The sequence below is a fragment of the Achromobacter sp. HNDS-1 genome (assembly GCF_040084795.1).
Classification (GTDB): Bacteria; Pseudomonadota; Gammaproteobacteria; order Burkholderiales; family Burkholderiaceae_B; genus Achromobacter; species Achromobacter ruhlandii.
Genome location: NZ_CP157584.1, coordinates 4396056 through 4452278 on the forward strand (window position 1 = coordinate 4396056; position 56223 = coordinate 4452278).

General features: G+C 67.8%; 51 protein-coding genes and 2 tRNA genes (2 of these 53 running past the window's edge). 30 read left to right on the forward strand and 23 right to left on the reverse strand.

Features of this window, described 5'->3' with window-relative positions:
- The 8 genes from ABFG95_RS20385 to ABFG95_RS20420 form a co-directional block, all read right to left on the reverse strand.
- On the reverse strand, positions 1–1282 hold the 5' portion of the coding sequence (locus ABFG95_RS20385; RefSeq protein ID WP_348994868.1) for a D-aminoacylase. 200 nt of this gene lie to the left of the window's left edge; 1282 of the gene's 1482 nt are visible here — the first part of the coding sequence; the start codon lies at positions 1280–1282; its stop codon lies beyond the left edge, outside the window.
- A 14-nt stretch (positions 1283–1296) separates the two neighbouring features.
- Positions 1297–2169 (reverse strand): MurR/RpiR family transcriptional regulator, encoded by an 873-nt coding sequence (locus tag ABFG95_RS20390; protein ID WP_348994869.1) that lies wholly within the window; start codon positions 2167–2169, stop codon positions 1297–1299.
- 31 nt (positions 2170–2200) lie between these two features.
- The gene (locus ABFG95_RS20395; protein ID WP_068980382.1) at positions 2201–3202 is read right to left on the reverse strand and encodes an ABC transporter ATP-binding protein; all 1002 of its coding nucleotides are present in this window, start codon (positions 3200–3202) and stop codon (positions 2201–2203) included.
- A complete protein-coding gene (locus tag ABFG95_RS20400) occupies positions 3199–4206 on the reverse strand; it encodes an ABC transporter ATP-binding protein (protein ID WP_049071794.1) in 1008 nt (335 codons plus the stop codon). The genes ABFG95_RS20395 and ABFG95_RS20400 overlap by 4 nt, the downstream gene beginning before the upstream one ends.
- 2 nt (positions 4207–4208) lie before the next feature.
- Positions 4209–5078, reverse strand: a complete 870-nt coding sequence (locus ABFG95_RS20405) for an ABC transporter permease (RefSeq protein ID WP_068951623.1) — start codon at positions 5076–5078, stop codon at positions 4209–4211.
- Between the two features lie 120 nt (positions 5079–5198).
- Positions 5199–6140, reverse strand: a complete 942-nt coding sequence (locus tag ABFG95_RS20410; protein WP_054501707.1) for an ABC transporter permease — start codon at positions 6138–6140, stop codon at positions 5199–5201.
- An 84-nt stretch (positions 6141–6224) separates the two neighbouring features.
- Positions 6225–7784 (reverse strand): ABC transporter substrate-binding protein, encoded by a 1560-nt coding sequence (locus ABFG95_RS20415; protein ID WP_063581524.1) that lies wholly within the window; start codon positions 7782–7784, stop codon positions 6225–6227.
- A 149-nt stretch (positions 7785–7933) separates the two neighbouring features.
- Positions 7934–9202, reverse strand: a complete 1269-nt coding sequence (locus ABFG95_RS20420; RefSeq protein ID WP_348994870.1) for an amino acid deaminase — start codon at positions 9200–9202, stop codon at positions 7934–7936.
- Positions 9203–9434: 232 nt separating this feature from the next.
- Between ABFG95_RS20420 and ABFG95_RS20425 the strand changes: the two genes are divergently transcribed.
- The 4 genes from ABFG95_RS20425 to ABFG95_RS20440 all read left to right on the forward strand — a co-directional run bounded on the left by ABFG95_RS20425 (position 9435) and on the right by ABFG95_RS20440 (position 13639).
- On the forward strand, positions 9435–10226 hold the full coding sequence (locus ABFG95_RS20425) for a deaminated glutathione amidase (RefSeq protein ID WP_081273456.1): 792 nt from the start codon (positions 9435–9437) through the stop codon (positions 10224–10226).
- Between the two features lie 135 nt (positions 10227–10361).
- A complete protein-coding gene (locus tag ABFG95_RS20430) occupies positions 10362–11702 on the forward strand; it encodes a replication-associated recombination protein A (RefSeq protein ID WP_054417538.1) in 1341 nt (446 codons plus the stop codon).
- 42 nt (positions 11703–11744) lie between these two features.
- Entirely contained in the window at positions 11745–13091 is a 1347-nt protein-coding gene (serS, locus tag ABFG95_RS20435) for a serine--tRNA ligase (RefSeq protein WP_049071801.1), read from the forward strand.
- Positions 13092–13390: 299 nt separating this feature from the next.
- Positions 13391–13639, forward strand: a complete 249-nt coding sequence (locus ABFG95_RS20440) for a hypothetical protein (RefSeq protein ID WP_080977324.1) — start codon at positions 13391–13393, stop codon at positions 13637–13639.
- A gap of 247 nt (positions 13640–13886) precedes the next feature.
- Here ABFG95_RS20440 and ABFG95_RS20445 read toward each other — a convergent pair whose 3' ends face one another.
- Positions 13887–14222 (reverse strand): virulence factor, encoded by a 336-nt coding sequence (locus tag ABFG95_RS20445; protein ID WP_049071802.1) that lies wholly within the window; start codon positions 14220–14222, stop codon positions 13887–13889.
- 339 nt (positions 14223–14561) lie between these two features.
- On the reverse strand, positions 14562–15065 hold the full coding sequence (locus ABFG95_RS20450) for an ASCH domain-containing protein (RefSeq protein WP_059269441.1): 504 nt from the start codon (positions 15063–15065) through the stop codon (positions 14562–14564).
- 192 nt (positions 15066–15257) lie between these two features.
- On the opposite strand from ABFG95_RS20450, the gene ABFG95_RS20455 reads away from it, so the two are divergent.
- Both ABFG95_RS20455 and ABFG95_RS20460 read left to right on the forward strand, forming a co-directional pair.
- A complete protein-coding gene (locus ABFG95_RS20455; protein WP_049071804.1) occupies positions 15258–15458 on the forward strand; it encodes a hypothetical protein in 201 nt (66 codons plus the stop codon).
- 47 nt (positions 15459–15505) lie between these two features.
- Entirely contained in the window at positions 15506–16705 is a 1200-nt protein-coding gene (locus ABFG95_RS20460) for an amidohydrolase family protein (RefSeq protein ID WP_278990126.1), read from the forward strand.
- Between the two features lie 41 nt (positions 16706–16746).
- Here the strand turns inward: ABFG95_RS20460 and ABFG95_RS20465 are convergent, their stop codons facing one another.
- Entirely contained in the window at positions 16747–17625 is an 879-nt protein-coding gene (locus ABFG95_RS20465) for a LysR family transcriptional regulator (RefSeq protein WP_348994871.1), read from the reverse strand.
- A gap of 158 nt (positions 17626–17783) precedes the next feature.
- Here ABFG95_RS20465 and ABFG95_RS20470 point away from each other — a divergent pair, with 158 nt between their 5' ends.
- From ABFG95_RS20470 to ABFG95_RS20480, 3 genes are all read left to right on the forward strand, one after another.
- The gene (locus ABFG95_RS20470; protein ID WP_063581537.1) at positions 17784–18911 is read left to right on the forward strand and encodes a mandelate racemase/muconate lactonizing enzyme family protein; all 1128 of its coding nucleotides are present in this window, start codon (positions 17784–17786) and stop codon (positions 18909–18911) included.
- A gap of 13 nt (positions 18912–18924) precedes the next feature.
- Positions 18925–19833, forward strand: coding sequence for a dihydrodipicolinate synthase family protein (locus tag ABFG95_RS20475; protein ID WP_348994872.1), 909 nt, complete (start codon positions 18925–18927; stop codon positions 19831–19833).
- Positions 19834–19935: 102 nt separating this feature from the next.
- Entirely contained in the window at positions 19936–20916 is a 981-nt protein-coding gene (locus ABFG95_RS20480) for a tripartite tricarboxylate transporter substrate binding protein (RefSeq protein ID WP_348994873.1), read from the forward strand.
- A gap of 67 nt (positions 20917–20983) precedes the next feature.
- Here ABFG95_RS20480 and ABFG95_RS20485 read toward each other — a convergent pair.
- Positions 20984–21074: transfer RNA gene (locus ABFG95_RS20485), tRNA-Ser, on the reverse strand.
- Positions 21075–21330: 256 nt separating this feature from the next.
- Between ABFG95_RS20485 and ABFG95_RS20490 the strand changes: the two genes are divergently transcribed.
- From ABFG95_RS20490 to yaaA, 3 genes are all read left to right on the forward strand, one after another.
- A complete protein-coding gene (locus ABFG95_RS20490) occupies positions 21331–22575 on the forward strand; it encodes a cation:proton antiporter (protein ID WP_238908029.1) in 1245 nt (414 codons plus the stop codon).
- 148 nt (positions 22576–22723) lie between these two features.
- Positions 22724–23506 (forward strand): 3-hydroxybutyrate dehydrogenase, encoded by a 783-nt coding sequence (locus ABFG95_RS20495; protein ID WP_049071820.1) that lies wholly within the window; start codon positions 22724–22726, stop codon positions 23504–23506.
- 16 nt (positions 23507–23522) lie between these two features.
- Positions 23523–24293 (forward strand): peroxide stress protein YaaA, encoded by a 771-nt coding sequence (gene yaaA, locus ABFG95_RS20500; protein ID WP_059269446.1) that lies wholly within the window; start codon positions 23523–23525, stop codon positions 24291–24293.
- An 80-nt stretch (positions 24294–24373) separates the two neighbouring features.
- Here yaaA and ABFG95_RS20505 read toward each other — a convergent pair whose 3' ends face one another.
- Positions 24374–26596, reverse strand: a complete 2223-nt coding sequence (locus tag ABFG95_RS20505; RefSeq protein ID WP_175144250.1) for an FUSC family membrane protein — start codon at positions 26594–26596, stop codon at positions 24374–24376.
- A gap of 440 nt (positions 26597–27036) precedes the next feature.
- Between ABFG95_RS20505 and ABFG95_RS20510 the strand changes: the two genes are divergently transcribed.
- The 4 genes from ABFG95_RS20510 to pssA all read left to right on the forward strand — a co-directional run bounded on the left by ABFG95_RS20510 (position 27037) and on the right by pssA (position 31415).
- Positions 27037–28806 carry an acetolactate synthase 3 catalytic subunit gene (locus tag ABFG95_RS20510; RefSeq protein ID WP_263900765.1) on the forward strand — a complete coding sequence of 590 codons (1770 nt, stop codon included), beginning with the start codon at positions 27037–27039 and terminating at the stop codon, positions 28804–28806.
- A 10-nt stretch (positions 28807–28816) separates the two neighbouring features.
- Positions 28817–29308, forward strand: a complete 492-nt coding sequence (gene ilvN / locus ABFG95_RS20515) for an acetolactate synthase small subunit (RefSeq protein WP_006389117.1) — start codon at positions 28817–28819, stop codon at positions 29306–29308.
- Positions 29309–29376: 68 nt separating this feature from the next.
- Entirely contained in the window at positions 29377–30393 is a 1017-nt protein-coding gene (ilvC, locus tag ABFG95_RS20520) for a ketol-acid reductoisomerase (RefSeq protein ID WP_054417547.1), read from the forward strand.
- Between the two features lie 248 nt (positions 30394–30641).
- Positions 30642–31415, forward strand: coding sequence for a CDP-diacylglycerol--serine O-phosphatidyltransferase (gene pssA, locus ABFG95_RS20525; RefSeq protein ID WP_006389119.1), 774 nt, complete (start codon positions 30642–30644; stop codon positions 31413–31415).
- Between the two features lie 59 nt (positions 31416–31474).
- Here pssA and ABFG95_RS20530 read toward each other — a convergent pair whose 3' ends face one another.
- Positions 31475–31993, reverse strand: a complete 519-nt coding sequence (locus ABFG95_RS20530; protein ID WP_049071833.1) for a hypothetical protein — start codon at positions 31991–31993, stop codon at positions 31475–31477.
- Between the two features lie 318 nt (positions 31994–32311).
- Here ABFG95_RS20530 and rpsO point away from each other — a divergent pair, with 318 nt between their 5' ends.
- From rpsO to ABFG95_RS20550, 4 genes are all read left to right on the forward strand, one after another.
- Positions 32312–32581: a 30S ribosomal protein S15 gene (gene rpsO, locus ABFG95_RS20535; RefSeq protein ID WP_006223612.1), complete on the forward strand. Its 270-nt coding sequence runs from the start codon at positions 32312–32314 to the stop codon at positions 32579–32581.
- A 90-nt stretch (positions 32582–32671) separates the two neighbouring features.
- A complete protein-coding gene (pnp, locus tag ABFG95_RS20540) occupies positions 32672–34828 on the forward strand; it encodes a polyribonucleotide nucleotidyltransferase (protein ID WP_049071836.1) in 2157 nt (718 codons plus the stop codon).
- 205 nt (positions 34829–35033) lie between these two features.
- Positions 35034–35762 carry a hypothetical protein gene (locus tag ABFG95_RS20545; protein WP_063585064.1) on the forward strand — a complete coding sequence of 243 codons (729 nt, stop codon included), beginning with the start codon at positions 35034–35036 and terminating at the stop codon, positions 35760–35762.
- 15 nt (positions 35763–35777) lie between these two features.
- Positions 35778–36995, forward strand: coding sequence for a threonine ammonia-lyase (locus ABFG95_RS20550; protein ID WP_049071842.1), 1218 nt, complete (start codon positions 35778–35780; stop codon positions 36993–36995).
- A 1-nt stretch (position 36996) separates the two neighbouring features.
- Here ABFG95_RS20550 and ABFG95_RS20555 read toward each other — a convergent pair whose 3' ends face one another.
- The 6 genes from ABFG95_RS20555 to ABFG95_RS20580 all read right to left on the reverse strand — a co-directional run bounded on the left by ABFG95_RS20555 (position 36997) and on the right by ABFG95_RS20580 (position 44171).
- Positions 36997–37611 carry a PIN domain-containing protein gene (locus tag ABFG95_RS20555; RefSeq protein WP_348994874.1) on the reverse strand — a complete coding sequence of 205 codons (615 nt, stop codon included), beginning with the start codon at positions 37609–37611 and terminating at the stop codon, positions 36997–36999.
- Positions 37612–37688: 77 nt separating this feature from the next.
- Positions 37689–38642 carry an alpha/beta hydrolase-fold protein gene (locus tag ABFG95_RS20560; protein ID WP_348994875.1) on the reverse strand — a complete coding sequence of 318 codons (954 nt, stop codon included), beginning with the start codon at positions 38640–38642 and terminating at the stop codon, positions 37689–37691.
- Between the two features lie 7 nt (positions 38643–38649).
- Positions 38650–41106, reverse strand: coding sequence for a TonB-dependent siderophore receptor (locus tag ABFG95_RS20565; RefSeq protein ID WP_348994876.1), 2457 nt, complete (start codon positions 41104–41106; stop codon positions 38650–38652).
- Between the two features lie 98 nt (positions 41107–41204).
- On the reverse strand, positions 41205–42137 hold the full coding sequence (locus ABFG95_RS20570; protein ID WP_336730383.1) for a DUF4880 domain-containing protein: 933 nt from the start codon (positions 42135–42137) through the stop codon (positions 41205–41207).
- Positions 42130–42651, reverse strand: a complete 522-nt coding sequence (locus ABFG95_RS20575) for a sigma-70 family RNA polymerase sigma factor (RefSeq protein ID WP_336730385.1) — start codon at positions 42649–42651, stop codon at positions 42130–42132. Before ABFG95_RS20575 ends, ABFG95_RS20570 begins: the two co-directional genes overlap by 8 nt.
- 596 nt (positions 42652–43247) lie before the next feature.
- Complete coding sequence (locus ABFG95_RS20580; RefSeq protein WP_336730388.1) at positions 43248–44171, reverse strand: carbon-nitrogen hydrolase family protein; 924 nt, start codon at positions 44169–44171, stop codon at positions 43248–43250.
- An 86-nt stretch (positions 44172–44257) separates the two neighbouring features.
- Here ABFG95_RS20580 and ABFG95_RS20585 point away from each other — a divergent pair, with 86 nt between their 5' ends.
- Positions 44258–45202, forward strand: coding sequence for a LysR substrate-binding domain-containing protein (locus ABFG95_RS20585; protein ID WP_059269457.1), 945 nt, complete (start codon positions 44258–44260; stop codon positions 45200–45202).
- Positions 45203–45272: 70 nt separating this feature from the next.
- Here ABFG95_RS20585 and ABFG95_RS20590 read toward each other — a convergent pair whose 3' ends face one another.
- Together ABFG95_RS20590 and ABFG95_RS20595 are read right to left on the reverse strand one after the other, a co-directional pair.
- Entirely contained in the window at positions 45273–46808 is a 1536-nt protein-coding gene (locus tag ABFG95_RS20590) for a tetratricopeptide repeat protein (RefSeq protein ID WP_348994877.1), read from the reverse strand.
- Between the two features lie 27 nt (positions 46809–46835).
- On the reverse strand, positions 46836–47705 hold the full coding sequence (locus tag ABFG95_RS20595; protein WP_278990152.1) for an RDD family protein: 870 nt from the start codon (positions 47703–47705) through the stop codon (positions 46836–46838).
- Here ABFG95_RS20595 and ABFG95_RS20600 point away from each other — a divergent pair.
- The 6 genes from ABFG95_RS20600 to ABFG95_RS20625 all read left to right on the forward strand — a co-directional run bounded on the left by ABFG95_RS20600 (position 47704) and on the right by ABFG95_RS20625 (position 53665).
- Positions 47704–47847: a hypothetical protein gene (locus tag ABFG95_RS20600; protein ID WP_236747502.1), complete on the forward strand. Its 144-nt coding sequence runs from the start codon at positions 47704–47706 to the stop codon at positions 47845–47847. The genes ABFG95_RS20595 and ABFG95_RS20600 overlap by 2 nt on opposite strands.
- 195 nt (positions 47848–48042) lie before the next feature.
- The gene (locus ABFG95_RS20605) at positions 48043–48963 is read left to right on the forward strand and encodes a LysR family transcriptional regulator (RefSeq protein ID WP_238908022.1); all 921 of its coding nucleotides are present in this window, start codon (positions 48043–48045) and stop codon (positions 48961–48963) included.
- A gap of 162 nt (positions 48964–49125) precedes the next feature.
- Positions 49126–50349 (forward strand): CaiB/BaiF CoA-transferase family protein, encoded by a 1224-nt coding sequence (locus ABFG95_RS20610; protein WP_348994878.1) that lies wholly within the window; start codon positions 49126–49128, stop codon positions 50347–50349.
- A gap of 73 nt (positions 50350–50422) precedes the next feature.
- Positions 50423–51382: a tripartite tricarboxylate transporter substrate binding protein gene (locus ABFG95_RS20615; RefSeq protein WP_059269460.1), complete on the forward strand. Its 960-nt coding sequence runs from the start codon at positions 50423–50425 to the stop codon at positions 51380–51382.
- Positions 51383–51411: 29 nt separating this feature from the next.
- Complete coding sequence (locus ABFG95_RS20620; RefSeq protein WP_054417557.1) at positions 51412–52338, forward strand: hydroxymethylglutaryl-CoA lyase; 927 nt, start codon at positions 51412–51414, stop codon at positions 52336–52338.
- 64 nt (positions 52339–52402) lie between these two features.
- Entirely contained in the window at positions 52403–53665 is a 1263-nt protein-coding gene (locus ABFG95_RS20625) for a hypothetical protein (protein WP_238908019.1), read from the forward strand.
- A gap of 89 nt (positions 53666–53754) precedes the next feature.
- On the opposite strand, the gene ABFG95_RS20630 is transcribed toward ABFG95_RS20625, so the two are convergent.
- Positions 53755–53842 (reverse strand) — tRNA-Ser (locus ABFG95_RS20630).
- Positions 53843–53963: 121 nt separating this feature from the next.
- Here ABFG95_RS20630 and ABFG95_RS20635 point away from each other — a divergent pair.
- The 3 genes from ABFG95_RS20635 to secG form a co-directional block, all read left to right on the forward strand.
- Positions 53964–54941 (forward strand): NAD(P)H-quinone oxidoreductase, encoded by a 978-nt coding sequence (locus ABFG95_RS20635; RefSeq protein WP_348994879.1) that lies wholly within the window; start codon positions 53964–53966, stop codon positions 54939–54941.
- A gap of 128 nt (positions 54942–55069) precedes the next feature.
- Positions 55070–55816: a triose-phosphate isomerase gene (tpiA, locus tag ABFG95_RS20640; RefSeq protein WP_026382285.1), complete on the forward strand. Its 747-nt coding sequence runs from the start codon at positions 55070–55072 to the stop codon at positions 55814–55816.
- Positions 55817–55837: 21 nt separating this feature from the next.
- A protein-coding gene (secG, locus tag ABFG95_RS20645; protein ID WP_059269463.1) for a preprotein translocase subunit SecG crosses the window boundary here: on the forward strand, positions 55838–56223 show its 5' portion. The gene runs 106 nt beyond the window's last position; 386 of the gene's 492 nt are visible here — the first part of the coding sequence; the start codon lies at positions 55838–55840; its stop codon lies beyond the right edge, outside the window.

Below are 56223 nucleotides of genomic sequence, written 5' to 3' on the forward strand. Positions count from 1 at the left end.
CGAACAGCACCAGGTCGGCGTGAAAGCCTTCGCGCACCAGGCCGCGTTCGGCCAGGCCGAAGCGGGCGGCGGACAGGCCGGTCATCTTGTGGACGGCTTCGGGGAGCGGGAACAGGCCGACGTCGCGGCTGTAGTGGCCCAGCACGCGCGGGAAGGCGCCCCACAGGCGCGGATGCGGCATGGGGTCGTTGGGCAGGCCGTCGGAGCCGACCATGGTGAGCCGGTTCGACAGCACGCGGCGCACGTCGTCCTCGTGCATGTTGTGGTAGACGGCGCCAGCCGGTTGCAGGCGTTTCGCCGCTTCCAGCAGCGTCACGTTCCAGTCGGCGGCGATGGCGGACAGTTTGCGGCGGGCCTGTTCCGGGTGCGGCACGGACCAGGTGATGTCGATGTCGAATTCGTCGGTGACCTGCTTGAGGTCGAGCGTGGACGAGCTGGCCGAGTAGGGATAGCAGTCGCAGCCCACGTGCTGCATGCGGCCGGCGTTCTCCAGTTTGAACAGCACTTCCTTGGTGCGGCCCCAGTTGCCGGCGCCGGCGCATTTCAGGTGCGACACCACCACCGGCACGCGGGCGTGCAGGGCGATGTCGAAGGCTTCCTGCATGGCTTCCAGGATGGCGGCGAATTCCGAGCGCAGGTGGGTGGTGTAGAGCGCGCCGAATTCGTCCAGGACTTCGGCCAGCAGCTTGACCTCGGCGGTGTCGGCCTCGATCGCCGAGCCGTAGGCCAGGCCGGTGCTCAGGCCGATGGCGCCGTGGGCCAGGGCTTCGCGCAGCTGCTCGCGCATGGCCATCACTTCGTCGCGCGTGGCGCTGCGGTCGAGTCGGTCCATGTGGTTGTTGCGCAGGGCCGTGTGGCCGACCAGCGCGGCGACGTTCACGGCGGGCTGCGCGGCCTCGATGGCGCGGGTGTAGTCGGCGAAGGTCGGGTAGGCGAAGTCGTCGCGTTGGCCCAGCAGGTTCATCGGGTCGGGCGGCTCGCCACGCAGCGAGACGGGCGAGGCGCTGATGCCGCAGTTGCCCACCACCACGGTGGTCACGCCCTGCGACAGCTTGGGCAGCATGCCGGGCGTGCGGATGACGTTGGTGTCGTCGTGGGTGTGGACGTCGATGAAGCCGGGCGCGAGCGCCAGGCCGGCGCCGTTGATGATCTGCCCCGCCGGCTGGCCGGACAGGTCGCCGATGGCCGCGATGCGGCCGCCGGAGATCGCGACGTCGGCGGTGTATTCGGCGCCGCCCGAGCCGTCGAGCACGCGGACATTGCCGATGAGGGTGTCGTACATCTTGGTTTCCAAATTCAATCGCCCAGCGGCAGCCGGTTGGGGCCGCCGCGGTGCTCGTCCAGCGCCAGCTTGATGCGGCGCAGGCGTTCGCGGTTTTCTTCCTGGTTCAGCATGGCCAGCTCGGTCGACAGCAGGTCGATCGCCAGCATCATGGCGTAGCGCGAGGCCGAGGGCTTGTAGATGAAGTCGGTCTCGTCGGTGCGGATCGGCAGCACCACGTCGGCCAGCTTGGCCAGTTCCGAGGTGGAGTCGGTGACGGCGACGATGCGGGCGCGGTACTGCTTGACGATGCGCGCCGCGCCGACGATTTCGGGCGTCAGGCCGGAGGCCGACAGGATCACCACGGCGTCGCGCTCGTCGAGCGTGGCGGCCACCATGCGCAGCAGCACGGCGTCGCTGTACACCGCGATCGGGTAGCCCAGTCGCACCAGGCGCGACTGCACTTCCTGCGCCAGCACGGCCGAGGCGCCGCCCATGCCGAACACGTAGACCATGCGGGCGCCGTCGACGATGGCGGCGGCGGCCTCGAACAGCGGCTCGGTGAAGGTCGGCAGGTGGGCGCGCAGGGTGCTTTCGATGTCGGCATAGATGCGCGCGTAGAACGTGCTTTCCTCGGCCGGCGTGCTCTGGTCCAGGAAGCGGCTGCCCACGGTGCTGGCCTGGGCCAGCTTCATCTTCAGGTCGCGCGTGTCGTCGCAGCCGACGGTGCGGGCGAAGCGCGAGATGGTGGCGATGCTGACGCCGGCCTTGGCCGCCAGCTGGTCCACGGTGGCGCTGGCGCTCCAGATGATGTTGTCCAGGATGGCGTCGGCGACCTTGCGCTCGGTCACGCTCAGGTCGTCCCGGCGGCTGCGGATCTGGAAGACGATGTCGCGGATGATGTTCATGTGGTGTTCCTGGGTCGGGGCGGGCGAGGCGCTACGCGGCCAGTTCGGCGTCGCCGAGGCGCGAACAGGCCGCGAAGTGGCCCGGTCCGACGTTGACGTCGCGCGCCTCGGTCGTGGCGCAGGCATCGATGGCGTGCGGGCAGCGGGTGCGGAAGACGCAACCCGATGGCGGGTTGACCGGGCTGGGAATGTCGCCCTTGAGCAGAATACGCGAACGCGGCGCGCGCGGATCCGGCACCGGCGCGGCCGACAGCAGCGCGCGGGTATAGGGATGGCGCGGCCGTGCGTAGACCTCGCTGGTCGGGCCGCGTTCCATGACGCGGCCCAGGTACATCACCACCACCTCGTCGCACAGGTAGTCGACCACGGCCAGGTCGTGCGCCACGAACAGCATGGTCAGGCCCAGGTCGCGCTGCAGGTCCTGCAGCAGGTTCAGCACCTGCGCCTGCACCGACACGTCCAGCGCCGAGACCGGTTCGTCGGCCACGATGAAGTCGGGCTCGACCGCCAGGGCGCGGGCGATGCCGATGCGCTGGCGCTGGCCGCCCGAGAACTCGTGCGGATAACGGCGGCTGTGATCGGCGTTCAGGCCGACGCGTTCGAGCAGTTCGCCGATGCGGGCCGCGCGGCGGTGCTGCGCGAGTCGATGGGTGTCGAGCGCTTCGCCCAGGATCTCGGCCACCGTCATGCGCGGGTTGAGGCTGGCGTAGGGGTCCTGGAACACGATCTGCATGCGGCGGCGCCACGGCAGCATTTCTTTCTCGGACAGCCGGGTGATGTCCTGGCCGTCGAACAGCAGGCGGCCGGCGGTGGGCGCGAACAGGCGCAGCAGGGCGCGGCCGGTGGTGGTCTTGCCGGAACCGGACTCGCCCACCAGACCGACGATGGTGTTGCGTGGCACGTCGAAGCTGACGCCGTCCACCGCCCGCACCACCGGCGCGTTGCGCGCCTGCGAGGTGGGGAAGTGGACCTTCAGGTCCTCGATGCGCACCAGCGGTTCGGCGGCGCGCGCGGGTTGGGGGCTTGCGGTCATAGCGGGGTCACCTTGATGCAGCGGGCGCGGTGCTGGTCCTGCACCGCCACCAGTTCGGGCACGTCGCGACGGCAGTTGTCGTCGGCCAGCGCGCAGCGCGGCGCGAAGGTGCAGCCGGCCGGCAGCGACAGCACGCTCGGCACGTTGCCCGGGATGGCGCGCAGGCGCTCGCCCGAGGCCAGCAGCGCGGCGGTCGGCAGACAGGACAGCAGGCCTCGCGTGTATGGATGGGTGGGCTTTTCGAACAGGTCGTAGACGCCGGCGTCCTCGACCACGCGGCCGGCGTACATCACCGCCACGCGATGCGCGATCTCGGCCACCACGCCCAGGTTGTGGGTGATGAACAGGATGCTCATGTTCATCTCGGCCTGCAGTCGGCGCAGCAGGTCCAGGATCTGGGCCTGCACCGTCACGTCCAGCGCGGTGGTGGGTTCGTCGGCGATCAGCACGGCCGGGTTGCAGGCCAGCGCCAGGGCGATCATGACGCGCTGGCGCATGCCGCCGGACATCTGGTGCGGATACTCGTTGACGCGCCGGTCGGCCGCCGGGATCTCGACGCGGTCGAGCATGTCGCGGGCGCGCTTCATGGCTGCCGCGCGCGAGCCGCCCTCGTGCTGCAGCACGGCTTCGGCGATCTGGTCGCCCACCGTGTACAGCGGATTCAGGCTCGTCATCGGCTCCTGGAAGATCATGGCGATCTCGGCGCCTCGGATGCGGCGCAGCGTGGCCGGCGAGGCGTGGGCCAGGTCGTGCTCCTGCCCGCGGCGGTCGCGGAAGCGGATCTGGCCCGCCTCGATGCGGCCGGCCGGCTTGGGCAGCAGGCCCATGATGGACAGGCTGGTGACGGATTTGCCGGAGCCGGATTCGCCGACGATGGCCAGCGTTTCGCCGCGGGCCAGGTCGAAGGTGACGCCGTCCACCGATTTGGCGATGCCGTCGCGGCTGTGGAACCAGGTTTTCAGGCCTTCCACCGACAGCACGACGTCGCGGGTGCTTGCGGTCATGATTACAGCTCCTTGCGCAGGCGCGGGTCGAGCACGTCGCGCAGGCCGTCGCCGACCAGTTGTAGCGACAGCACCGACAGGACAATGGCGATGCCGGGGAAGATCATGATCCAGTCGGCCGAGCCCATGTACTGCTGGCCGGCGTTGATCATGGTGCCCCAGGTGGGAATGTCGGGCGAGACGCCCACGCCCAGGAACGACAGACCGGCTTCGGCCAGGATCGCGTAGGCGAAGATGAAGGTGCCTTGCACCAGGATCGGCGACAGCAGGTTGCGCAGCACGTGCACCGTGACGATGCGCCAGGTCGACACGCCCAGCGCGCGGGCGGCCTCGACGAACGGCAGCTCGCGGATCACTAGCGTCGAGGCGCGCACGATGCGGGCCAGGCGCGGCGTGTAGACGATGCCCAGCGCGATCACCACGTTCACCAGCGACGGCCCCAGCGCGGCCACCAGCGAGATCGCCAGCAGGATGTCGGGAAACGCCATCATGGCGTCGATCAGGCGCGACACGAACTTGTCGGCCGAGCGGAAGAAGCCGGCGATCAGGCCCAGCGCGATGCCCAGCACGCTGGACAGAATCACCACCGAGAAGCCCACCATCAGCGACAGGCGGCCGCCGTAGATGACGCGGCTGAACACGTCGCGGCCAAAGTCGTCGGTGCCGAACCAGTGCGCGGCGCCGGGCGCCTTGAGGCGGTTCATGATGGACAGCTTGAACGGGTCATAGGGGCTGACCCACGGCGCCAGCAGCGCCGCGGCCACCAGCACGATCAGCACGATCAGGCTGATCAGCACGGTCTTGCGCGCCACCAGCAGGCGCAACACCTGCCAGCGGTCCGTGCCGGCGTTAACGGTAGTCGGATTAGTCATTTCGGTCGTTTCGTTCGCAACACTTCCAAGCGGGGCCACCGCGGAGCCGGCTCTGCCGGGCCGCCCGTGGCGCGCCCTTGATGGGGAGGCGCCGAAGGCGCGTCGGGGATGGGTTCATCATCAGTAGCGGACGCGCGGATCGACCAGCAGGTACAGCAGATCGATGAACAGGTTGATGAGCACGTAGATGGCCGCGATGATCAGCAACGCGCCCTGGATGACGGGATAGTCGCGCCGCAGCACGGCCGACACCACCAGGCTGCCCACGCCGGGCAGGCCGAACACGGTCTCGGTGACCACGGCGCCGCTGATCAGCAGGGCGGTGGTCAGGCCCAGCACCGTCAGGATCGGGATCAGCGCATTGCGCACGGCGTGCTTGAGGATCACGCGGCTTTCCGGCAGGCCCTTGGCGCGCGCGGTGCGGACGTAGTCGTCGCGCAGCACGTCCAGCATGCTGGCGCGGATGAAGCGGGTGATCAGCGCCGAGTTCACCAGCCCCAGCACCACCGCCGGCAGCACCAGGTGCGACAGGCGCGTCGCGAACGAGGCGTCCGGGCCGCCGTACCCCGACACCGGCAGCCAGCCCAGCTTGACCGAGAACACCTGCATCAGCAGCAGGCCGAGCCAGAAGCTCGGCACGCTGGAGGTGAACATCGAGAACGACAGCACCGACTGGTCCAGCGTGGTGCCGCGCTTGACCGCCGACAGGATGCCGACCGGCAATGCGATCAGCGTGGCGATGCACAGCGACATCAGCGTCAGCAGCAGGGTCGGTTCGGCGCGGTCGGCCAAGGCCGCCAGCACCGGCTTGTTCATGAAGATGGATTGGCCCAGGTCGCCCTGGACCAGCTTGCCCAGCCACGACACATACTGCACCGCCAGCGGCTGATCGAGGCCCAACTGGTGCTCCAGCGCGGCGATGTCGGCCTGGCTGGCCTGGGGGCCGAGCATCACGGCGGCCGGGTTGCCGGGCGTGACGCGGATGATGACGAACACGATGGTCGCGACGATGAACATCACGGCCACCAGCCCGACCAGCCGGTTCAAGAGATAACGCAACACAGTGGCATCCTAAAGATCGGCGCGCCGACGCGGGCGCTGTGGTTCAGGCGGGGCGGGCCCTGCGGCCCGGCCCCGCGGCGCGGCTTACTTCGGCGCCTTCCAGGCGTTCCAGAAGAACGGCCACGGCGCCGGCTTGACGCCTTGCAGCGACGGCGAACGGGCCGCCTGCGCATTGAAGTCGCCGACCTTCACGAACGGCACTTCGTCATACACGGCCTGCTGGACGTCGGCCCAGCGCTTGACGCGTTCTTCCTGGGTGCGGGCCTGGTTGAAGGCATCCATCACCTGCGCGCGGCGCGGCGTGTCCCACCAGCCCGGCGCGTCCTTGGACGGGAAGTCGATCAACGCGGGTTCGGGCAGGAACACGCTGTGGGTGATGAAGATGTCCCACACGGCCGGGTCCTGGCGGCGCTGCGTCAGCGTGGCCCAGTCGACCACCTGCATGTCGACGGTGAAGCCGGCGGCCTTGAGGTATTCCGCGGCCACCAGCGCCATCTTGTAGTGGAACTCGTACTGCTGGCTGGTCAGGATGCGGATCTTCTTGTCGGCCACGTTGGCGCTGTCCAGCAGCTTCTTGGCCGCGGCGGCGTCGCCCTTGTTGTAGACCTTGCCGCCCAGCGACGTGGCCCACGGGTAGCCTTCCGGATACAGGTCGCCGTTGAGCTTGTAGAAGTCCTTGTTGCCGAACGCGGCGAACAGCATGTCCTCTTCGTTCAGCGCCAGTTGCACCGCCTGGCGCACGGCCAGGTTGGACATGATGCCCTGCTTGGTGTTGAGCACCAGGCGCGGCCAGCCGAAGGGCTTGAGCATGATCGGGTCGGAGCGGCCGCCCTTGAGCTTGTCCAGCGCTTCCACCGGCAGCGAGTCGACGTAGTCGAACTGGCCCGCGGCGGCGGCTTCGGAACGGGTGTTGGCGTTGGCGACCGGCACGAAGCGGATCTCGTCCAGGTATTGCTTGCGGGCGCCGCCGTAGCCGTCGGGCTCGCCTTCGCGCTGCTTGTAGCCCTCGAAGCGGGTCAGCTGGATGTACTGGTCCGGCACGCGCGCCTTGAGCTGGTAGGGGCCGGTGCCGACGATCTCGGTCAGCACCGGGGCGATCTTGCCCTTGGGCATGATCACGGCGGCGGCGTTGTTCATGGCCAGCAGCGCGGTCAGCGGCGCATACGGCTGCTTGAGCGTGATGCGGATGGTGTTGGCGTCGGGCGCCTCGATGTTGGCGATGACCTTGGCGGCCATCTTGCCGCGCGTGGCGGTCTCGGTCCAGCGCTTGAGCGAGGCCAGCACGTCCGACGAATCCATCTTGGAGCCGTCATGGAAGGTGATGCCCTGGCGCAGCGCGATGGTGTAGACCAGGCCGTCCGGCGTCACCTCGGGCATCTTGTCGGCCAGCAGCGGCGTCAGGTTCCACTTGGCGTCGAAGGTGTACAGCGTTTCGAAGAAGTGCTGCGTCAGGATGCCGACCAGGTCGGCGGTGCTGCTCATCGGGTCGAGCGTGGGCGGCTCGCCGATGGTGGCGACGGAAATCGTGCCTCCCTTGACCGGCGTGGCACAGAGGGCGGGGGACGACAATGCGGTCAAGCCAATTGCGCCGGCCACGAGCAGGCTTTTCAGCCCACCGCCTTGCCGGGAGGTACGGAAGTTCATGATTCTCTCTCCAGAGGGTCAAAAACAGGTTGTCGCGTGATTCAGGGAAAGGCCGGTAAGGCGCCGGATGCCCGAGTTCGTTCTTGCCCCCCGGGCGCGGGGCTTGTCGGTAGCGCAACGGAGCGCGCGGCCGCGCCGCGCGCAAAGGCTCAGAAAAAGGTGTCCGCGACGTCGATGACGCGGTACTGCTCGTCCACCAGCAGCACCTGGCGCCACTTGTCGAACGTCAGGCAGGGGTGGGAGATGTCGAAGGCGATCATGTCGCCAACCTGGATGTCGTCGTTCTCGCCGATCTGCATGAACGCGTGCTGGTCCATCATGGCGGTGAGCTTCCATTGGGACGGCGCGGCGCCAGGCGTGCTTTGCCCGGGGCGGAAATGCAGCGAAGGCGTCGGCAGGCCGGCGTCGAAGGCGGCGTCGCGCTTGCCCATGGCCACGATGGCGCGGCCAGGCTCGGGCAGTGCCTGTACGTAGGCCCAGACCTGCAGCGCGGGTTGCAGTCCCGGCTCCATCTTGTGGGCGACGGGATTGTTGGCATTGATGCGCTCGGCGGCCGAGCGGTAGACGCCGACGTCGTGCGACAGGTAGCAGCCGGGACGCAGCACGATCTCCAGCGGCGCGCCGATGTCCAGCTGCGAGAATTCCTCGGCCACCACGTCGAACCAGGCCGAGCCGGCGCCGGAGATCAGGGCGGGGCCGTGCTTGCGCAGGCGGCCGGCGGTCGCCAGGCCGCGCAGCGCGTCGGTGGCGCGGCGCAGGAAGGCGCGGATCGCGCTTTCCTCCTGCAGCACGCCTTCATAGACTTCGATGCCGGCCAGCGCCAGGCCGGGCCAGCGGCCGATTTCCTCGACCACGGCCTGCAATTGCGCGTCATCGCGCACGCCGGTGCGCCCGCCCGTCGGGCCCAGTTCGATCAGGACCGGCAGCACCAGGCCCTGCTCGCCGAAGTAGCGGCCCAGCTGGGCGGCGTTGGCGGCCGAGTCGACGATACAGAAATAGGTGAACGCCGGATCGCGCAGCAGCTTGGCGATCAGCGCCATGTTGGCGCGGCCGACCAACTGGTTGGCCATCAGCACCCGGCGGATGCCGTGGTTGTAGGCCGCCACCACCTGCGGCGCCGTGGCCAGGGTGATGCCCCAGGCGCCGTTGTCGATCTGGCGCTGGAACAGCGTCGGGCTCATGGTGGTCTTGCCGTGCGGCGCCAGCTTGACGCTGTAGGCTTCCATGAAGCGCTGCATCCATTGCAGGTTGTGGCGCACGCGGGCCTCGTACAGCACCGCCACCGGCAGGCTGACGTCCTCGGCCAGCAGGTTCCAGTGCAGCGCCGCCACGTCGGCGTTGGTACAGGAGGCGGGAAACGCGCCCAGGCCCTTGCCGTTGACGTCCAGGGGGGCTGCGGTGATCGAGGATTGGGGCATGGCGGGGCGCTCGTGGCTGGAAAATATTTACGTCAAATCCGTTTTTTTTCATTATCGTGAAAGAAATTTACAAGTGGGAGTTGGGAGTTACCCGTAGTCGGCGCCGGTCGTGGCGGCCGCCGGCCGCCGCCCGCCAGGCGATTCGGCAGGCGGCTGCCGTCTCGCGGCCATTGGCGCGACAATAGGAAACCCGCGGCGCTGCCTGTTTGCCGCCCTCACACAAGGAAGATTCATGCTGAAAGTCGCTTTGGGCCAGTTCGCCGTCAGCCGCGTCTGGGAAGAAAACGCCCAGGTGTGCGTCGATCTCATGGCGCGCGCGCGGGATGGCGGGGCCGGCCTGCTGGTGCTGCCCGAGGGCATCCTGGCGCGTGACATCACCGATCCGCAAATCGTGCTGAAGGCCGCCCAGCCGCTGGACGGCCCCTTCATGACGCGGCTGCTCGAGGCCAGCCGCGGCTCCTCGCTGGCCACCATGATGTGCGTGCACGTGCCGACCGGCGACGGCCGGGTCTGGAACACCCTGGTCACGCTGCAGGACGGCCGCATCGTGTCGCAGTACCGCAAGCTGCATCTGTACGACGCCTTCACCATGAAGGAATCCACCAACGTCACGCCCGGCAACGACATTCCGCCGCTGCTGGAGATCGGTGGGCTGAAGGTCGGCCTCATGACCTGCTACGACGTGCGCTTCCCGGAACTGGCCCGGCGCCTGGCGCTGGACGGCGCCGACCTGCTGGCGCTGCCAGCGGCCTGGGTGCGCGGCCCGTTGAAGGAAAAGCACTGGGAAGTGCTGGTGACGGCGCGCGCGCTGGAAAACACCTGCTACGTCGCCGCCACCGGCGAGTGCGGCGAACGCAATATCGGCTGCAGCATGGTGGTGGATCCGCTGGGCGTGGTCACGGCGCAGGCCGGCGAGGCGCCGGCGCTGGTGTTCGCCGATATCGATCCCGAGCGCCTGGCGCACGCCCGCAAGGTGCTGCCGGTGCTGGCCAACCGCCGTTTCGGGACGCCGGAACTGGCCTGAAGCAGCGGTTTTGCGCGGGTCCGCCGGGCAGGGCGCCGCGCGCCGTTTCCCGGCCGGGCGGCCCGGGGCGCGGGGCGGCCGGACATGTTGTAATACTGGCTTGATTTCCTTGCCGTCTTCCCTCATCTGCTGCCAATGAGCAACGATCTCTTCGCGGCCGATCCCGCCCATCGGCCTTACGTGCCCCTGGCTGAACGCCTGCGCCCGCGCACGCTGGCCGACGTCGTCGGCCAGTCGCACCTGCTGGGGCCGGACAAGCCGCTGCGCGTGGCGTTCGAGTCGGGCCGTCCGCATTCCATGATCTTCTGGGGCCCGCCGGGCGTCGGCAAGACCACGCTGGCGCGGCTCATGGCCGACGGCTTCGACGCCCAGTTCATCGCCATTTCCGCCGTGCTGGGCGGCGTCAAGGACATCCGCGACGCTGTCACCGTGGCGCAGGTGGCGCAGGGCCAGGGCCGCCGCACCATTCTGTTCGTGGACGAGGTGCACCGTTTCAACAAGGCGCAGCAGGACGCGTTCCTGCCCTACGTTGAAAGCGGGTTGTTCACCTTCATCGGCGCGACCACCGAGAACCCCTCGTTCGAGGTCAACTCGGCGCTGCTGTCGCGCGCCCGCGTCTATGTGCTGCAGTCGCTCACGCCTGAAGAGTTGCAGCAACTGGTCGACCGCGCCATCACCGCGTTCAACGACGGCCACGACGAGGGCGCGCGCATCCACATCGATGCCGATGCGCGCGAACAGCTGGCGGCCTGGGCCGACGGCGACGCGCGCCGGCTGATCAGCGCGGTCGAGGTGGTGGCCGAATCGGCCCAGGCCGCCGGCCGCGACACGGTCGACGCGGCCTGGCTGGAGATCTCGCTGTCGCAGAACCTGCGGCGCTTCGACAAGGGCGGCGACGCCTTCTATGACCAGATCAGCGCGCTGCACAAATCGGTGCGCGGCTCCAACCCCGACGCCGCGCTGTACTGGTTCTGCCGCATGATCGACGGCGGCGCCGATCCCAAATACCTGTCGCGCCGGCTGGTGCGCATGGCGGTCGAGGACATCGGCCTGGCCGACCCGCGCGCCACCGACCTGGCGGTCAACGGCGCCGACATCTATGAACGGCTGGGTTCGCCCGAGGGCGAGCTGGCGCTGGCCCAGGCGGTGGTCTACATGGCCTGCGCGGCCAAGTCCAACGCCGTCTACAACGCCTACAACCAGGCGCGCAAGTTCGCCGCCGAGCACGGCAGCGCGCCGGTCCCGATCCACCTGCGCAACGCGCCCACCAAGCTGATGAAGCAGCTGGGGCACGGCAAGGCCTACCGCTACGCCCACGACGAGCCGCATGGCTACGCCGCGGACGAGCAATATTTCCCCGATGGGCTCAAGCCTTCCTTCTACCGGCCGACCGATCGCGGCCTGGAGGCTAAAATCCAGCAGAAGTTGGCATTCCTGCGCGAGCTGGACGCGCAGGAACGCGCCAAGAAACGGTAACGGGCGCCGCCCGTTGCTTCCCGCAATCTCACCGACATCACCATGCTAGACCCGATACTGCTGCGCAAAGACCTGCAAACCGTCGTAGACCGCCTCAAGAGCCGTGGCGTGTCCTTCGACACGGAACGGTTCAACGAGCTGGAGTCTCGCCGCAAGGCGGTCCAGACCGAAACCGAATCCCTGCAAGCCCGCCGCAACGCGCTGGCCAAGCAGATCGGTCAGCTCAAGGCCAAGGGCGAGGACGCCAGCGCCGTCATGGCCGAATCGCAGGCCGTGCCCGAGCGCCTGAAGCAGCTGGAAGAAGAGCTGGCCGCCCTGCAGCAGCCGCTCAACGAGTTGCTCATGTCGGTGCCGAACCTGCCCCACGCCAGCGTGCCGCTGGGCGAATCCGCCGACGACAACGTCGAAGTGCGCCGCTGGCTGCCGGCCGCCGCGGGCGCCGATGGCAACCCGCCCGCGCTGCCGTTCGAACCCCGCGACCACGTCGCGCTGGGCGAACCCCTGGGCCTGGATTTCGACACCGCCGCCAAGCTGTCGGGCGCGCGCTTCTCGTTCATGCGCGGCCCCATTGCCCGCCTGCACCGCGCGCTGGCGCAGTTCATGCTCGACCTGCAGACCGGCACGCACGGCTACACCGAGTGCTACACCCCGTACATCGTCAATGCCTCGACGCTGTACGGCACCGGCCAGCTGCCCAAGTTCAAGGACGACATGTTTGCCGTGTCCAAGGGCGGCGGCGACGACGATCCCAAGGTCGACGAGCACGGCAAGCCGTTCGTGCGCGAAGACCAGTACCTGATCTCCACCTCGGAAATCACCCTGACCAGCGTGGTGCGCGACACCATCCAGGCGGCCGCCGACCTGCCGCTCAAGCTCACCGCCCACACGCCGTGCTTCCGTTCCGAAGCCGGCAGCGGCGGCCGCGACACGCGCGGCATGATCCGCCAGCACCAGTTCGACAAGGTTGAAATGGTGCAGGTCACGCAGCCCGACCAGTCCTACGAAGCGCTGGAGGACATGGTCGGCCATGCCGAGCGCGTGCTCCAGCTGCTGGGGCTGCCGTACCGCGTGATGCTGCTGTGCACCGGCGACATGGGCTTTGGCTCGGCCAAGACCTACGATCTGGAAGTCTGGCTGCCGGCGCAGAACACCTGGCGCGAGATTTCGTCGGTGTCCAACTGCGAAACGTTCCAGGCCCGCCGCATGCAGGCGCGTTTCCGCAACGCGCAGGGCAAGCCGGAATACGTGCATACCCTGAATGGCTCCGGCCTGGCCGTGGGCCGTGCCCTGGTGGCGGTGCTGGAAAACCACCAGCAGGCCGACGGCAGCATCCTGGTTCCGCAGGCACTGCAACCTTACATGGGCGGCCTGACGGTATTGCAGCCCTGACGCCCGGCTGAGCGACCCTGCATAAAAAACGGAGCCCGCGGGCTCCGTTTTTTATTGCCGCTCGGCGTGGGCACGCCACTTGCTGAGTGATGCAAGTCGGCCACATGGTGGATGGGGCGGAAAACGCGGCCTATTTATGATCGAGACATATTCTTGTCGTCTCGATGGATTATGTTGACGACGCCAGTACTTGATTTTGATGTGAGCAATTGTGTATTTTCAATAAAAGGGCCGGATAGTTCGGCACAATACACCTGCGTTCTACACGCTTCATTCACATAAATAACAAGGAGTTGTCCATGACTTCAAGAATGATTGGAGATTTTCGTGTGAGATGCTCTGTGGCTCAAGATGACGAGCAGGGCTACCGTGTGCAGATATGGACCCGCCGGGTAGGCGGAACCGCGCCGGAAAAATGCTGGACGGTGCCCGGACAGGCGCCGTTCAACAGCTTGCACGAAGCGGAACAGGAAAGCCGGCAATTGTTTGAAGAAATAAACGGCGTTCGTTTCAACGGTGAACCGGAGTTTGCACATGCGTCCGCATAATGGTTGGTGGCGGGCGTCGAGTGCTCCGCGTCGTTGGATCGATCTTGTTCAGGAAGCGCCGCGTTGGGCCGCAGGCAAGCCCGTCACGGTGCCGCAGCAGCCGCCCGCCGTCACGGCGGGCAAACCCGTCCAGGCCCCTGTCGCCTGACGTGCCTTCCCTGGGGTACCGGAAATTACCCTGTGGAAAAAAGGCCACTCGCAAGAGTGGCCTTTGTATTTATTGCGGTGGGCTGGGAGCCCGGCGGCATCAACGGTGCCAGCCGCCGCGGCCGTGATAGTAGCCGCGATCGGGGCCGCGCCAGTGGCCATGCGGACCCCAGTAGCCGCCGCCGCGGATGTAGACCGGGGCCGGATAGACCACCGGGGGCGCCACGTAGACGGGCGCCGGACGGTAGTAGACGGGGGGCGGGGGGGCGTAGACCGGGGCCGGCGCCACATAGACGGGCGCGGGCGCGGCGTAGACCGGCGCCGGGTATACCACCCCGGGCACGCCGATCGAGATGCCGACATCCACCCGGGCCAGGGCGACGCTGGAGATCAGCAGACCCGCGGCACCTGCCCCTGCGATGAGCCATTTTTTCATTTTGCACCTGCCTGCTGCGTGACGCAGCAAAGTTGAGTATTCGTTGAGCCTATTTTCGGTCTTTTCGGATCGCCAGGGGTAAGCGGGTGGCGCTCAATAGCGACAATCCGCAACGGCGGCGGGGCGGGGCACGTATCCCATGCTGCGTCGCGGCAAGGCGGCTTCACTCTGGTAAACCCGCGCCTGAAATCGACTGAAATAAGGTGGAATGCGGTGAAGCGGGGGCGGCGAGTTACAGGCAGTCACGATCCTGGGACCGGATTTCCCCTGACAGCAACACCGGTGCGCCAGCGCCAGTCGGTTGGCGGCCTGGCGCGGACCGGCAGGGCCGGCGGGCGCCTAGGCCTGTTCCGGCTGCTGGCAGCGGAATTCGACCACCCACACCCAGGGGTTGGCGGCCCAGGCGTGCGCGCCATAGCGTTCGCACCAGGTCAGGGCAAAGGCCGTCTGCAGGGGAACGCCGGGCAACAGCGCCGACGATTGGTAAAGCGCCTGGGTCCCTTCGGCGCGCGCGTCGGCGTCCGACAGTTTCTGCAGGCGCTGGATGCGCACGCCCACGATTACGGCGGTGGCGAAGGGCTTGCCGGACTCGTCTTCGAGGGTGATGCTTTCGCCCGATCTGCCATAGGGGCAGGTGACCCAGGGCGAGGTTTTCCGCAATTCGGTCGCGCCTTCGCGGGCCGGGCCCATGGCCACCCATTTACCGGAATCCGCCGCATCGGCATACCAGGCGGTCGTCAGCTTGGTGGGCTGCGGTTTGACGATGCGCCGGGTTTGCACCTTATAACCATCCAGGATGGCTTGCTTGAGCGGCTCGCTGAATTGGAGTGCTTGCCTTTTCATACTGTGTTGTTCCCCTCGCGCTCGCCGTGTTGGGCACCCGAAGTGCCACGGCCGAGTCGACGCGTGCCAACATATGGCGGGTTGTCCAAACCTCGCATGAAACAGTATGACGCGTCGCCATCGTCATGTCAGGCAAAGGGTTACTAGTGTGTCTTTTTGAATACGCCCCGGGGTTGTTTGTATACTCGGCACATGAATACTGACCTGCACGATCTCAAGCCCGGTTACTACTGGTACACCATGGCCAACGACCCGCTGGCCGTCATCCATATCCATGACGACGGCGGCGCCACGTTGATGGGCACCGACTATCGCCTCGGCGCCGAAGGCGTGGCGGACATGATCCGCCAGGGCCAGCGCTTCTTCTGGATCGAACCGCCGCAACAGGCCTGATCCGGCACTGCCGCCCGGCGCGGGCGGGCGAGGCCGAGGACCTACCCATGACCGATATGTTGTTAAACGACGTTCGACTGCCCGATGGCGCGGCGGTCGACGTCGCGATATCCCGCGGCCATATCGAACGCGTCGGGCCGAATCTGCAGGCGCCGGCCAATGTGGCGCGGGAGGCGGGCGCCGGCTTGTTGCTGCTGCCCGGTCTGGTCGAAGGGCACACGCACCTGGACAAGACCACCTGGGGATCCCCCTGGTATGTGAATCAGGTGGGGCCAGCGTTGACCGACCGCATCGACAACGAGCGGGCCTGGCGCGCCGCCAGCGGCCATGACGCCGCCAGCCACTCGCGCGCGTTGGCGTTGGCCTTCCTGCGCGAAGGCACGACGCGCATCCGCAGCCACGTCGACGTCGATACCGATGCCGGGCTGCGTCATCTGGAGGGCGTGCACGCCACGCGCGAGGCGCTGGCCGGCCTGATCGAGATCCAGACCGTGGCGTTTCCGCAGTCTGGGTTGCTGGGGCGGCCAGGCACGGCCGGGCTGTTGGACCAGGCCCTGGCGCAGGGCGCGGATGTGCTGGGCGGGTTGGATCCCTGCGCCATCGATCGCGACCCGGCGCAATCGCTCGACGTGCTGTTCGGCCTGGCCGACAAGCACGGCAAACCCCTCGACATTCACCTGCATGAGCCGGGCGACCTGGGCGCGTTTTCGCTCGACCTGATCCTGGACCGGGTGCAGGCGCTGGACATGCGCGGCCGCGTCGTCATCAGCCACGCCTTCTGCCTGGGCGGCGTGGATGCCAAGCGGCTGGACGGCCTGCTCAAGCGCCTGGCCGCGCTGGACGTGGCGCTGCTGACCACCGCGCCGCCGTCGCGGCCGGTGCCTGCGCTGCGCGCCTGTCGCGAGGCCGGCGTGACGCTGTTCGGCGGCAATGACGGCATTCGCGATACCTGGACCCCCTACGGCAGCCCGGACATGCTGGCGCGCGCCATGATGATCGGCTTGCGCAACGACCTGCGCCGCGACGACGAGATCGGCTGGGCTTTCGACTGTGTCAGCGAGGCCGCGGCGCGAGCCTGTGGCTTCGCGGACTACGGGCTGGCACCCGGCGCCCGCGCCGACCTGGTGCTGGTGGCGGCCAGCGGCGTGGCCGAAGCCGTTGCGCAGCGCGCGCCGCGTCGCCTGGTGATCTCGGGCGGCAAGGTGGTGGCGCGCAACGGCCAGCTGCGGGCCGACCTGGCGGCATAAGGCGCGGCGGCCGGTGGCCGCATGCATGCCGCGCGGGCCGGTCAGCGCTCCGCCGCCGCCTGGCGTTCCGCCATCTCCACGAACACCCGCATCAATTCCGAGCGCACGCCCGAGCGCGGCCAGATCGCGCCGACGCTGCGCGCCGGACAGGGGCCCGGCAGCGGCCAGCGCTTGACTGGGGCGGATGCGCCCGTGGTGGCCCAGTCGGGCAATAGCGCCACCCCCAATCCTTCCGACACCAGCTTGGCGATCGAGTCGATGCCGTCCAGCTCGAAGCGCACGTGTGGCCGCAGGTCGCGGGCGCGCAGGTAGTCGTCGGCCATGCGGCCGCCCACCACGCTGCGGTCGTAGCGGATATAGGGCTCGCGCGCGATCACCGCCAGCGGGTCGGGCACCGCCATGTCGGCCGGCGTCACCAGCACCAGCGGTTCGCGCCGCAGATCGCGCCAGACGCAGGACTTGGGCAGCGCGAACAGCGGATGCACCAGCAGCGCGCCGTCCAGTTCGCCGGCCAGCACCTTGCTGTAGAGCAGGGTGGTGGGCGCCGGTTCGATGTAGATCTCGATGTGGGGATAACGCGCCGCCCAGGTGCGCAGCACCGGCGGCATGATGCCGGTGAGCGCGGTGGGCGTGGCGCCCAGGCGCAAGGGGCCGGCCGGCAGGTCGGACTCGGTGGCGGCCGAACGCAGGTCGCGCAGGTCGCGCAGCACGTTGCGGGCGCGCTCCAGGATGCGGGTGCCGGCGGCGGTGGGCTTGACGGTGCGGCCCGAGCGGGCGATCAGCGCGCTGCCCATGTCCGCTTCCAGCGCGCGCAGGCGCTGCTGCACGGTGGCCGGCGTCAGCCCCTGGTGGCGCGCGGCCTGCGCGATGGAGCCCAGTTCCACCACGTGCACATAGGTCTGCAGGAATCTCGAATCCATCGGCGGGTGCTCATAGAAGATGTTTTTTTCATATTCTAAAGATGGATGAAGATAATTGTTTGTTTCTTTGATGGCGGCAAGAATTCGCTTGAGCGTTGCGCCGGCGCAAGGCGCGCCGGCAGCGCAACCCGCACTATTCCCGTTATCAGGAGCCAGCCGTGCCCATCATTGAATCCATCGACGTTTGCGCCGCCGCGGTGCCCTTGGACAAGGTCACCTCGTTTTCGAACCGCACCGTCTCCACCCGCCATTACGGACTGGTCAAGGTCCGCAGCGCCGATGGCGTCGAAGGCATCGGTTTCTGCTATGTCGGCAGCGCTGGCGGCGCGATCTTCGAGGCCGCCGTGCAGAGCCTGCTGGCGCCGGTGCTGCTGGGCAAGGACTCGCACGCGGTCGAAGGGCTATGGCAGGCGATGTACCAGGAAGCGTTGCTGCAGGGGCGCCAGGGCACGGTGATGCGCGCGCTCAGCGCGCTCGACATCGCGCTGTGGGACCTGAACGCCAAGACGGCGGGGCTGCCGCTGCACAAGTTCCTGGGCGCGGTCGAGCTGGAGTCGGTGCCGGCCTACGCCAGCGGCGGTTACTACCTGGACGGCAAGACGCCGCGGCACCTGGGCGAGGAAATGGCCAGCTACGTGGCCAAGGGCTTTGGCGCCGTCAAGATGAAGACCGGGCGCCTGTCGCCGCGCGAGGAAGAGGCGCGGCTGAAGGCGGCGCGCGAGGCCGTCGGGCCGGACGTCGAGCTGATGATGGACTGCAATAACGCCTGGCAGGACGTGACCCAGGCCATGCAGTACATCCGTCGCTTCGAGCAGTACGAGCCGTACTTCATCGAGGAGCCGTTCGGCCCCGATGACATCGACAGCCACGCCAAGCTGGCGCGCCTGACGCACCTGCCCATCGCCACCGCCGAGATCGGCTATGGCCGCTGGTATCACAAGGAGCTGCTGGACAAAGGCGCGGCCGGCATCCTGCAGACCGACGCCGCGGTGTGCGGCGGCATCACCGAATGGAAACGCATTGCCGCCACCGCCGCCAGCTACGGCGTGGTGGTGTGCCCGCACTGGTTCCACGACGTGCACGCGCCGCTGGTGGCCGCCACGCCCAATGCGCGCTATGTTGAGTTTTTCTGGGACGACCAGGTCCTGAATTTCCGCAAGCTGGTGGACCGCCAACTGACCCACAAGCAGGGCCGCGTGGTGCTGCACCAGGAGCCGGGGCTGGGATTCGGTTTCGATGAACGCATGGTCGAGCGCTACGGCAAGTGGACCCGCGTCGGCCGCTGACAGGAGAGTTTTCATGAGCACACGCGCCGCTGACCGGCCGCAAGGCGTCTATTCCCCGGTCCTCACGCCCTTCAATGCGGACCTGTCGCCCAGCGCGCCGCGCTTCGTCGGGCATTGCCGCGCCCTGCTGGAACAGGGCGCCGGGCTGGCGATCTTCGGCACCAACTCCGAGGCCAATTCGCTCAGCGTGGCGGAAAAGCGCCATCTGCTGGATGCGTTGCTGGACGCCGGCCTGCCGGCCGCGCGCATGATGCCCGGCACCGGCGCCTGCGCGCTGCCCGATGCGGTCGAGCTGACCCGTCACGCGGTCGAGGCCGGCTGCGGCGGGGTGCTCATGCTGCCGCCGTTCTACTACAAGGGCGTCAGCGACGAGGGCCTGTTCCGCGCCTTCGCGCACGTGATCGAGCGGGTCGCCGACGAGCGCCTGCGCATCTACCTGTATCACATCCCGCCGGTGTCGGGCGTGCCGATCAGCCTGGGCCTGATCGACCGGCTGCTGGGCGAATTTCCCGGCATCGTCGCCGGCATCAAGGACAGTTCCGGCGACTGGAACAACACCGCGGCCATGCTGCGCGACTTCCGGCCGCGCGGCTTCGACGTGTTCGCCGGCACCGAAACGGTGTTGCTGGAAACCATGCGGGCCGGCGGCGCGGGCTGCATCACCGCCACCGGCAACGTCAATGCCGGTCCGATCGTCGCGCTGTACCGGTCGTGGCGCGAGGCCGGCGCCGAGGACCGGCAGCGCGCCTTGAACGAGACCCGCGCCATCTTCCAGTCGTACCCGATGATCCCGGCCATGAAAGCCGCGATCGCGCAGCGGCGCAACGATCCGGTATGGGCCACGGTCCGGCCGCCGCTGGTGGAGCTGGACGCCGCGCAGTCGGCGCAACTGGCCCAGCGGCTGGCGGCCCCCGCGGCCTGACCGCGTCAGCAGGACCCGCAGGACGCCGCGGCCCAGCCGGCCGCGGCGGGCAAGGCTTACCAACAGTCGCCGGGCATGGATCCGGCGCGCGAGGAGACAACCATGCAACGTAGGGAATTCATTACCGGCGCCGCGGCGCTGGGGGCGGCGCTCGTCCTGCCGTTGGCCAGGGCGCAGCAACCGCTGCCGCCGGGCCCGGTCAAGATCGTGGTGGGATTTCCGGCGGGCGGCGGCACCGATGTGCTGGCGCGCCTGCTGGGCCAGAAGCTGGGCGTGATGTGGGGCATTCCGGTGATCGTCGAGAACCGCGCCGGCGCGGCCGGCATCATCGCCGCCGAGCAGGTGGCGCGCCAGCCGCCCGATGGCAACACGCTGCTGATGGCGCACGTCAACAGCCACGGCATCGCGCCCGGCCTGCAGCCCAGGCTGGCCTATTCGGCCGAGCGCGATTTCTCGCCCATCGCGCTGGTGGGCAAGACGCCGACGCTGCTGATCGGCGGCGCGGCGCAGCCGGCCAAGACCCTGCCCGAGCTGGTGGCGCTGTGCCGCGCGCAGCCCGGCAAGATCATCTTCGGCTCGGCCGGCAGCGGGTCGGCGCAGCACCTGGCGCTGGAGATCTTCAAGGCCCGCGCCGACATCGACGTGCTGCACGTGCCCTACAAGGGCTCGGCGCCGCTGATGAACGACCTGTTGGGCGGCCACGTGCAGTATTGCTTCGAGGGCATGACCACGGCCACGCCGCTGATCCAGTCCGGCAAGGTGCTGGCGCTGGCGCAGACGCTGCGGCAGCGTTCCAGGAGCCAGCCCGAGGTGCCGACGGTGGCCGAGCAGGGCTACCCGGGGTTCGAGGCCAGCATCTGGTTCGGCATGGTGGGGCCGGCGAAAATGCCCGCCGACATGGTCGCGCGCATGAACCAGGACATCGACCGCGTCCTGGCCATGGCCGACGTGCAGGAAAAGCTGGCGCAGGTCGGCGCGGAAGACGGCGGCGGCAGCGTGCAGCGCTTCGCCGACTTCATGCGCGACGAGCAGCGCAAGTATGCCAAGACCATCCAGGACGCGAAGATCGTGGCCGAGGGGTAGGGACAGGACTTGCGGCAAGAAGGCAAAGAAAAAGGCCAATCCCGGGGGATTGGCCTTTTTTGAATACTGGCGGAGAGGGTGGGATTCGAACCCACGGTACGGGGATACCGTACGCCTGATTTCGAGTCAGGTACATTCGACCACTCTGCCACCTCTCCGTGGCTGGATTCCGCAACGGTGAAATTCCAGTGGCCGGTATCAGGGCGAACCCATCAGCGGTTCCTGGTTTCCCACGATCAGATTCCTGGTCGGAAGAATCTGCGTTGTCGGAGCAGCGAAGCCCGCAATTCTACAGCAAAAAAAACTTTTGTGTAAAGCCTTTCGCTGTTGGGCGCTTCAGACGGTTTCCCCGGCTTCCCCCATGGGTAATCTTTGCGCAGAATCGGACTGTCTCGAACCGCACGCTTCGCGCCGATGAATCTGATCCTCATCCTGTTGCTGGCCGCCGTCCTGTGCGTGCCGCTGACCCAGCGGCTGGGGCTGGGTGCGATCCCGGGCTACCTGCTGGCCGGCGTGCTGGTGGGGCCGTCGTGCCTGAAGCTGGTGACCGACGTGGGCGACATGGTCAATGTGTCGCAGTGGGGCGTGGTGATGATGCTGTTCATCATCGGCCTGGAACTGGCGCCCCGGCGCCTGTGGGCCATGCGTCATGAAGTGTTTACCCTGGGGGCGTCGCAGATGCTGGCCTGCGGGCTGCTGCTGGGGCTGGTGTTCGGCGCCGCGCTGCGCCACCTGGCCGGCATGGGCTGGCAGGCGGCGGTGTTGTGCGGGCTGTCCCTGGCCCTGTCGTCCACCGCGGTGGCCATGCGGCTATTGGAGGAGCGCGGCCTGACGCGCACGCCGATGGGGCGCTCGGCGCTGGGGGTGCTGCTGTTCCAGGACATGGCGGCGATCCCGATGCTGGTGGCGGCCGGGCTGCTGGGCAGTGGCGCCGCATCCGAGCCGTCCTTCAAGGAGGCCTTGATCGCGGTGGCGGTGGTGGCGGTGGCCTACCGGTTGCGGCTGCTGGGCTGGGCCGCCAAGGCGCAGTTGAAGGAGTTGTTCACGGCGGCGGCGCTGCTGATGGTGATCGGCACCGCCCAGCTGTTCAACTACGCCGGCCTGTCAGCCGGCCTGGGCGGTTTCCTGGTAGGGGTGCTGATGGCCGAGTCGCGCTATCGCGACGAACTGGAAAACGCCATCGAGCCGTTCAAGGGCCTGCTGCTGGGCCTGTTCTTCGTCGCGATCGGCATGTCCGTGAACCTGCACGTGGTGGCGGATCACTGGGCTTTCATCCTGGCGGGCGTGACGGCGCTGCTGCTGGTCAAGGCGCTGGTGCTGTATGGCTTCGCGCGGTTCCTGGGCCTGCCGCGCTATCACCGCCTGCTGTTCGCCATGGTGCTGGCGCAGGGCGGCGAATTCAGCTTCGCCATTTTCAACGAAGCCTGGAGCAACCGCCTGATGGACCTGGATCAGCGCGACGTGCTGGCGGTGGTGGTGGCGGTGTCGATGGGCGTGGTGCCGATTTTGATCAAGCTGCTCGAGCGCGTGCCGGAGCGGCTGGGGGGCATGGCCGACCTGCCGGCGCCGGCGCCCGCCGAGACGGCGCAGGACCGGCCGGATTCCGCGCTGCCGCCAGGCCAGGCGGAGCCATCGGATTCCCCATCGCCGCGGCCTTGACCCCGCGCCGCGTGGGGGCATGGCATGATGGGCGCCTTGCCGGGCAGCTACACTTGACGCTGTTTTTCAGCCCGTGTTTCGCCCACGGCGCCGGCCGGTGTGTTCCGGCCGCCGTCCGCCTTCCGCGCCCCGCCACAGGAGAACATCTATGCTCAAAGGAAAAGTCGCAGTCGTCACCGGTTCCACCAGCGGGATCGGCCTGGGTATCGCCACCGCGCTGGCCGCGCAGGGCGCCGATATCGTCCTGAACGGCTTCGGCGACGCCGCCGAGATCGAAAAGGTGCGCGCCGGCCTGGCGGCCCAGCATGGCGTCAAGGTGCTGTATGACGGCGCCGACCTGTCCAAGGGCGAGGCCGTGCGCGGCCTGGTCGACAACGCAGTGCGCCAGATGGGCCGCATCGACATCCTGGTCAACAACGCCGGCATCCAGCACACCGCGCTGATCGAGGACTTTCCCACCGAAAAGTGGGATGCCATCCTGGCGCTGAACCTGTCGGCCGTGTTCCATGGCACCGCCGCCGCGCTGCCGCACATGAAGAAGCAGGGCTTCGGCCGCATCATCAACATCGCCTCGGCCCACGGCCTGGTGGCCTCGGCCAACAAGTCGGCCTACGTCGCCGCCAAGCACGGCGTGGTGGGCTTCACCAAGGTGACCGCGCTGGAAACCGCCGGCCAGGGCATCACCGCCAACGCCATCTGCCCGGGCTGGGTGCGCACCCCGCTGGTCGAAAAACAGATCTCGGCGCTGGCCGAAAAGAACGGCGTCGACCAGGAAACCGCCGCGCGCGAACTGCTCAGCGAAAAGCAGCCGTCGCTGCAGTTCGTCACGCCTGAACAACTGGGCGGCACGGCCGTCTTCCTGGCCTCCGATGCCGCCGCGCAAATCACCGGCACCACCGTCTCCGTCGATGGCGGCTGGACGGCGCGCTGATCAAAGGAACCTCCGAATGCTGTTTCTGCTTTCCCCCGCCAAGAAGCTGGACTACGACTCGCCGGTGCACGTCGAGACGCACACCCAGCCTTTGTTCGTGGACCAGGCCGCCGGCCTGATCAAGGTCCTGAAGACCAAGACCGCGGACGACATCGCCGAACTGATGAGCCTGAGCCCGGCACTGTCCGAGCTCAATGTGCAGCGCTATGCGCATTGGAAGCGCACCTTCACGCAGGCCAATTCGCGCCAGGCCGTGCTGGCCTTCAACGGCGACGTCTACGAGGGCCTGGAGGCTTCGACCCTGTCGGCCAAGCAACTGGACTGGGCCCAGGAACACGTGGCCATCCTCAGCGGCCTGTACGGCGTGCTGCGGCCGCTCGACCTGATGCAGCCGTACCGCCTGGAAATGGGCACGCGCCTGGAAACGCCCAAGGGCAAGAACCTGTACGAGTATTGGGGAAGCGGCATCGCCGAGTACCTGAACGAGCGCCAGGCCGGGCAGAAGGCGCCGGTCATCGTCAACCTGGCTTCCGAAGAGTATTTCAAGTCGGTCGACCTGAAGGCGCTCAAGGCGCGCGTGGTGCAGTGCGTGTTCCAGGACTGGAAGAACGGCGCCTGGAAGATCATCAGCTTTCACGCCAAGCGCGCGCGCGGCCTGATGGCGCGCTACGCCATCCTGCACAAGGTGTCCAAGCCCGAGGGTCTGCACGGCTTCGACCTGGAAGGCTACCAGTACGACGCCTCGGCCTCGACCGAGGACAAGCTGGTGTTCCGCCGCAAGCTCTGAACGGGAAGCAGGCGTCACGCAAAAGCCGGCCTCGGAAGGGCCGGCTTTTTTTGCGCCCCGGCGAAGCGCGGCGGCTCGATTCAGGCCGGCGCCGCGACCGGCGGCGCGTGCTGCGGATCGGCCAGCGCCAGCAGTTCCTGGCGGATCATGTGCGCGGCCTTGATCATTTGCTTGACGGGATAGACCAGCGCCGCCTGCTCGCCTTCGGTGTCGAACTGCGTTGGCAGGTCGGCGGGCGCCTGCGCGCGGTTCTCGTCCAGCAGGTCGACCATGCCGGCCAGCGCCCGCTGCACCGCCTCGGGCGTGGCGGGCAGGGCCGCCAGGATGGGAATGGCGGCGGTGATCTGCGAGGCCAGCACGTGGTTCTGGATCAGCAGGTTGTTCAGTTCGGGCACGCTGACCTGGTGCGACTTGGGCTCGCTCATCATGCGGTAGAAGGCCTCGGCGAAATTGCTGAAGGCGATGTGCACGTTCTTGCGCGCCAGGCGCCAGGCCAGGTCGGCGTCGGTGACCGCCGGGGTGGCGTCGGCGGCCGCGCCCACCGGGGCGCCATGCGCCTGCATCGCTTCCACGTAGCGCATGCCGGCCATCAGGTATTCGCGGTTGGCGCGGGTGGCGGCCGCCGCCAGCGGCTTGAGGTAGCGCGCCTCCCACCAGGGCAGGATGTAGCTGCACACCAGCGCCAGCGCGCAGCCGATCAGCGTGTCGATGGCGCGTTCGCCGATCACCGCCATCGACACCGTGCCGGGCGAGACGAAGTGGAACACCAGCACCACGAACAGGGTATTGAAGATGGCGCTGGCCATGTAGTTCAGCTGCACCATGCTGTTGCCCATGATGCAGGCGCCCAGCAGCACCGCGAACAGGATGGCGGGCTTGTCGGTGACGTTGAACAGCAGCAGCGCGCAGAGGCAGCCGATCAGCGTGCCCATCAGGCGCCAGCCATTGCGCTGGCGGGTCAGCGCGAAGCCCGGCTTCATGATGATGACGATGGTCAGCATGATCCAGTAGTTGTGCGCCGAGAACGCCGGCGACAGCCAGCGGCTGGCCAGCGTCATGGCGATGGCGGCCGCCGCCGTCACGCGCAGGGCGTAGCGAAAGTGCGGCGAGTCCAGGCGCAGGTTGCTGGTCAGCAGGCCGACCCGGAATTCCTGGCGCGAGATGAAGCGCGTCAGCGATTTGTTGATGCGCAGCACGTCGGTGGGCTTGGCGTGCGGCGAGGCGGCGGTGTGGTCGGCCAGCCGGTCGACGATGCGGGCCGAGTTGCGCAGCCGCCGCAGCACCTGCACGATCAGCGCCAGCATCTCGGGCTCGCGTTCGCCCAGGCCCTGTTGCTTGAGCTGCTCGATCTCGTATTCGATGGCGCGCAGTTCGGCCTTGGCGCTGCTGCGGTATTGCACCTTGCGGCCGCGCGACACGTCCAGCGCGATGCGGTTCAGCTCCAGCGACATCTTCACCAGCGCGTCGCGCATGAACATCAGGCAATCGTTGCCGGCCAGCGCGCGCCGCAGCGCGGCGTAGTCGGTGTGGGTGGCTACCAGCGTATCGAGCAGCTGCAGCATGTCGACGAACATGTTCCAGATCATCACGCGCTGGCGGTCGCCCAGGCCCTTGCCACGGGGCAGGGCGCGCAGCACCATGTCGCGCGCGGCCTGGTGCTTTTCGGTCATGACCGACTGCCGCTGGATCAGGTTGCGGTAGGCCTCGTCCAGGTCGGCGGTCTCATCGTAGAAGGCGGCGCGCGCGGCAACGTAGTCGGCCGTGGCGAACAGCGCCACCGACATCGCCTGTTGTTCCTCGCGCAGCCAGAACAAGCGTGAAAATCCCAGACTGAATGCCACGTAGAACAACGCGCCGCCCAGCGTCGCGGCGGCGTGTGCCAGCACCTCGTGCGGTTCCAGCGGCGAATGCATGGTCAACGTCATCAGCAGCAGGCCGGCAAAGCCGATCAGGCCGCCGCGCTTGCCGAACACCGTGAACATCGAATAGACGAAGCACTGCGCGATGACCACCAGCCAGATCAGCACCGGGTTGGTCGAGGCCAGGCCGGTGATGATGACGGTCAGCGTGCCCAGCGCGGCGCCGCCCAGCATCTCGTTGGTGCGGTGCCGCTGCGGCCCGCCGGGCTGGTCGATGATGGCCAGGCATTGCGCCCCGAAGGTGGCCACCAGGCCGGTGGTGTAGTGACCGAACAAGCCGCCCAGCACCAGGACCGGCAGCAGCATGCCGACGCCCTGCCGCACCCCGCCGAAGAAGTAGTGGCTGTAGAGAAAACGGCGAATGCTGGCAATGCGCAGATCCATGGGCGGCGGGACTCGAATCCGGGTGACGCGTCAAGTATAGAGAGGCCGGTCGTGTTTTAGGGGCCGGATGGTTACCAGACTTTCCCGCATGGCGCGGCGCAACTTCCGTGCAACGTCCGCGAAACCTCGATTTGCTACGTTTGACGCAACGCGGTAAATTGCTCCACTTGCGCCGGTCTGCCTATCCGAAACCGGCGCGATGAGGCGGATGGCCAGGGTCACCTCCCAGCCATCTTGCAGCAGACCTATTTGCCGTTGGCCGCGCCACAAGCGTGTGTTGCCAAGGCTTCCATTTCGACCTCCAGCGTCCCCCAGGGGCGTTTGCACTGCGTTCTGTCGAACGTATGTCGGGTCGGCAGGGTGTCCGGGTGGCGTGGCTCCGTGAGCCGCTAAGCGCCGGATCATGTTGCCGTAGCCGGCATGGGTTCCGTTGCCGCCGTATCCGGGCGCGCAGCAGTCAGGGTTGCAGGGCCGGTTTTGAAAGGAATGACAACATGGAAATGAATGGCGCCGATATCGTCGTGCGCTGCCTGGCCGATGAAGGCGTGGAACACGTTTTCGGCTACCCTGGCGGCGCGGTGCTCTACATCTACGACGCGATTTTCAAGCAGGACAAATTCCAGCATATCCTGGTTCGTCACGAGCAAGCCGCCGTGCACGCGGCCGATGCCTATTCGCGCTCGTCGCAGAAGGTCGGCGTCTGCATCGTGACCAGCGGTCCGGGCGTGACCAATGCCGTCACCGGCATCGCCACCGCCTACATGGACTCCATCCCCATGGTCATCATCAGCGGGCAGGTGCCCACTGCGGCCATTGGCGAGGACGCCTTCCAGGAATGCGACACCGTCGGCATCACCCGTCCCTGCGTCAAGCACAACTTCCTGGTGCGTGACGTCAAGGACCTGGCCGAAACCATGCGCCGCGCGTTCTACATCGCGCGCACCGGCCGTCCCGGTCCGGTGCTGGTGGACATCCCCAAGGACATCACCGTCGCGCAGTGCAAGTACACCCCGCCCAAGGGCGAGATCTCGATGCGTTCCTACGCGCCCGTCAACAAGGGCCACCAGGGGCAGATCAAGAAAGCCGTGCAGATGCTGCTGGCCGCCGAGCGGCCGATGATCTACACCGGCGGCGGGGTCATCCTGTCGAACGCCGCGCCCGAGCTGAACAAGCTCGTGTCGCAACTGGGCGCGCCCTGCACCAGCACCCTGATGGGCCTGGGCGGCTTCCCGGCCAGCAGCGGCCAGTTCGTGGGCATGCCCGGCATGCACGGCACCTACGAGGCCAACATGGCGATGCAGCACTGCGACGTGCTGCTGGCCATCGGCGCCCGTTTCGATGACCGCGTGATCGGCAATCCCAAGCACTTCGCCCAGAACGCCCGCAAGATCATCCATATCGATATCGACCCGTCGTCGATCTCCAAGCGCGTGCGCGTGGACGTCCCGATCGTCGGCAACGTCAAGGATGTGCTGGCCGACCTGAGCGCGCAGTACGAGGCCGCCTCGGCCGAGCACAAGCCGGCTTCCATCGCCAAGTGGTGGGAACAGGTCGAAGTCTGGCGCGGCAAGGAATGCCTGAAGTTCGCCAATTCGGACGAGGTCATCAAGCCGCAGTACGTGGTGGAAAAGCTCTGGGAAGTGACCGGCGGCGACGCCTTCGTCACCTCCGACGTGGGCCAGCACCAGATGTGGGCCGCGCAGTACTACAAGTTCGACAAGCCGCGCCGCTGGATCAACTCCGGCGGCCTGGGCACCATGGGGGTGGGCCTGCCGTACGCCATGGGCGTGCAGATGGCCAATCCGGGTCATGACATCGCCGTGATCACCGGCGAGGCCTCGATCCAGATGAACATCCAGGAACTGTCGACCTGCGCCCAGTATCGCCTGACGCCCAAGATCGTCTGCCTGAACAACCGCTTCCTGGGCATGGTGCGGCAGTGGCAGCAGATCGACTACGGCTCGCGCTATTCCGAGTCGTACATGGATTCGCTGCCCGACTTCGTCAAGGTGGCCGAGGCCTACGGTCACGTGGGCCTGCGCATCGAGCGCCCGGCCGACGTCGAGCCGGCGCTGCGCGAAGCGTTCAAGAAACACAAGGAGCGCCTGGTCTTCCTGGACTTCATCACCGACCGCACCGAAAACGTGTGGCCGATGGTCAAGGCCGGCCGCGGGCTGACCGAAATGCTGCTCGGCTCTGAAGACCTGTAAGGAGGCCACCATGAAGCACGTGATTTCCGTCCTCCTCGAGAACGAGCCCGGCGCGCTGTCGCGCGTGGTCGGCCTGTTCTCGGCGCGGGGCTACAACATCGAGACCCTGACCGTGGCGCCCACCGAGGACGCCACGCTGTCGCGCATGACCATCGTCACGACCGGCTCGGACGAGGTCATCGAGCAGATCACCAAGCACCTGAACCGCCTGGTGGACGTGGTCAAGGTCGTGGACCTGACCGAAGGCGCGCACATCGAGCGCGAGCTGATGCTCGTGAAGGTGCGCGCGGTCGGCAAGGAACGCGAGGAAATGAAGCGCATGGCGGATATCTTCCGCGGGCGCATCATCGATGTGACCGACAAGTCCTACACCATCGAATTGACCGGGGTGCAGGAAAAAGTACAGGCCTTCCTGGAAGCCCTGGACCGCAGTGCCATCCTGGAAACCGTGCGCACCGGCGTGTCCGGCATCGGCCGCGGTGAACGGATTCTGAAGCTTTGACCGGCCTTCCAGGCCAAGCCGCACCCTACATACGAACCAACGAATATCCAAGATATCTGGAGCACCCCATGAAAGTTTTCTACGACAAAGACTGCGATCTCTCCCTCATCAAAGGCAAGACCGTTGCCATCATCGGCTACGGCTCGCAAGGCCACGCCCACGCCCAGAACCTGAATGACTCGGGCGTGAAGGTCATCGTCGGCCTGCGCAAGGGCGGCGCTTCGTGGGACAAGGCCGCCAACGCCGGCCTGCAGGTCAAGGAAGTGGCGGAAGCCGTCAAGTCGGCCGACATCGTCATGATGCTGCTGCCCGACGAGAACATCGCCTCGGTCTACAACAAGGAAGTGCACGCCAACATCAAGGCGGGCGCCGCCCTGGCCTTCGCCCACGGCTTCAACGTCCACTACGGCCAGGTCGTGCCGCGTGAAGACATCGACGTCATCATGATCGCCCCGAAGGCCCCCGGCCACACGGTGCGCAACACCTACAAGCAGGGTGGCGGCGTGCCCCACCTGGTGGCCGTGTACCAGGACAAGTCGGGCGCCGCGCGCGACGTGGCCCTGTCGTACGCCAGCGCCAACGGCGGCGGCCGTGCCGGCATCATCGAAACCAACTTCCGTGAAGAAACCGAAACCGACCTGTTCGGCGAACAGGCCGTGCTGTGCGGCGGCACCGTCGAACTGATCAAGGCCGGTTTCGACACGCTGGTGGAAGCCGGCTACGCGCCCGAAATGGCGTACTTCGAGTGCCTGCACGAACTGAAGCTGATCGTCGACCTGATCTACGAAGGCGGCATCGCCAACATGAACTACTCGATTTCGAACAACGCTGAATTCGGCGAGTACGAGACCGGCCCGAAGATCGTCACCGACGACACCCGCAAGGCCATGCGCCAGTGCCTGACGGACATCCAGACCGGCGAATACGCCAAGAAGTTCATCCTGGAAAACGCCGCCGGCGCCCCGACGCTGACCTCGCGCCGCCGCATCAACGCGGAATCGCAGATCGAAGTGGTGGGCGGCAAGCTGCGCGCCATGATGCCCTGGATCGCCGCCAACAAGCTGGTGGACAAGTCCAAGAACTGATTCCGGGTTTCGATTCCGGGTCCGCGCGGGGTTTGCGCCCCGCGCGCGCCGGCCGAAAGCGGCATGCCTGGCGAGGGCATGCCGTTTTTATTTGCGCGGAAAGTGCGCGAAGGCGGGCGCGCCACGGGGATCGCGGGCGGGCTTTGCGCGCCGGCGGGGCCGGATCGCGGCGGGCATGGCCCTTGCTGCGGCCCGTTGTGGGGCCAGATGAGTTAACCTTTCAATGTCTGTCGTAAGTAATTGAGACCATGCCCAATTTTTCCATGCGCGATTCCGAGAACCGCCACCGAAGCATCTACCTGCTGCCCAACGCATTCACCACCGCGGCGTTGTTCGCGGGGTTCTATGCCGTGGTGCAGGCCATGAACAACCGCTTCGAGGTCGCCGCCATCGCCATTTTCGTGGCCATGGTGCTGGACGGCATGGACGGCCGGGTGGCCCGCCTGACCAACACCCAATCGGCCTTCGGCGAGCAATACGATTCGCTGTCCGACATGACCTCGTTCGGCGTGGCGCCAGCGCTGGTGATGTACGAATGGATCCTGAACGACCTGGGCCGCTGGGGCTGGCTGGCGGCGTTCGTCTACGTGGCCGGGGCCGCGCTGCGCCTGGCGCGCTTCAATACCAATATCGCGGTGGTCGACAAGCGCTATTTCCAGGGCCTGCCGAGCCCGGCGGCCGCCGCATTGGTGGCCGGTTTCGTGTGGCTGGCCGTCGACAACAAGCTGCCGATCCACGACAGCGTGATGGCCTGGGTCGCGTTCACGCTGACCATGTACGCCGGCATCACCATGGTGTCCAACGCGCCCTTCTTCAGCGGCAAGAGTTTCGCCCTGGGCCGCAGCGTGCCGTTCTGGGGCATCCTGCTGGTGGTGGCGGTGTTCGTGTTCGTTTCCAGCGATCCCCCGGTGGTGCTGTTCGGCCTGTTCGTGCTGTACGGCTTTTCGGGCTGGGTCATCTGGGCCTGGCGCTGGAACCGCGCCCGCCGGCTGCAGCAGGAGCGCCGCGGCCAGTCGTCCTGAGCGCGACGCCCGCCAAACAAAAAACCCGCCTGATGAAGGCGGGTTTTTTCGTGGTGGATTCAGCGCCACATGAAGCGGTCATCGTCGTACATCGGGTCCGGACCGGGGTGGAAGTGGGTCAGCGAATTGCCGTCGCGGCCCATGTAGACGTACATCAGCGAATTCCAGACGCCGTTTTCCTTGTAGCGATACGACCACACGACTTCGCGCTTTTCGCCCAGGCCGGCTTCCTCGATGCGGGCGGGCGGCCCGAATTCGCAGCGCACCCGGTCGGGGCCCCATTGGCCCTGTTCCAGCACCTTGAAGTGGGCGTCGGTCAGCAGCGGCATGACGCGGTCGACGCGGCCGTCGGCGCCGACGTTGGCGCCCCAGGCATACTGGCCCATGGGTTGCTGCGTCCAGATCACGCGGCGGCCGCCGTTGGCTTGCGGGCATTCGAAGTTGGGGCGGCCGAACTGGGCCTGGACGTCGGCCAGCGGGGTGCCGGGGGCGACCTGGGCAAGATTGGCACAGGCGGCCAGGCCGGCCAGGGCCGCGGCGGCCAGGGTGGTGCGGGCAATTCTGTAATAATTTGACATATTATGGCTCCTGTTGCTTCCCGCGAGGGCGGCGGCGCGATGCCCGGCGGCGGGCCGGTGGCGTCACTGGGGTAATTCTAGCGAATCGGCTATAATCATCGGGCTTTATCAAGTGTATTGATTTTGCAAGATGCTTTGCGCCGGCAACGGGGCTGGGCTGGACATGCGGCAAACGGGGCGCCAAGCCTTGTCTTGCGGCACTTCCAGGGCAGCGCCTGAGCAGCAGTGAGAACGCAATAACGCTTATCGCCGGCCGCGATTTTTTTCCAAACCACGTCAGGGCGCCTCGGCCCTGTCGCATGTCCGAAGAGGTCATCAATGTCTGTAGCTGACATCAAGAAATCCGATATCGTTGCGCAGTTCCAACGCGCTCAAGGCGATACCGGCTCCCCCGAAGTCCAGGTGGCTCTGCTCACCGCCCGTATCAACGAACTGACCGGTCACTTCAAAGAACACATGAAGGACCATCACTCGCGCCGCGGTCTGCTGCGTATGGTCAGCCGTCGCCGCAAGCTGCTCGACTATCTCAAGGGCCGCAATCCCGATTCGTACCGCGCACTGATCGAAAAACTCGGTCTGCGCAAGTGATCGACGGGGCTGGCTCCCCATGACGCAACCGTGGTCGGTGCGACGCATGTCGCGACGGCCACGGTTTTTCATTTGTAAGGAATAATCGTCATGTTCAATAAAGTGACTAAATCGTTCCAGTACGGCCAGCATACGGTCGTCCTGGAAACCGGCGAAATTGCTCGCCAGGCCTCCGGCGCCGTGGTGGTGTCGATCGAGGACACCGTCGTCCTGGCCACTGTCGTGGCCTCCAAGAAGGCCAAGCCGGGCCAGACGTTCTTCCCGCTGACCGTCGACTACATCGAAAAGACCTACGCCGCCGGTCGCATCCCGGGTGGTTTCTTCAAGCGCGAAGGCAAGCCGTCCGAGAAGGAAACGCTGACCTCGCGCCTGATCGACCGTCCCCTGCGTCCGCTGTTCCCCGAAGACTTCTACAACGAAGTCCAGGTGGTCATCCACACGCTGTCGGTCAATCCTGAAATCGACCCCGACATCCCCGCGATGATCGGCGCCTCGGCCGCGCTGGCCATCTCCGGCATCCCCTTCAATGGCCCGATCGGCGCCGCCCGCGTGGGCTACATCGATGGCCAGTACGCCATCAACCCGACCGCATCGCAGCTGAAGTCCTCGAAGCTCGACCTGGTGGTCGCCGGCACCGAAAACGCCGTGCTGATGGTGGAATCGGAAGCTGACCAGCTGTCCGAGGAAATCATGCTGGGCGGCGTGGTCTACGGCCACGAGCAGATGCAGGCCGTCATCAACGCCATCCACGAACTGGTCAAGGACGCCGGCAAGCCCGATTGGGACTGGCAGCCGCCCGCCAAGGACGAGGCCCTGATCGCCGCCGTCACGTCGGCCGCCCAGGAAGGCCTGAACGCCGCCTACCAGATCCGCGAAAAGCAGGCCCGCACCACCAAGCTGCGTGAAGTCTACGCCGACGTGTCGGCCAAGCTGAACGCCGCCGCCGCCGAGAAGGGCGAGCCGGCGCCGGACGCCGTCACCGTCGACAACATCCTGTTCTCGCTGGAATCGGCCATCGTCCGTGGCCAGATCCTGAACGGCGAACCGCGTATCGACGGTCGCGACACCCGCACCGTGCGTCCCATCAGCGTGCGCCTGGGCGTGCTGCCGCGCGCGCACGGCAGCGCCCTGTTCACCCGTGGTGAAACCCAGGCGCTGGTCGTGGCCACGCTGGGCACCAAGCAGGACGAGCAGATCATCGACGCGCTCATGGGCGAGTACCGCGATCGCTTCATGCTGCACTACAACATGCCTCCGTTCGCCACCGGCGAAACCGGTCGCATCGGTGTGCCCAAGCGCCGCGAAATCGGCCACGGCCGCCTGGCCAAGCGCGCGCTGATTCCGCTGCTGCCGGCCCCGGAAGACTTCCAGTACACCATCCGCATCGTGTCGGAAATCACCGAGTCCAACGGCTCGTCGTCGATGGCTTCGGTCTGCGGCGGCTCGCTGGCCATGATGGACGCCGGCGTGCCGGTCAAGGATCACGTGGCCGGCGTGGCCATGGGCCTGATCCTGGACGGCGGCAAGTTCGCCGTGCTGACCGACATCCTGGGTGACGAAGATCACCTGGGCGACATGGACTTCAAGGTCGCGGGCACCGAAAACGGCGTCACCGCGCTGCAGATGGACATCAAGATCCAGGGCATCACCAAGGAAATCATGCAAGTGGCGCTGGCGCAAGCCCGCGAAGGCCGCCTGCACATCCTGGGCAAGATGAAGGAAGCGCTGGACGGTTCGCGTGGCGAGCTGTCGGCTTTCGCCCCGCGCATGCTGACCATCAAGATCAACCCCGAGAAGATCCGTGACGTGATCGGCAAGGGCGGCGCCACCATCCGCGCGCTGACCGAGGAAACCGGCACCCAGATCGACATCTCCGACGACGGCACGATCGTGATCGCCAGCGTCGACGAAGCGCAGGCCAAGGAAGCCCAGCGCCGCATCGTCGAGCTGACCGCCGACGTCGAAGTGGGCCAGGTCTACGAGGGCTCGGTGCTGCGCCTGCTGGACTTCGGCGCCATCGTGCAAGTGCTGCCGGGCCGCGACGGCCTGCTGCACATCTCGGAAATCGCCAACTACCGCATCGCCAACATCAACGATGTGCTGAAGGTCGGCCAGCAAGTCCGCGTCAAGGTCATCGAGGCCGACGACAAGGGCCGCCTGCGCCTGTCCATCAAGGCCATCGGTGGCATCGAGCAGCAGCAGCCCGCCGCCGAAGCCGCCCCGCAAGCGGAACCGCAAGCCGAGTAAGGCCTGCCTTTCCTGCTGGAGCAAACGGCGCCGCGAGGCGCCGTTTTTTTTGCCCGGGCGCGGCGCTGATTCATCTCCTTTCGTCTTTGAATCCCCGGTATCTCCCATCTTCGCGCGGCTTACGGTAAAGTCTTGCGCGTGACACGAGCGCCGGCGCGGCGCAAGCCGGCAAGGCGCCAACAGGGGGGATTCGGATGGATCGAGCATGACGCGAGGGCGAGGATTCGCCGCGGCGGCGGCCGCGCTGGCGGGGACGCTGCTGGCGGGATGCATGTCCGCTCCGGGACCGGGCCAGGGCTCGCCCAAGGGCGAGGGCATGTCGGCCGACCAACTGGTGCAGACCGATTTCAACCGTACCGTCACCCTGGAAGTGCGCGACAACCTCGCCAGCCTCTATAGCCTGCTGGACAAGCTCTACCGGCGCAATCCGCGTGAATGGCGCAAGACCGGCGCGCCGGATCACGCCACCGCGGTGGCGCGGGTCAAGCATGCGATCGAGGTGCGCATCCCGCCCGCCGACCTGGCCGGCCTGCACGACATCCAGATCCTGGCGGTGTCGCTCGATCCCAACTACAGCGGCGACCGGGTCGGGGCCTTCATCTACGGCCTGGCCGACACCATCATTGCCGCCCACAATGGCAAGACCCGCCTGTACGCCACCGACGCGCTGGACGGGCAGCGGGTCTACAATGCCGCACGGAACGTCGAGGCGGCGGCCTGGCTGCTGGCGTCGCGCCGCAACAACCAGGGCGAACCGCTGCTGCTGGCCAACGAGATGTCGCCGCAGGCCACCAACCTCAGTTTCGAGCGCGAGTTCGGCGCCATCATCGGCCGGCTCGACCTGATCGCCAACCTGCTTGGCGAGAACTCGCGGCGCATCGGCATCAACTATGCGCAAGGGCTATTGCTGTTCAATTTCCTGCCGGTGCGCTAACAGGATTTTTCCACCGTGATCGATATCGCTTCCATCCAGACCGCCCGCGAGAACCTGCGCGGCCAGGTGCTCAAGACCCCGTTCACCCTGTCGCGCACGCTGTCCGACATCTTCGGCGCCGAGATCTGGCTGAAATTCGAGAACCTGCAGTTCACCGCCAGCTTCAAGGAGCGTGGCGCGCTCAACCGCATGCTGACGCTGTCGGACGAGGAACGCCGCGCGGGCGTGATCGCCGTGTCGGCCGGCAACCACGCGCAGGGCGTGGCCTACCATGCGCAGCGCATGGGCGTGCCCGCCGTGATCGTGATGCCGCGCTTCACGCCCACGGTGAAGGTCGCCAACACGCGCCGCTTCGGCGCCGAGGTGGTGCTGGCCGGCGATACCTTCGACGACGCCAAGGCGCATGGCTACGAGCTGGCCAAGCAGCGCGGGCTGATCATGATCCATCCCTACGACGACGAGGCCGTGATCTCGGGCCAGGGCACCGTGGCGCTGGAGATGCTGGAAGACCAGCCGCAACTGGACACGCTGGTGATTGCCATCGGCGGCGGCGGGCTGATTTCAGGCATTGCCACCGCGGCCAAGGCGCTCAAGCCGGGCATCGAGATCATCGGGGTGCAGACCGAACGGTTTCCCGCCATGTACGCCGCGGTCAAGGGGGTGTCGATGCCCAACGGCCAATACACCATCGCCGAAGGCATCGCGGTCAAGTCGCCGGGTGGCTTGACGCAGCCGATCGTCAGCCAACTGGTCGATCACATCGAGCTGGTCAGCGAGGCCGACATCGAGCACGCCATTGTGGTGCTGCTGGAAATCGAGAAGACCGTGGTGGAAGGCGCGGGCGCTGCCGGCCTGGCGGCGCTGCTGCGCGCGCAGGAGGCCGGCAGCGAGCAATTCAAGGGCAAGCGCATCGGCCTGGTGCTGACCGGCGGCAACATTGACCCCTTGATGCTGGGCGAGCTGATCGAGCGCGGCATGGTGCGCGCCGGCCGCCTGGCCCGCATCCGCGTTGACCTGCGCGACCTGCCGGGCGCGCTGGCCCACGCCACCAAGCTGATCGCCGACGCCCAGGCCAATATCACCGAGGTGCATCACCAGCGCGCGTTCACCTCATTGCCGGTGCGCAACGTGGAAGTGGATTTCGTGCTGCAGACGCGTGGGCCGGAGCATATCCAGGAAGTGATCGACATCCTGAACGCGGCCGGTTTCGCGGCCAGCAACCACGATCATTGACTCAGGCGCGGCCCAGTTCCGGGTCGCGTCCCACCTGGTTCTTCAGCCGGTACAGCCGCTCGCGATGCAAGGTCGCGGCCAGCGGTTCGGGCTCGCGCCCCAGCGCCACGTAGTCCGCCGGAATCTGCGCGATGGCCTCGCGCATGCGGTCGGCGCCGTCCTGCCACCATTGCGCCAGCATGCGGTCCGGGTTGTACACGTCCAGACCCTGCCGGCGCAGCTCCGAGCGATTGAAATCCTTCAGGTTCCAGGTCAGCACCTGCACCACGGGCGTTTGCGCCAGGCCGCAGCGGGCGCGGCGCGCCAGGCCGGCGGCGATGACGTGGAAGTCCTTGGGGTCGCTGTAACGCAGCGCGGCTTCGTAGACCTGGGTGTCGTGCTCGGCGGCCTGCGGAAAGCGGGCGTTCATCTCGGCCCAGAACTCGGCCATCACCTCGGGCGGGATGTCCCAGATGCGGCAGGCGTTGCGGCGCCATTCCTCGCCGATGCGTTCGGTCCAGACGGGCTGGAACACGCCGGCCTCGGCCAGGCGCAGCAGCAGGCGGCGCAGGATGCCGGACATGAGGACGCAGGCGTCCAGGACGATGAAGGGCGGGGGGGCGGTCGGAGTGGTCAAGGCTGGCAGTGTGTTCGCAGCGGCCGGGACGCGGCCGCGACCGTGCAGTGTAAGCGCATCCGCCGGAACTCCAGGCTTCACGGCTGCATCGCGACCTCCAGCGCGCGTTCCAGCGATGCCCGGATCATCTCGCCATGGCCGAACTGCGGGAAGGCTTCATAGCTGGCGTCGGCGCCCGCGAACCTCAGGCCCTGGGCCATTTCGCGCACGGCGGCGCGCGGATCCTCGCCCGCCGTGGGCATCGCACCGCCGGGCAGGGGACGGTTGGGATCGCGCGGCTTGGTGCCGACCAGGATGGCCACCCGCTTGCCAGCAGCCTTGCGGGCGTCAAACCGCCTCCATTCCCCGACCAACGCGCCGTCGTGCCACCAGGCCGAGGGGTCGCCGACGATGTAGCGGGCGAAGGCCTGCGGCTGCGTGAAGAGCACGTGCAGCGTGAAGAGCCCGCCGTACGAATGGCCCCACAGGTATTCGCGTTGCGGGTCGATGGCGGCGCGTTCGCGCACCAGCGGTTTCACTTTGGCGCGGATGAACTCCAGGAAAACGTCCGCGCCGCCGCCGACGCGGCCGCGCACCACGGGGTCGGGCACGGGTTTGCCATTCACGAATACCGGCGGCGTGTAGTCATAGGCCCGCGACACGACGTCGTTGCGGGTATCGACGTCGTAGCCCAGCGCCACCAGCACTGGCGTGCGGCCCCGTCCCAGCGTGTCCAGGTCGGCTGGTGTCAGCGTGGCCAGGGCGGCGTTGCCGTCCAGCATGTAGAGCACCGGGCTGCCCCCGCTGTCGGGCGCCTTTCTGGGGATGGCGATCTGGATGCGGTAGTGGCGCTTGCCGTCGTCCGAATCCAGATTGTGCGTTTCGTACCGGTACACCGCCGAGGGATGGTCGGCCACGGTTTCTCCCAGCAACTGCATGCCGGGGCGCGGCGGGGCGTCGGGCGCCGCCGCGGGCGCTTGCGCTTGCGCCGCCGTGGCCAGGATGCACGCCAGCACGGCGGCGGAAATCGGACGCGGGATCTTGGTTTTCATGGAAGGCCTACCAGGTGTAGTTCAGGTTCGCCGAGATATTGCGCCGCGCACCGTAGTAGCAACTGGCGCTGCCCGAGCAGCTTGCCAGATATTCCTTGTCGGTCAGGTTGCTGGCGTTGAGGGAGAATTTCAGGCCCTTCAGGCTGGGAGAGCGCGCGCCCAGATCGTAGCGGATGGCGGCGTCGATCAGATTCACCGAGGGGCTGCGGTACGCGTTGGCGGTGTCGCCGTAGCTGCTGCCGATATGGCGCAGGCCCGCGCCCAGGCTCAGGCCCGGGGCGATCTCCTGGGGCAGGCGATAGTCCGCCCACAGGTTGTAGCTGTGGCGCGGCACGCGCGGCAGTTCGTTGCCCTGCTCCGTGCCATTGCTCTTGGTGACTTCGCTGCGCATCAGCGTCGCCGAGGCGACGATCGTGATGTGGTCGGTCAGCGCGAAGTTTCCTTCCAGCTCCAGGCCGCGGACGCGGCCTTCGCCGGTCTGGACCTGGCACTGGCTGCCGTTGCACAAATGTGTGGGGTCCGGGTCTGGCGTGGTGATGTTCTGCTGCTTGATCTCATACGCGGAGAACGTGATCATGCTGCGCGAGCCCGGCGGCTGGTACTTGATGCCGATCTCGGCCTGTTTGCCTTCGGTGGGTTTGAAGGGCCGATCCTCGTAGCCGACCCCGTTTACCGGTTCGAACGAGGTGGCATAGCTGGCGTAGGGCGCCAGGCCGTTATCGAACAGGTAGACCGCGCCGGCGCGCCATGTGGTGGCTTCGTCTTCGTAATGCGTCTTGGCGCCGGTGGCGCGCACCAGCGAGTTGTCCCGCGACCAGTCGTGGCGCACGCCCAGCGTGGCGGCCCACTGGCCCCAGCGGATCTGGTCCTGCGCGTAGATGCCGGTCTGCTCGCTGTCGCTGCGCCGGGTGGGCGTCATGGCGCCCATGACGACGGGGCTGCCGTAGACCGGGTCGAAGACGTCGAGCGATGAAGCCTTGCCTGACGCCTGCGCCACGCGGATGGTCTGGGTGCGATAGTCCAGGCCCGTGAGCAGGGTGTGTTCGGTGCGGCCCAGGCCGAAATCGAATTGGGCGTTATTGTCGACCGTGAAGCCTTCAGAGCGAATCCGGTTGCTGGACGCCGTGCGCTGCAGCGTGCGGCCGTCGGCCTGCAGGTCGCCCTGGCGCGAGACGCCTGCGTTGTCGGTATCGACTCGCATGTAGCGAAGTTTCTGGCCAAGCTTCACCTGGTCGGTCAGGGCATGGCTGAATTCATAGCCGATCGCGTATTGGGTGCGATCGTAGCGGTTGAAGCCGGGTTCGCCCAGGAAGCGGCCAGAGCCGAAGCGGCCATGGTCCGTCGCATAATAGGTGCCATGGGAAGGCAGGAACTGGTAGGTGCTGCCGCCGCGGTCCTGCTGATAGTTGGCCAGCAGGGTCACCGAGGTGCGGGCTGACGGCCGCCAAGTCAGGCTGGGTGCCAGCATCACGCGGTTCAGCTTGACGTAGTCGACCTGGGTGTCGGAGTGGTAGGCGGTGCCCACCACGCGGTACAGCCATTCGCCGGATTCGTCCATCGGCCCGCTGACGTCGGCGTTCAGGCGCGCCAGACCGTAGTTGTCGGTGCCGGCCCCGATCTCGCCGCGCGCGTAATCGGTGGGCCGCTTGCTCACCGCGTTGACGAGCCCCCCGGGCGCGATCTGGCCGTACAGCACCGACGAGGGGCCGCGCAGTATTTCGACCCGCTCCAGGCCGAAGCCGTCGAACTGGGTGGCCGAGGCGGTGGCGCCGCTGCTGCTGCCCGGCGGACGCAGGCCGTCCAGGTAGAGGTTGTTGGCGAAGCTGCCCGTGCGGAAGCCGCGCACGGAAATCTCGTCGACGCGGCTGTCCACGCCATACGAGCCGACCGACACGCCGGCGCTGTAGCGCAGGGCTTCGGCAGTGTTCTTCGCTCCTATCATGTCCATCAGTTCGCGGTTGACCACGGACACGGATTGCGCGGTCTCGATGAGTGGCGTGCCGGTCTTGGTGCCCACACTGCTGTCGAGCGCCAGCGGGCCGATGTCGCCCATGCCCTGGCCGGTCACCGTCACGCTGGGCAGCAGGGCCGGGCCTGCGCCCACGGGTTCGGGCGCGCGTTCGATGCGGTATCCCTCGCCATTGGCGTTGGGCACCGCGCGCAGATCGCTGCCTCGCAGCAACTGCCGCAGCGCGTCCGTCACCGATCCCTGCAGGTGCATGGCAGGCGCCTGTTTGCCTGCCGTGAGCGGCGGGGCGCTGATGATGGTGGTGCGAGCGGCTTGGCCCAGCCGCAGGAGCGCGTCCTGCAAGGAAGATGCCGGCAGCGTGATATCCACGGCGGCGTTTTCCGCTGCCCGCGCGGGCGCCGTCGCGGCGAGCGCGACGGCGCACAGAAGCAGGCAGAGCGTGGCTGGCTTGAAGCGGCGGATTCGGCCGCCCTCGGGAGGGAATCGTTGGGACATCGGTATGGGTTCTTCGGTTGGGACCCGCGCAGCGGGTTTCAACTTGTCCTAACGAGCGGGTGCCGGGAATCTGCCGAAAACTTACATTTTGTTTCTCATCATGCCGGTTCCACGCGAACCCAGTAGCGCGTGCGGTATCGCACCCGCAGGCCCAGCGTGATGGCCAGCGCCTGCAGGACCTGGTCCGTGTCCTTGAGGCGAAAACTGCCGTTCACGCGCAGGGCGGCCACGCGCTCGTCGCACTGGATCAGGCCCGGCCGATAGCGCGCCAGTTCTTCGGCAAACGCCTCCAGCGGCATATCCTCAGCGATCAACATGCCGTGCACCCAGGCGAACTCGCGCCCGGCCCAGCCTGTTTCGTGCTCGATGCGGTGCGCCGAGAAGCGGCGCACGTCGCCAGCGCGCAGGGTCAGGCCGAGATCGCCTCGGGTGGTGAGAACGGCCTGCCCCGCATCGAGCGCCACGCGGGTCAATGGGCCTTGCGTGCGCACCACCAGGTGAGCGCGCGCCGGCACGATACAGCCGCCGCGCGTCAGCACGCGCAGCGCCGAGTCCGCGGCGCGGGTGTCCAGCATGATCTCGCCGTCGTGCAGTTCGATGTCCAGGCGGCCTCCGTCCTGCCTCAGGTCCAGCGCAGTACCGGTATTCATCATCAGCGTCACCGCGTCGTTCAGCGTCAGGCTGCGCTGTTCGCCGGTGGCGCTGCGGTAGGCCGCGAGCCAGCCCGCCTCCCGGGCCTGGCGATAGAGCAGCGGGCCGCCCACTGCAATGCCCGCGCCGGCCGCCAGCAACTTGAGCGTGCGCCGGCGCGTGTGGCGAAAGTCGATGGCCCCGAGCGCGGCGGCAGCGGCATCGCCGCTTGCGGGCACGGCATCCTGCAATAGTTCGAAGCGCCGCCAGACCTTGGCGTGCGCGGGCGAAGCTTCGTACCAGCGCTGCCAGGCCTGACGCGTGGCGGCGCTGCCGTCCTGTTCCAGGCGCACCAGCCAGCCCGCGGCCTGCGCGACTACGTCGGATGGGCGTTTAGACATCGAGCGCGTGATAAAGGCGTTGCCAACCCTGGACCATGTCTTTCTGCACCATGTTGACCGTGATTTGCAGGCGGTCCGCGATCGCTTCGTAGGGCAGGCCCTGGAGGCGCGCCAGCAGGAACACCTCGCGCATGCGCCACGGCATGCGGTCCAGCGCCGCGCACACGGCCAGCAGTTGCTGCGACACCTGGGCCAGCATTTCGGGCGACGGCGAGAGTGGCTCGGGCTGTTGCGCCAACGCGGCCAGGTAAGCGGCCTCCAGCTCATGGCGCCGGTGGCGGTCGATCAGCAGGCGGCGGGCGATGGCGGCCAGATAGCCGCGGTTCCAGCCGCGTGGTTCCAGGTAGGTCTGGCGCAGCAGGCGTTCGAAGGTGTCCTGCACCAGATCCCAGGCGTCGGCCGGGTGTCCGCCCGTCTGGCGCCGCATGAAGGCGAACAGCCAAGCGTGGTGCTCGCGGTACATCGACGCGACCACGTTGCGGTCGACCGCCTCGGGAGTTGAAGGCGCTTCCACGTTGAAGAAAAATATATGAGAATAAGAATCAGACGCAATTCTAGCTGTTGCCAGCGTGCCTGGGAAGCAGGCACGGGCCGGACGTTCGCTGGGATGATGAGTGCGGTGGCGGCAAAGGGCGCGCAAGCGCTGGCCGGTGGTGGCTCAGGGGTGGTGCCCGAGACCGGAATCGAACCGGTACGGCCTCGCGGCCGAGGGATTTTCGTACCACTTCGGCTTTCGCCGCCGGCGCGCGGAGCGCCGTTCGTGGTCTGGAGCACGCCTTCACCATAGCCTTGCGGCCTTAGGTGCCCGCCGTCTGCTCTCTACACCTTCCCGGTTCTTTCGAACCGGGCTTGGCTCGGCGTTGGCTCGGAACAAGTCCAGGGCATTCGCCGAGTTTGACGGGCTACACCTCTGGAGTTTCCTCCGGAGGGCTCAAATGGATTCAAGTCCCTTGTGTCTACCAATTTCACCACTCGGGCATTGGGGTTCCGACAGGAAACCGCAATGGGATACCTGGGTGTGCGGCGCGAGCGCGCAGCGGTATCCGGCGGGCGTGACTATACCACTCGCGGGCGGGCGGCCCGTCATGCAAGGCCGCCCCTGTGGAAAACTCAGCCGATGAAGCGCACCGTCTGGCGGGCGCGTTCGTCCACCTCCAGGGTGAAAACGTCGGGCCGAGCATAGTGGCCGACCACGTCGAAGTCATAGCGCGCGCGCACCAGTTCGTCGATATCGACCGTTGCCGTCAGCAGGCCGGTCTGGCCGTGCAGCGGGCCTGCCAGGACGTCGCCCAGCGGTCCGACGATGAGCGAGCCGCCGTTGATGAGCGGGCGCTGCGGATCCCAGCCGGGCACGTCCAGGCCCAGCTCGGCGGGCGAGGGTTGCACCTGGCAGGCGCTGATGACGAAGCAGCGGCCCTCGTGGGCGATGTGGCGCATCGAGCATTGCCAGATGTCGCGTTCGTCGACGGTGGGCGCGCACCAGATCTGTACGCCCTTGGCGTACATGGCGGTGCGCAGCAGCGGCATGTGGTTTTCCCAGCAGATGGCGCCGCCGACGCGGCCCGCGGCCGTCTCCAGCACGGGCAGGGTCGAGCCGTCGCCCTGGCCCCAGATCAGCCGTTCGGTGCCGGTGGGCATCAGTTTGCGGTGCTTGGCGGCCAGGCCGGTGGCCGGATCGAAGTACAGCGCGGTGCAGTACAGCGTGCTGCCGGCGCGTTCGATCACGCCGATCACCAGGCTGGCCCCGGTGCGTTGCGACAGCGCGGCCAGCGCGTCGGTCTCGGGGCCGGGTACATCGATGGCGTTCTGGTAGTAGCGGGCGTAGGCGTCGCGCCCTTCGGGCAGGCGGTAGCCCAGGCGGGTGCCGAAGATCTCGCCCTTGGGGTAGCCGCCCAGCAGGGCTTCGGGCATGACTACCAGCGCGGCGCCAGAGGCGCTGATCCCGGCCTCGAAGGCCAGGATCCGTTCCAGGGTGGCGTCCTTGCCTTCGGGCGAGGCGCCGATCTGCAGCGCGGCGACGGTGGTGGCGGTCATGGGGGTTCCTTTTTCACAGGGGAGTCGATGCGTCCTAGTGTCGGGGGCGGCCTAAAATCAATCAATCCTGCCTGGCGATAAATGATATGAACCAGATCGATATCGAGTCGACCGACCTGAACCTGCTCAAGGTGTTCGAGGCGATCTACGACGAGGGCGGCGCGGGCCGCGCCGCGCTGCGCCTGGGCGTGACCCAGTCGGCGGTCAGCGCGGCGCTGGCGCGGCTGCGCGTGCTCTATGCCGACCCGCTGTTCGTGCGCACCGGGCGTGGCCTGTCGCCCAGCCTGCGGGCGCGCGAGCTGCGGCCGATCATTGGCGAGGCGCTGGACAAGTGCCGGCAGAGCCTGTCGCTGGCCCGGCCGGGCGCTGCGGGGTTCGGCGGCCGCTCGGTCACGCTGGGCCTGTCCGACGATTTCGAGATCGCGCTGGGACGCGAGGCGATCGCGGCGCTGGCCGGGGCGGCGCCGGGACTGAGATTGATCTTCCGCCAGACCCACAGCCGCGTGGCCGCCGACATGCTGATGGCGCGCGAGGTCGACCTGGTGATCGCATCCGGCGGCCTGACCGCGCCGGCGTTGCAGCGCGTCACCGTGGGACAGGGGGGCTATGCCTGCCTGGTGGATCCGGCCAGCCTGGCGCCGGGCCAGGATGCGTTGTCGGTGGAGGATTTCACCCGGCGTCCGCACGTGCTGGTGTCGTCGGGCGGCTTCATCGGCGTGGTCGATGAAGTGCTGCATGGCCTGGGCCTGAGCCGCCGGGTGCTGGCGTCCACCACGCATTTCTCGGCGTTGGCGTTCCTGTTGCGCGGCGGTGATGCGCTGGCCACCTTGCCGGCGCATGCGGCGCGCGGGCTGGCGGCGGTCGCCGGACTGCGGCGGCTGCCGTGCCCGATTGCCATGCCGGACTACGCCATCGAAATGGGCTGGCGCGCCGATGCGCTGCGCGACGAGGCGGTGGCGGTGGCGCGCCGCTGCCTGTTGGGCTTGCTGCAGGGCTACGGTTGGGTGACCGCGCCGGCGCTGCCCGAGTGATCGCCGGCATCGTCCCGGCCAAGCCATTGCGGCCGTCGACTCATCCGGCGCGGCACGCCATCCTCGATGTCTACTTGCGGCCGAACAATCGCCCCAGCAGGCCGCGCGGCGCGTTGGCCTGCCGTTCCGCCGCGAGGGCTCTTTCCAATGACAGCGCCTGGTATTGCGGCTTGCCGTTCTGCTGGTAGGCCGCGGCGGCCTGGCGGAATGCCGAAGCGGATTCCGCATGGCGTGCCATGGCGCCGTAGATCTCGCCGCGCGAGAACAGGGTCCAGCTGCGGAACTCCGGGTCCATCGCGATCAGGCGGTCACAGGCCGCCAGGGCTTCGTCGTGGCGGCCCGCGGCGATCAGCGCGTTGACGGCGTCGGCCTGCAGCCTGCTGTCGTCGGGCCAGCGTTGCAGCGCGCGTTCGGCATCGGCCACCGCCTCCGGGCCACGGCCCAGGTGGGTCAAGGCGTCGATGCGCACGCGGCGCCATTTGAGCCAATCGGGGTCCAGCGCGATCGCCACTTCGGACAGGGGCAGGGCTTCGTCGTAGCGTTCCAGGCGGGCGAGCATGTCGGCGGCGTTGCCGGGCAGGAAATCGTCGTCCGGCGCCAGTTCGTAGCCGCGCAGGTAGTACGCCAGGGCCTGCTCCCACTCGCCCTGGTCGCGTTGCGCGTTGCCGGCCACGAACAGCAATTGGGTATCGTCGCTGGTCAGCGGATCGAGCTCGCGCAGGGCTTCTTGCGCCAGCTCGGGGTGGCCGCTGCGCACATACTCGCGGGCCTGCTCCTTGCGGCCTTCCCAGCCGTTGTCCGACAGGGCGTCCAGCTTTTGCCACAGGGGAGCGGCCTCGCTGGCCCGGCCCAGGCGGTGCAGCGAGCGGGCCTTGCCCTCCAGCGGCCAGTCCCAGTCGGGCTCGCGGCGCAGCAGGCTGGTCCATTCTTCCACCGCGTCGGCATCGCGGCCCAGCGCCTGCAGGCATGAGGCCCGGTTGTGCTGGATGGCGTTTTCCTCGCCCAGGATCGCCCGCGCCCGGTCGAACAGGGCGATGGCCCGGTGCAGGTCGCCCAGGCGGCGATAGGTGTTGCCGGCGTCGTACATGAAGCGGCCGTTGTCCGGGGCGAGCGCGATCGCGCGTTCGAAGTAGGGCACGGCTTCTTTGTGGCGCCCGGCATTGGCCAGGTTGGACGCGATGTAGCAATGCGGCGCGCCGGCCTGCGGGCGCCGCTGGATCGCGCGGGTCCAGCAGTCGATGGCATCCTGCAGGCGGCCGTCGTTGATCAACAGGTAGGCTTCGGCCAGCAGCAGCCCGAAATGTCCGGAAGTACGCTGGCAGGCGTCGCGCAGCAGGCGCCAGGCCGCTTGCGGGTTGCCCTCGTCATAGCGCGCGGTGACCTGCACGGCGATGGCGTCCGGGCAGTGGGGATCGAGCGTCAGCGCCCGCGCCAGATCGGCGTCGCGCGCGGCCGCGGCGCCGCGCCTGGCATGGCAGCGGGCGCGCGATGCCCACATCTCGGCGGCGTTGGGCTGCTCGCGCAGCCCTTGGTCGCACAGCGCGAGCATGCGCGTCGTGTCGCCGGCGTCTTCGGCGCGCTGGATGGATTCGATCAGATTGGACATGCGGATTCCTTGGGCGGCAAGCTGGCATCAGGGGGCGGCGGCGCCGGCGGCGTGGCGGCAGCCGTAATGGCGGTCGCTCACGGCGATGTCGTCGCTGCCGCATTGCCAGCGGCGGATGCCGCCGCCTTTGCGTTCGGCGCGCAGCTCGGGCAGGTAGACCAGGTGCTTGCCCGCCAGGGGCGAGGCGTCATTGGCATCGGCGGGGCCGGCAATGGTGAAGCGCAGCACGCCATTGGCCGGGTTCAGCTCCAGGTTGGAAAAGCCGCTGGAGGCCAGCGATTCGCGCGTCACGCCCAGGTCCTGCAAGGTCGCGGCGAACTTGCCGGTGCCGCGGTAGTGGTTTTCCGCCAGCATCCGGACCGGCTGCGATACCCGATCCAGGTGCCGCACGTCGGCCACCACGGGGTTGTCGGCATCGCGCGGACCGAGCGTCAGCGCGGCCAGCACGAAACCGGCCAGCACCAGCACTACCGCGCCCGCGGCGAACAGCAGGAACTTGCCGGCGCCGGTGATCGAGCGCGTCTGGCTCACGGCCGCCAGGATCGCGCGCGGATCGGCCCGGCTCGAAACGACGTAAGTGCCCGCGGCCCAGTTGTGCATGGCGCGTTCGCCGAACATGGCCTGCTGGATATGGTGGAACACGCCGGGCAGGGCCAGGTTCAGGGGGAACTTCATCAGATGCCGCCACAGGGACCGCAACAGGCCGGGGCTCTGCCCGTCGCGCTTGACCACGCGCTGCTTGAACAACAGCTTGCCGGGCGAGCCGGCGCCCCACGCGTCCATCAAGGCGGGCAGCAGCAGGCCCAGCAGACCGGCCGCCAGGGTGAGCGCCTGGGGGCAGGGCTGTTCCAGCAAGGCCTGGTAGCTCAGGGACGTGGCCCAGGAGAAGGCGAACATGGCCGCGATCATGGCGGCTGCGTCGGCCCCGCTCGCCGCCAGCCGCGACCAGATGCCGGGGATCACGGGCACGTTGGCGTGCGCCGCGCGCGGGGCCGCTGGCGCGGGCAAGGGCGCGTGGCAGCTGAAGCACTGGGTATGAGAGGCCGGATTCTGCCAATTGCACTGGGGGCACTGCATGATGCGCGTCTTATTCTGGTTGCCGTTCAAACGGAGAGCGTCCTGCGTCGCGCGGGTGGCCGCGCGATGGCCAGGCGCAGTGTATCGGACCCGTGTCGGTCTTGCTGGGGAAAACCCCGATCCCTGCCGCCCCGCGCAACGCGGGACACTTGCCGCCATGAAGCGTCCGTTGCCCGCCGCGTCCCATTCGCGCGATATCGATCCGGTTTCCCTGCGCCTGTTCCTGGCGGCGCTGGAAGAAGGCAGCCTGGCGCGCGCCGCGGCGCGCGAGAACATCGTGCCCTCGGCGGTCAGCAAGCGCATGATCGAGATGGAAGAGGTCCTGGGCGTGCCGCTGCTGGCGCGCGACGTCAAGGGCGTGCAGGCCACGCCCGCCGGCCAGGCGCTGGCCGAGCATGCGCGGCGGGTATTGCAGCAGATGGAGCGCATGCACCGCGAGATGGCGGCCTTTGCCACCGGGGTGCGGGGGCGCATCCGGCTGGCGGCCAGCGTGGCGGCGCTGTCGGGTGACCTGCCGGCGCAGATCCAGTCGTTTCGCCGCGCCTACCCACAGATCGAGATCGCGCTGGAGGAAAGCACCACGCAGCAGGTCTTCCAGGAGGTGCTGCAGGGCCGCGCCGATGTGGCCGTGGGCTCGGACTTCGGCCACGATGGCCTGCAGGTGTTTCCTTGCGGCTATTGCGAACTGGCGGCGGTGGTGCCGGGACAGCACCTGCTGGCCGACAGCGAGATCCTGGACTATGCGCAGTTGCTGCCCTATGAGCAGATCGAGCTGAACCGCGATAACGGCATCAGCGCGGTGTTCGAGCAGGCGGCGCGCGAGGCCGGCGTGACGCGCCGCATCAGCGCTCGTGTCAGTTCGCACGAGACCATCTGCAATCTGGTGGCGCGCGGCATGGGCGTGGCGGTGGTGCCCATGTATCTGAAGCCGCGCCACGCCAGCCCGGATATCCGCTTCATCGCCCTGTCCGGGCCCTGGGCGGGCACGCCATTGTGCATCGCGGTGCGCGAACTGGACGCGCTGCCACCCGCCGCGCGCGCCCTGTTGGCGCACCTGGGCGCGGCGCCGTGGCCCTAGCCTCGCGTTCCTAGGGCTAACCCGGACGTTCCGAAACGAGAATGCCCCGGTGCTGAAAGAGCGCTTTTCCCGCGCCGCCGCGCCCGCGATGATGGCTGCGTACCGCTCGGGCCCCTGGCGCCCGGGCCTTCGATCCACGGCGCAGGCCAGAGGAAAATGTCGATGACCGCAGCACCGGCTTCCCCCTTCATGAACCAGGACGAGCTGCCCTTGCGCGGCATCAAGGTGCTGGAACTGTCCCACATGATCATGGGACCGGCCGCCGGCCTGGCGCTGGCCGACCTGGGCGCCGAGGTGATCAAGCTGGAGCCGATCGACGGCGACCGCACCCGTCGCCTGAAGGGGTCGGGCAGCGGCTACTTTCCCGTTTTCAACCGCAACAAGCAGAGCCTGTCGATCGACCTGAAATCGGCCGAGGGCCAGGCGCTGGCGCGGCAGCTGGCCTTGCAGGCCGACATGGTGGTCGAGAATTTCCGCGACGGCGGCCTGGCGCAGTACGGGCTGGACTACGCCTCGTTGTCGGCCGAGAACCCGCGGCTGATCTATGTGTCGCTCAAGGGCTTCCTGTCCGGCCCCTACAAGCACCGCACCGCGCTGGATGAGGTGGTGCAGATGATGGGCGGACTGGCCTACATCAATGGCGGCGCGGATACGCCGCAGCGCGTGGCGGCGTCGGTCAATGACATCCTGGGCGGCACCTTCGGCGTGGTGGGCGCGCTGGCCGCGCTGCACGATCGGCATGTCACCGGGCGCGGCCGCCATGTGCGCTCGGGCCTGTTCGAGAACAACCTGCTGCTGGTGGCACAGTTCATCGCGCAGTACCAATTGACCGGGACCGCGCCCAAACCCTTCGGCGCGGAGCGCAAGCCGCCCTGGGGCGTGTACGACGTGTTCGAGACCGCCGATGGGCGGGTGTTCGTGGCCGTGGTGGGCGATGCCCAATGGCGAAATTTCGCGCAGAAATTCCTGCCGCCGGAATGGGCCGCCGATCCGCGCCTGGCCACCGCCGTGGACCGCGAGGCGGCGCGTTCCTGGCTGGTGCCGGGCGTGGGCGCGATCCTCAAGACATGGAAGACCGACGAATTGTGCGCGGCGCTGGAGGCCGCCAATCTGTCGTACGGGCCGATCCGCCAGCCGCACGACCTGCTGCACGACGAGCACCTGAATGTCGGCGGCGCGCTGCTGGCCACGGCCCTGCCGGACGGCGGCGAAATCGCCGCGGCGGCGCTGCCGATCGAATTCGATGGCCTGAAGGCCGGCAAGCGCTTCGATCCGCCGGCCCAGGGGCGCGATACCAAAGCCATCCTGCGGGGCCTGGGGCTGGATGCCGCGCGCATCGAGGCCCTGCGCGCCGCGGGCGTGGTGCATTGCGAGGACAAGGCATGAACCGGCCGTAGAGCCGGTCCCCGTCGAGGCGGCGCCAGACCGCCAAGACATACACCAAAGAGGAGACTTTCCGATGATCCGCAGACTCTTGGCGGTGGCCGCGATGGCCGTCGCATGCGTGGCGCACGCGCAGGACTATCCCAGCAAGCCCATCCGCATCATCATCCCGTCCACGCCGGGCGGCGGCACCGATTACATCGGGCGCCTGATGGGCAACAAGCTGCACGAACTGAACGGCTGGTCGGTGGTGCCCGAGAACAAGCCGGGCGCGGGTACGGCGCTGGGACTGGCCGAGGCGGCGCGCGCGCCGGCGCAGGGCTATGACCTGGTGATCGGGCAGTCTGACAACGTCACGCTGATTCCGTTGTTGATGAAGGTGGCCTACGATCCGGTCAAGGATCTGGTGCCGGTGGCGCTGGTGGCCACCACGCCGATGGTGCTGCTGGTGTCCGACAGCTCGCCGTACAAGACCCTGCCGGAAGTGATCGAGGCCGCGCGCAAGGCGCCCAACACGCTGTCCTACGGCACCTCGGGCACGGGCGGCGGCGTGCATATCGCCATGGAAATGCTGCAGCACGAGGCCGGCTTCAAGATGCAGCACGTGCCGTACAAGGGCTCGGCGCCGGCGCTGGCCGACCTGATGGGCGGGCACCTGCAGTTCGCCGGCTCGTCGATCTCGTCGGCGGCCTCGTTGATCAAGGCGGGCAAGGTGCGCGCGCTGGCGGTGACTTCGCCCAAGCGCAATCCCGCGCTGCCCGACGTGCCGACCGTGGCCGAGCTGGGCTACAAAGATTTCAGCGTGGTGACCTATTACGGCGTGCTGGCGCCGGCCAAGACGCCGGCCGCGGTGGTGGCGCGCCTGAATGCCGATTTCAACAAGCTGCTGGCGCGCCCGGATGTGCGCGATGCGCTGGCCGCGCAGGGGCTGGAGGCCGATCCGGTGTCGTCGGAGCAGTTCGCCGCGCTGATCCGCTCGGACATCGGCAAGGCGCGCCAGACCATCGCCACCGCGGGCATCGTGGTGCAGCAATAGCGGGCGGCGCATTCGACCAGGAAAACGACATGGACCAGGCAGTGAGATTGTGCGAGGTGGGCCCGCGCGACGGGTTGCAGATGGCGCGCGGCATGATGGCCGCCGCCGACAAGCTGCGCTGGATACGGCAGCTGGCGGCCGCGGGCCTGCGCGAGATCGAGGTGGGCAGTTTCGTGTCGCCGCGCCTGGTGCCGCAGATGGCCGATACGGCGCGGGTGCTGCCGCAGGCTTTGGGCATCGATGGCCTGACCGTGTGCGCGCTGGCCTGCAACCTGAAGGGCGCCATCGCGGCGTATGAGGCGGGCGCGCACGTGGTCGCGATTCCCGTTTCGGTCAGCGACACGCACAGTCATGCCAATGTCGGCAAGGGCACGGACGCGCAGGTCGAGGCCGTGGCCGCGATTGCCGACTGGCTGCGGGCGCAGGCGCGGCCGGTGCGGCTGGACGTGGCGGTGGCCACGGCCTTCGGCTGCTCGATGGAAGGGGCGGTGCCGGTGCGCCGCGTGGCGCAGGTGGCCGCGGCGGTGATGCGCGCCGGCGCCGACGAGATCGCGCTGGCCGACACCGTTGGCTATGCCCATCCGGCGGGCGTGCGCGAGGCCGTGCGCGCCGCCCAGGATGCCGTCGGCGCGCGGCTGGTGAAGCTGCACCTGCACGACACCATGGGGCTGGGCCTGGCCAATGCGCTGGCCGGCCTGGATGAAGGCATCCGCGCGTTCGACGCCTGCCTGGGCGGGCTGGGCGGTTGCCCGTTCGCGCCGGGGGCGTCGGGCAATATCGTCACCGAGGATCTGGTGTTCATGCTGGAAAGCATGGGCTACCGCACTGGCGTCGACCTGCCGAGGCTGCTGGCCGCGCGCGCCCTGCTGGCGGCGTCGTTGCCGCAGGAGACTTTGCGCAGCGGCGTGGCGGCGGCGGGCATTCCCAAGACCTACGCCGCGTCCCCGGCCGCCTGAGCCACGGCCCGCGCCGGCGGTATTATGTGCCGTCCCCGTTCTGGCGGCTGGCCGCCGCGCGCCCATGGCTCTCGCTTCCACTGCGCTTCTCGATCGTCTGCTTGCCGATGGCGTCATCCGCCGGGATCATTACGAGGCCGCGCGCCAGCGGCTGGGCGATGCCACTGTGCAATCCTGGGCCTCGCTGGGCGAGGCGCTGTTCTGGCTGGTGGATGAGGGCATTGTGTCCGACGCGGATCTCGGGGCCATCGGCGAGCTGTCGGTGACCGAGGGCGCCTTTGCCGGCAATGCCACGCGCCGCCAGGCGCTGGCCGAGATGGATGCGCTGATGCAGCGCAAACTTGAAGAATACGAACGGCAGATCCGGCAGGCGACCCTGAAGGCGGCCTTTCCCGGCCCACGTTGGGCCTGGCGCGGCGGCGCTCTCATCGCGGTGGCGGCCGTTGCATGGTACCTGTTCGCGCCGGCCTCGCCGCCGCGGTGCGATGACGCCGACGTGCAGAAGACGCTGCGCGCCAGCCTGTTCACTTCGCGCATCCAGCAGATGTCCCGCAATCCGCTGGCCGGCGGCGCCACGCCCGCCGATCTGTACCTGGCGACGTTTTCGGATGTGCAGGAGGTCGGTTATCTCAAGCCGGAGCGCTCGCGCGGATGCATCGCCACGCTCAAGGCCGGCGAGGCCAGCTCCGTCCTGGCCTACACCATCGGCCCGAACGACAAGGGCGAGATGATGATCGCCGGCGCGGATCCGCGCGTGGTCCGGGCCCGTTACGGCCAGCTCGGTGCCGATGGCAAGCCGCGCGCCGTCGGCCAGCCGGCGGGCGCGGCGCGACTGGCCGCCGCCTTCGAGCAGGGCGCGGCGGCTTTCGACGAGCTGACCCGGGGCGCGGCGCGCAAGGCCGCGTACGACCGGCAGCGCGAGCGCATGGGCCTGCCGCCGGAAACCGATACGCGCACCGTGCGCAATGTGCAGCCGCTGGGCGACTGCAAGGACCTTGGCGGCGGCCGGTGGTCATGCCGCCTGCAGGGCGAGTACCGCGACCGGCTGATGTCCGCCATCGGCCGCGCCGACTGGCAGGTGTTCGAAGGTGATTTCGAGTTCTTGCGGGAGGGCGACGCTTGGCGCGTGGGCGAACCCTTCACGCGCCAATACATGGATGCGGTCGTGCGCGGCCGGGTCGCCGAATTGAAAGGTGACGAGGCGGCCGCGCGGCTCGAGCAGATCCAGCGTCAGCGGTCGGATGCGGTGGCGCCATCGACGGACGCGGCGCCGGCCGCGGCAGGTGGCCGCGAGCATCGCGGTGATGGCGCCGTGATCAACCAATGACGCGGGTCCGGGCCCTGGGGCGTGGCGCGATTGAGGCCGCCGCCCGCCGATTGGGGGCCATGGCGCAAAAAAGGGGGCGGACGGATTCCTGGCGGAAGCGGTGAGATTCGAACTCACGAACGGTTGCCCGTTGCCGGTTTTCAAGACCGGTGCAATCGACCACTCTGCCACGCTTCCTGGTCCCGCACTGTACTGCGGAGGCGGCAATCCGGCCGCCAGGCAAACACTCTACCCGACGACAACGCGACTTGCCGTAAAGGGCGCAATAATAATCCATTTGCTGCGAAGGAGGCACGCGATGCACTGTGTAGAAATCTCCCGCCCCGGCGGCCCCGAGGTCCTGGTTCCCGCCGAACGCCCCACGCCCGAGGCCGGCAAGGGCGAAGTGCTGATCAAGGTCAGCGCCGCGGGCGTCAACCGTCCCGACGTGTTCCAGCGCAAGGGCAACTATGCGCCGCCCCCCGGGGCGTCCGACCTGCCGGGCCTGGAAGTGGCCGGCGAAATCGTCGGCGGCGACCTGGCCGGCAGCGGCCTGGCGCTGGGCGACAAGGTGTGCGCGCTGGTCGCGGGCGGCGGCTACGCCGAATACTGCGTCGCGCCGGCCGCCCAGTGCCTGCCGATTCCCAAGGGCCTGTCCGATATCGAAGCCGCCGGCCTGCCGGAAACCTACTTTACGGTCTGGAGCAACGTGTTCGACCGCGGCCGCCTGGCCGATGGCGAGATCCTGCTGGTGCACGGTGGCGCCAGCGGCATCGGCACCACGGCCATCCAGCTGGCCCGCGCCCTGGGCAACACGGTCTACGCCACCGTGGGCAGCGATGACCGCGCCCGCGCGGTCGAGGCCCTGGGCGCCGCGCGCGGCATCAATTACAAGACGCAGGACTTCGTCAAGGAAGTGAAGGACGCCACCGGCGGCCGCGGCGTCGACGTGATCCTGGACATGGTGGCCGGCGATTACATCGCCCGCGACATGCAGTGCCTGGCCGACGACGGCCGCATCGTCATCATCGCCCAGTTGGGCGGCGCGCAGGCCAATGTCGATACCAGCCAGGTCATGCGCCGCCGCCTGACCATCACCGGCTCCACCCTGCGGCCGCGCCCGGTGGCCTTCAAGGGCGCCATCGCCCAGGCGCTGCGCGAGCGCGCCTGGCCTCTGCTGGAGCAGGGCGCGATCAAGCCGATCGTGCACGCCACCTTCCCGCTGGCCCAGGCCGCCCAGGCCCACGCCATGATGGAAGGCGGCGAGAACATCGGCAAAATCATCCTGACCGTGTAAGAATCGCGCGGCGTTCGGCGCGGCGCCGCGCAACAGGATACAATCACGGGTTTCGCCTGGAATTATTTCCAGGCCAGCCCGTGGGCGGGTGCTTTTCCCCCGGGTTCACCCACTCTGACATTTGCGCCATGACTTCAGTCGAACACCGCGCCCGCCTCGTGCTGGGCAACTGGAAGATGCACGGCAACCTGGCCGAGAATGCCGCGTTGCTGACCGAACTGCGCGCCGCGGATGCCGCCAGCCATTGCGAAATCGGCGTCTGCGTTCCGTTTCCGTACCTGGCGCAGGCCGCCTCGGCCCTGACCGGCAGCGCCGTGTCGTGGGGCGCGCAGGACGTCAGCGCCCACGACAAGGGCGCCTACACGGGCGAAGTCGCCGGCGCCATGCTCAAGGAATTCGGCTGCCGTTATGCGCTGGCCGGCCACTCCGAGCGCCGCGTGCTGCACGGTGAAACCGACCAGATGGTCGCCGACAAGGCGCGTGCGGCCCTGGCCGCCGGCCTGACCCCGGTGGTGTGCGTGGGCGAGTCCCTGGCCGACCGCGAGGCCGGCAACACGCTGGCCGTGATCGAGCGCCAGCTCAAGCCGGTGCTGGCGCTGGGCGCCGAGGCCGTCTCGCGCATGGTGCTGGCCTACGAGCCCGTCTGGGCCATCGGCACCGGCCGCACCGCCAGCCCCGAGCAGGCGCAGGAAGTCCACGGCGCCATCCGCGCCGCCCTGGCCGCGCTGGGCGCGGCCCAGGTGCAGGTTTTGTACGGCGGCAGCGTCAAAGCTGCCAATGCCGCCAGTTTGTTCGCCATGACTGATATCGACGGAGCCCTGGTCGGCGGCGCGTCGCTCGTGGCCGAAGAATTTTTGCGAATCGCCGCCATCTAAGTTTCCGTTCCGGAGTCTGTAATGCCCTTGATGCTCAAACTTCTGCTGGCCGTCCAAGTGATCTCGGCGCTGGCTATCATCGTGCTGGTCCTGCTGCAGCAGGGCAAAGGCGCCGACATGGGGTCCGCGTTCGGCAGCGGCTCGTCGGGCAGCCTGTTCGGCGCCACCGGCGCGGCCAACTTCCTGTCGCGCGCCACCAAGTGGGCCGCGGTGGTCTTCTTTGCCTCCACGGCCGGCCTGGCCTATGTCAGCCACAAGGGCACCAGCGGCCCCGCCGTCGACTCCGGCGTGATGCAGAACTTCCCGGCCGACCGTTCCGTGCCGCAGGTGCCGGGCGCCGCGCCCGCCCCGCAGGGCGCCGGTGCGTCGTCGGTGCCGGGCGCCTCGTCAGTGCCGGGCGCGGCCTC

Bases quoted from the DNA above. Each gene is read 5' to 3' on its own strand.
- ABFG95_RS20620 (WP_054417557.1), top strand. From the start codon at position 51,412: ATGGACCAGGCAGTGAGATTGTGCGAGGTGGGCCCGCGCGACGGGTTG.
- ABFG95_RS20580 (WP_336730388.1), bottom strand. From the start codon at position 44,171: ATGACCGCCACCACCGTCGCCGCGCTGCAGATCGGCGCCTCGCCCGAA.
- ABFG95_RS20465 (WP_348994871.1), bottom strand. From the start codon at position 17,625: ATGGATTCGAGATTCCTGCAGACCTATGTGCACGTGGTGGAACTGGGC.
- ABFG95_RS20505 (WP_175144250.1), bottom strand. From the start codon at position 26,596: ATGGATCTGCGCATTGCCAGCATTCGCCGTTTTCTCTACAGCCACTAC.
- ABFG95_RS20420 (WP_348994870.1), bottom strand. From the start codon at position 9,202: ATGCCCCAATCCTCGATCACCGCAGCCCCCCTGGACGTCAACGGCAAG.
- ABFG95_RS20390 (WP_348994869.1), bottom strand. From the start codon at position 2,169: ATGAACATCATCCGCGACATCGTCTTCCAGATCCGCAGCCGCCGGGAC.
- ABFG95_RS20455 (WP_049071804.1), top strand. From the start codon at position 15,258: ATGAATACTGACCTGCACGATCTCAAGCCCGGTTACTACTGGTACACC.
- ABFG95_RS20530 (WP_049071833.1), bottom strand. From the start codon at position 31,993: ATGTCAAATTATTACAGAATTGCCCGCACCACCCTGGCCGCCGCGGCC.
- ABFG95_RS20590 (WP_348994877.1), bottom strand. From the start codon at position 46,808: ATGTCCAATCTGATCGAATCCATCCAGCGCGCCGAAGACGCCGGCGAC.
- ABFG95_RS20480 (WP_348994873.1), top strand. From the start codon at position 19,936: ATGCAACGTAGGGAATTCATTACCGGCGCCGCGGCGCTGGGGGCGGCG.
- ABFG95_RS20585 (WP_059269457.1), top strand. From the start codon at position 44,258: ATGAACCAGATCGATATCGAGTCGACCGACCTGAACCTGCTCAAGGTG.
- ABFG95_RS20495 (WP_049071820.1), top strand. From the start codon at position 22,724: ATGCTCAAAGGAAAAGTCGCAGTCGTCACCGGTTCCACCAGCGGGATC.
- ABFG95_RS20615 (WP_059269460.1), top strand. From the start codon at position 50,423: ATGATCCGCAGACTCTTGGCGGTGGCCGCGATGGCCGTCGCATGCGTG.
- pssA (WP_006389119.1), top strand. From the start codon at position 30,642: ATGCCCAATTTTTCCATGCGCGATTCCGAGAACCGCCACCGAAGCATC.
- ABFG95_RS20425 (WP_081273456.1), top strand. From the start codon at position 9,435: ATGCTGAAAGTCGCTTTGGGCCAGTTCGCCGTCAGCCGCGTCTGGGAA.
- ABFG95_RS20395 (WP_068980382.1), bottom strand. From the start codon at position 3,202: ATGACCGCAAGCCCCCAACCCGCGCGCGCCGCCGAACCGCTGGTGCGC.
- ABFG95_RS20475 (WP_348994872.1), top strand. From the start codon at position 18,925: ATGAGCACACGCGCCGCTGACCGGCCGCAAGGCGTCTATTCCCCGGTC.
- ABFG95_RS20400 (WP_049071794.1), bottom strand. From the start codon at position 4,206: ATGACCGCAAGCACCCGCGACGTCGTGCTGTCGGTGGAAGGCCTGAAA.
- ABFG95_RS20490 (WP_238908029.1), top strand. From the start codon at position 21,331: ATGAATCTGATCCTCATCCTGTTGCTGGCCGCCGTCCTGTGCGTGCCG.
- ABFG95_RS20560 (WP_348994875.1), bottom strand. From the start codon at position 38,642: ATGAAAACCAAGATCCCGCGTCCGATTTCCGCCGCCGTGCTGGCGTGC.
- ABFG95_RS20605 (WP_238908022.1), top strand. From the start codon at position 48,043: ATGAAGCGTCCGTTGCCCGCCGCGTCCCATTCGCGCGATATCGATCCG.
- ABFG95_RS20610 (WP_348994878.1), top strand. From the start codon at position 49,126: ATGACCGCAGCACCGGCTTCCCCCTTCATGAACCAGGACGAGCTGCCC.
- ABFG95_RS20565 (WP_348994876.1), bottom strand. From the start codon at position 41,106: ATGTCCCAACGATTCCCTCCCGAGGGCGGCCGAATCCGCCGCTTCAAG.
- ABFG95_RS20460 (WP_278990126.1), top strand. From the start codon at position 15,506: ATGACCGATATGTTGTTAAACGACGTTCGACTGCCCGATGGCGCGGCG.
- ABFG95_RS20635 (WP_348994879.1), top strand. From the start codon at position 53,964: ATGCACTGTGTAGAAATCTCCCGCCCCGGCGGCCCCGAGGTCCTGGTT.
- ABFG95_RS20445 (WP_049071802.1), bottom strand. From the start codon at position 14,222: ATGAAAAAATGGCTCATCGCAGGGGCAGGTGCCGCGGGTCTGCTGATC.
- ABFG95_RS20595 (WP_278990152.1), bottom strand. From the start codon at position 47,705: ATGTTCGCCTTCTCCTGGGCCACGTCCCTGAGCTACCAGGCCTTGCTG.
- ABFG95_RS20545 (WP_063585064.1), top strand. From the start codon at position 35,034: ATGACGCGAGGGCGAGGATTCGCCGCGGCGGCGGCCGCGCTGGCGGGG.
- rpsO (WP_006223612.1), top strand. From the start codon at position 32,312: ATGTCTGTAGCTGACATCAAGAAATCCGATATCGTTGCGCAGTTCCAA.
- tpiA (WP_026382285.1), top strand. From the start codon at position 55,070: ATGACTTCAGTCGAACACCGCGCCCGCCTCGTGCTGGGCAACTGGAAG.
- ABFG95_RS20570 (WP_336730383.1), bottom strand. From the start codon at position 42,137: ATGTCTAAACGCCCATCCGACGTAGTCGCGCAGGCCGCGGGCTGGCTG.
- pnp (WP_049071836.1), top strand. From the start codon at position 32,672: ATGTTCAATAAAGTGACTAAATCGTTCCAGTACGGCCAGCATACGGTC.
- ABFG95_RS20600 (WP_236747502.1), top strand. From the start codon at position 47,704: ATGGCCGCGATCATGGCGGCTGCGTCGGCCCCGCTCGCCGCCAGCCGC.
- ABFG95_RS20625 (WP_238908019.1), top strand. From the start codon at position 52,403: ATGGCTCTCGCTTCCACTGCGCTTCTCGATCGTCTGCTTGCCGATGGC.
- ABFG95_RS20415 (WP_063581524.1), bottom strand. From the start codon at position 7,784: ATGAACTTCCGTACCTCCCGGCAAGGCGGTGGGCTGAAAAGCCTGCTC.
- yaaA (WP_059269446.1), top strand. From the start codon at position 23,523: ATGCTGTTTCTGCTTTCCCCCGCCAAGAAGCTGGACTACGACTCGCCG.
- serS (WP_049071801.1), top strand. From the start codon at position 11,745: ATGCTAGACCCGATACTGCTGCGCAAAGACCTGCAAACCGTCGTAGAC.
- ABFG95_RS20440 (WP_080977324.1), top strand. From the start codon at position 13,391: ATGACTTCAAGAATGATTGGAGATTTTCGTGTGAGATGCTCTGTGGCT.
- ilvN (WP_006389117.1), top strand. From the start codon at position 28,817: ATGAAGCACGTGATTTCCGTCCTCCTCGAGAACGAGCCCGGCGCGCTG.
- ilvC (WP_054417547.1), top strand. From the start codon at position 29,377: ATGAAAGTTTTCTACGACAAAGACTGCGATCTCTCCCTCATCAAAGGC.
- ABFG95_RS20450 (WP_059269441.1), bottom strand. From the start codon at position 15,065: ATGAAAAGGCAAGCACTCCAATTCAGCGAGCCGCTCAAGCAAGCCATC.
- ABFG95_RS20405 (WP_068951623.1), bottom strand. From the start codon at position 5,078: ATGACTAATCCGACTACCGTTAACGCCGGCACGGACCGCTGGCAGGTG.
- ABFG95_RS20430 (WP_054417538.1), top strand. From the start codon at position 10,362: ATGAGCAACGATCTCTTCGCGGCCGATCCCGCCCATCGGCCTTACGTG.